This is a genomic window from Campylobacter concisus, assembly GCF_902460715.1.
GTDB classification, from domain to species: domain Bacteria; phylum Campylobacterota; class Campylobacteria; order Campylobacterales; family Campylobacteraceae; genus Campylobacter_A; species Campylobacter_A concisus_AK.
This window is the reverse complement of the sequence record NZ_CABPUX010000001.1, coordinates 315,753-372,259: the sequence shown is the minus strand read 5'-3', so window position 1 is coordinate 372,259 and position 56,507 is coordinate 315,753. Positions and strand designations below refer to the sequence as shown.

Annotated in this window: 59 protein-coding genes, 3 tRNA genes and 3 rRNA genes (1 of these 65 only partly in view); 30 read left to right on the top strand and 35 right to left on the bottom strand. The window is 40.7% G+C overall.

Annotation, left to right across the window (positions count from 1 at the left end):
• The 7 genes from F3G91_RS01835 to F3G91_RS01805 form a co-directional block, all read right to left on the bottom strand.
• A protein-coding gene (locus F3G91_RS01835; RefSeq protein WP_411160721.1) for a heavy metal translocating P-type ATPase crosses the window boundary here: on the bottom strand, positions 1 to 1,840 show its 5' portion. 251 nt of this gene lie to the left of the window's left edge; 1,840 of the gene's 2,091 nt are visible here — the first part of the coding sequence; its start codon is at positions 1,838 to 1,840; the stop codon falls past the left edge of the window.
• Complete coding sequence (locus tag F3G91_RS01830) at positions 1,809 to 2,129, bottom strand: YtxH domain-containing protein (RefSeq protein ID WP_188116785.1); 321 nt, start codon at positions 2,127 to 2,129, stop codon at positions 1,809 to 1,811. Before F3G91_RS01830 ends, F3G91_RS01835 begins: the two co-directional genes overlap by 32 nt.
• Positions 2,129 to 2,443: a magnetosome protein MamC family protein gene (locus F3G91_RS01825; protein WP_149700508.1), complete on the bottom strand. Its 315-nt coding sequence runs from the start codon at positions 2,441 to 2,443 to the stop codon at positions 2,129 to 2,131. The genes F3G91_RS01830 and F3G91_RS01825 overlap by 1 nt, the downstream gene beginning before the upstream one ends.
• Positions 2,444 to 2,452: 9 nt before the next feature.
• A complete protein-coding gene (locus F3G91_RS01820; protein WP_035142523.1) occupies positions 2,453 to 2,764 on the bottom strand; it encodes a hypothetical protein in 312 nt (103 codons plus the stop codon).
• 31 nt (positions 2,765 to 2,795) lie between these two features.
• Positions 2,796 to 3,446: a ferritin family protein gene (locus F3G91_RS01815; protein ID WP_149700507.1), complete on the bottom strand. Its 651-nt coding sequence runs from the start codon at positions 3,444 to 3,446 to the stop codon at positions 2,796 to 2,798.
• Positions 3,439 to 3,762 carry an HMA2 domain-containing protein gene (locus tag F3G91_RS01810; protein WP_002942231.1) on the bottom strand — a complete coding sequence of 108 codons (324 nt, stop codon included), beginning with the start codon at positions 3,760 to 3,762 and terminating at the stop codon, positions 3,439 to 3,441. The genes F3G91_RS01815 and F3G91_RS01810 overlap by 8 nt, the downstream gene beginning before the upstream one ends.
• A 113-nt stretch (positions 3,763 to 3,875) precedes the next feature.
• A complete protein-coding gene (locus tag F3G91_RS01805) occupies positions 3,876 to 4,322 on the bottom strand; it encodes a Fur family transcriptional regulator (RefSeq protein WP_087582204.1) in 447 nt (148 codons plus the stop codon).
• Between the two features lie 150 nt (positions 4,323 to 4,472).
• On the opposite strand from F3G91_RS01805, the gene F3G91_RS01800 reads away from it, so the two are divergent.
• Complete coding sequence (locus F3G91_RS01800; protein ID WP_002942234.1) at positions 4,473 to 4,682, top strand: hypothetical protein; 210 nt, start codon at positions 4,473 to 4,475, stop codon at positions 4,680 to 4,682.
• Positions 4,683 to 4,788: 106 nt separating this feature from the next.
• On the opposite strand, the gene F3G91_RS01795 is transcribed toward F3G91_RS01800, so the two are convergent.
• Complete coding sequence (locus F3G91_RS01795) at positions 4,789 to 5,454, bottom strand: lipid-binding SYLF domain-containing protein (protein WP_149700505.1); 666 nt, start codon at positions 5,452 to 5,454, stop codon at positions 4,789 to 4,791.
• Positions 5,455 to 5,571: 117 nt separating this feature from the next.
• Between F3G91_RS01795 and F3G91_RS01790 the strand changes: the two genes are divergently transcribed.
• Positions 5,572 to 6,180 carry a trimeric intracellular cation channel family protein gene (locus F3G91_RS01790; RefSeq protein ID WP_103598679.1) on the top strand — a complete coding sequence of 203 codons (609 nt, stop codon included), beginning with the start codon at positions 5,572 to 5,574 and terminating at the stop codon, positions 6,178 to 6,180.
• Entirely contained in the window at positions 6,177 to 7,163 is a 987-nt protein-coding gene (locus F3G91_RS01785) for an SAM-dependent methyltransferase (RefSeq protein ID WP_149700504.1), read from the top strand. Before F3G91_RS01790 ends, F3G91_RS01785 begins: the two co-directional genes overlap by 4 nt.
• Here the strand turns inward: F3G91_RS01785 and ybaK are convergent.
• On the bottom strand, positions 7,152 to 7,634 hold the full coding sequence (gene ybaK, locus F3G91_RS01780) for a Cys-tRNA(Pro) deacylase (RefSeq protein WP_021090136.1): 483 nt from the start codon (positions 7,632 to 7,634) through the stop codon (positions 7,152 to 7,154). The genes F3G91_RS01785 and ybaK overlap by 12 nt on opposite strands.
• A 58-nt stretch (positions 7,635 to 7,692) precedes the next feature.
• Here ybaK and fliL point away from each other — a divergent pair, with 58 nt between their 5' ends.
• From fliL to F3G91_RS01760, 4 genes are all read left to right on the top strand, one after another.
• A complete protein-coding gene (gene fliL / locus F3G91_RS01775) occupies positions 7,693 to 8,229 on the top strand; it encodes a flagellar basal body-associated protein FliL (RefSeq protein ID WP_002942267.1) in 537 nt (178 codons plus the stop codon).
• Positions 8,226 to 8,570: a holo-ACP synthase gene (gene acpS, locus F3G91_RS01770; RefSeq protein ID WP_087582301.1), complete on the top strand. Its 345-nt coding sequence runs from the start codon at positions 8,226 to 8,228 to the stop codon at positions 8,568 to 8,570. The genes fliL and acpS overlap by 4 nt, the downstream gene beginning before the upstream one ends.
• Before the next feature lie 107 nt (positions 8,571 to 8,677).
• On the top strand, positions 8,678 to 9,295 hold the full coding sequence (locus F3G91_RS01765; protein WP_103569920.1) for a hypothetical protein: 618 nt from the start codon (positions 8,678 to 8,680) through the stop codon (positions 9,293 to 9,295).
• A 14-nt stretch (positions 9,296 to 9,309) separates the two neighbouring features.
• Positions 9,310 to 9,945, top strand: coding sequence for a 2-hydroxyglutaryl-CoA dehydratase (locus tag F3G91_RS01760; RefSeq protein ID WP_103569919.1), 636 nt, complete (start codon positions 9,310 to 9,312; stop codon positions 9,943 to 9,945).
• Positions 9,946 to 9,967: 22 nt separating this feature from the next.
• On the opposite strand, the gene F3G91_RS01755 is transcribed toward F3G91_RS01760, so the two are convergent.
• Genes F3G91_RS01755 through F3G91_RS01730 form a run of 6 tightly spaced genes read right to left on the bottom strand, consistent with a single transcriptional unit; the run spans position 9,968 to position 13,904 of the window.
• Positions 9,968 to 10,351, bottom strand: coding sequence for a DUF7674 family protein (locus F3G91_RS01755; RefSeq protein WP_149700503.1), 384 nt, complete (start codon positions 10,349 to 10,351; stop codon positions 9,968 to 9,970).
• On the bottom strand, positions 10,345 to 10,719 hold the full coding sequence (locus tag F3G91_RS01750; protein WP_149700502.1) for a DUF7674 family protein: 375 nt from the start codon (positions 10,717 to 10,719) through the stop codon (positions 10,345 to 10,347). Before F3G91_RS01750 ends, F3G91_RS01755 begins: the two co-directional genes overlap by 7 nt.
• A 13-nt stretch (positions 10,720 to 10,732) precedes the next feature.
• The gene (radA, locus tag F3G91_RS01745) at positions 10,733 to 12,073 is read right to left on the bottom strand and encodes a DNA repair protein RadA (RefSeq protein ID WP_103650519.1); all 1,341 of its coding nucleotides are present in this window, start codon (positions 12,071 to 12,073) and stop codon (positions 10,733 to 10,735) included.
• On the bottom strand, positions 12,048 to 12,410 hold the full coding sequence (locus tag F3G91_RS01740; protein WP_107805030.1) for a VanZ family protein: 363 nt from the start codon (positions 12,408 to 12,410) through the stop codon (positions 12,048 to 12,050). The genes radA and F3G91_RS01740 overlap by 26 nt, the downstream gene beginning before the upstream one ends.
• Entirely contained in the window at positions 12,403 to 13,269 is an 867-nt protein-coding gene (gene ftsY, locus F3G91_RS01735; protein ID WP_021085234.1) for a signal recognition particle-docking protein FtsY, read from the bottom strand. The genes F3G91_RS01740 and ftsY overlap by 8 nt, the downstream gene beginning before the upstream one ends.
• On the bottom strand, positions 13,269 to 13,904 hold the full coding sequence (locus F3G91_RS01730; protein WP_103650517.1) for a TlpA family protein disulfide reductase: 636 nt from the start codon (positions 13,902 to 13,904) through the stop codon (positions 13,269 to 13,271). Before F3G91_RS01730 ends, ftsY begins: the two co-directional genes overlap by 1 nt.
• 49 nt (positions 13,905 to 13,953) lie before the next feature.
• Between F3G91_RS01730 and F3G91_RS01725 the strand changes: the two genes are divergently transcribed.
• The 12 genes from F3G91_RS01725 to F3G91_RS10565 all read left to right on the top strand — a co-directional run bounded on the left by F3G91_RS01725 (position 13,954) and on the right by F3G91_RS10565 (position 25,710).
• Positions 13,954 to 14,598: a 5-formyltetrahydrofolate cyclo-ligase gene (locus F3G91_RS01725; protein WP_103650516.1), complete on the top strand. Its 645-nt coding sequence runs from the start codon at positions 13,954 to 13,956 to the stop codon at positions 14,596 to 14,598.
• Complete coding sequence (gene rny / locus F3G91_RS01720; RefSeq protein WP_034901872.1) at positions 14,519 to 16,072, top strand: ribonuclease Y; 1,554 nt, start codon at positions 14,519 to 14,521, stop codon at positions 16,070 to 16,072. The genes F3G91_RS01725 and rny overlap by 80 nt, the downstream gene beginning before the upstream one ends.
• A gap of 9 nt (positions 16,073 to 16,081) precedes the next feature.
• Complete coding sequence (locus F3G91_RS01715; protein WP_021085236.1) at positions 16,082 to 16,678, top strand: lipid-binding SYLF domain-containing protein; 597 nt, start codon at positions 16,082 to 16,084, stop codon at positions 16,676 to 16,678.
• On the top strand, positions 16,678 to 17,244 hold the full coding sequence (locus F3G91_RS01710; RefSeq protein ID WP_188116784.1) for a DedA family protein: 567 nt from the start codon (positions 16,678 to 16,680) through the stop codon (positions 17,242 to 17,244). Before F3G91_RS01715 ends, F3G91_RS01710 begins: the two co-directional genes overlap by 1 nt.
• Positions 17,241 to 18,581: a DUF945 family protein gene (locus F3G91_RS01705; RefSeq protein ID WP_149700500.1), complete on the top strand. Its 1,341-nt coding sequence runs from the start codon at positions 17,241 to 17,243 to the stop codon at positions 18,579 to 18,581. Before F3G91_RS01710 ends, F3G91_RS01705 begins: the two co-directional genes overlap by 4 nt.
• Before the next feature lie 259 nt (positions 18,582 to 18,840).
• Positions 18,841 to 20,351, top strand: a 16S ribosomal RNA gene (locus F3G91_RS01700).
• 94 nt (positions 20,352 to 20,445) lie between these two features.
• A tRNA-Ile gene (locus F3G91_RS01695) sits at positions 20,446 to 20,522 on the top strand.
• Between the two features lie 12 nt (positions 20,523 to 20,534).
• Positions 20,535 to 20,610: transfer RNA gene (locus tag F3G91_RS01690), tRNA-Ala, on the top strand.
• 432 nt (positions 20,611 to 21,042) lie between these two features.
• Positions 21,043 to 23,947 (top strand): 23S ribosomal RNA (locus tag F3G91_RS01685).
• 133 nt (positions 23,948 to 24,080) lie between these two features.
• Positions 24,081 to 24,199, top strand: a 5S ribosomal RNA gene (rrf, locus tag F3G91_RS01680).
• The 16S, 23S and 5S rRNA genes sit together here with 2 tRNA genes alongside, the layout of an rRNA operon.
• Positions 24,200 to 24,505: 306 nt before the next feature.
• Positions 24,506 to 24,697, top strand: coding sequence for a hypothetical protein (locus F3G91_RS01675; protein WP_149700499.1), 192 nt, complete (start codon positions 24,506 to 24,508; stop codon positions 24,695 to 24,697).
• 890 nt (positions 24,698 to 25,587) lie between these two features.
• On the top strand, positions 25,588 to 25,710 hold the full coding sequence (locus F3G91_RS10565) for a hypothetical protein (RefSeq protein WP_262974798.1): 123 nt from the start codon (positions 25,588 to 25,590) through the stop codon (positions 25,708 to 25,710).
• Positions 25,711 to 25,890: 180 nt separating this feature from the next.
• Here F3G91_RS10565 and F3G91_RS01660 read toward each other — a convergent pair whose 3' ends face one another.
• Both F3G91_RS01660 and F3G91_RS01655 read right to left on the bottom strand, forming a co-directional pair.
• Complete coding sequence (locus F3G91_RS01660) at positions 25,891 to 26,715, bottom strand: adenylosuccinate lyase (RefSeq protein ID WP_149700498.1); 825 nt, start codon at positions 26,713 to 26,715, stop codon at positions 25,891 to 25,893.
• 50 nt (positions 26,716 to 26,765) lie between these two features.
• Positions 26,766 to 26,951 (bottom strand): hypothetical protein, encoded by a 186-nt coding sequence (locus F3G91_RS01655; RefSeq protein WP_021089322.1) that lies wholly within the window; start codon positions 26,949 to 26,951, stop codon positions 26,766 to 26,768.
• Positions 26,952 to 27,060: 109 nt separating this feature from the next.
• Between F3G91_RS01655 and F3G91_RS01650 the strand changes: the two genes are divergently transcribed.
• Positions 27,061 to 27,137, top strand: a tRNA-Arg gene (locus F3G91_RS01650).
• A 41-nt stretch (positions 27,138 to 27,178) separates the two neighbouring features.
• Here the strand turns inward: F3G91_RS01650 and truA are convergent.
• The 7 genes from truA to glmU are packed head-to-tail and all read right to left on the bottom strand — an operon-like array spanning position 27,179 to position 33,554.
• On the bottom strand, positions 27,179 to 27,910 hold the full coding sequence (truA, locus tag F3G91_RS01645; protein ID WP_149700497.1) for a tRNA pseudouridine(38-40) synthase TruA: 732 nt from the start codon (positions 27,908 to 27,910) through the stop codon (positions 27,179 to 27,181).
• Positions 27,910 to 28,938: an LptF/LptG family permease gene (locus tag F3G91_RS01640; RefSeq protein WP_149700496.1), complete on the bottom strand. Its 1,029-nt coding sequence runs from the start codon at positions 28,936 to 28,938 to the stop codon at positions 27,910 to 27,912. Before F3G91_RS01640 ends, truA begins: the two co-directional genes overlap by 1 nt.
• A complete protein-coding gene (locus tag F3G91_RS01635) occupies positions 28,931 to 29,719 on the bottom strand; it encodes a prepilin peptidase (protein ID WP_149700980.1) in 789 nt (262 codons plus the stop codon). Before F3G91_RS01635 ends, F3G91_RS01640 begins: the two co-directional genes overlap by 8 nt.
• A 7-nt stretch (positions 29,720 to 29,726) precedes the next feature.
• Positions 29,727 to 30,398 (bottom strand): polyprenyl diphosphate synthase, encoded by a 672-nt coding sequence (gene uppS / locus F3G91_RS01630; protein WP_149700495.1) that lies wholly within the window; start codon positions 30,396 to 30,398, stop codon positions 29,727 to 29,729.
• Positions 30,399 to 30,401: 3 nt separating this feature from the next.
• Positions 30,402 to 31,088 (bottom strand): hypothetical protein, encoded by a 687-nt coding sequence (locus tag F3G91_RS01625; RefSeq protein ID WP_149700494.1) that lies wholly within the window; start codon positions 31,086 to 31,088, stop codon positions 30,402 to 30,404.
• Complete coding sequence (gene coaBC / locus F3G91_RS01620) at positions 31,085 to 32,257, bottom strand: bifunctional phosphopantothenoylcysteine decarboxylase/phosphopantothenate--cysteine ligase CoaBC (RefSeq protein ID WP_149700979.1); 1,173 nt, start codon at positions 32,255 to 32,257, stop codon at positions 31,085 to 31,087. Before coaBC ends, F3G91_RS01625 begins: the two co-directional genes overlap by 4 nt.
• Positions 32,244 to 33,554 (bottom strand): bifunctional UDP-N-acetylglucosamine diphosphorylase/glucosamine-1-phosphate N-acetyltransferase GlmU, encoded by a 1,311-nt coding sequence (glmU, locus tag F3G91_RS01615; protein WP_149700493.1) that lies wholly within the window; start codon positions 33,552 to 33,554, stop codon positions 32,244 to 32,246. The genes coaBC and glmU overlap by 14 nt, the downstream gene beginning before the upstream one ends.
• Before the next feature lie 136 nt (positions 33,555 to 33,690).
• On the opposite strand from glmU, the gene F3G91_RS01610 reads away from it, so the two are divergent.
• The 8 genes from F3G91_RS01610 to F3G91_RS01575 are packed head-to-tail and all read left to right on the top strand — an operon-like array spanning position 33,691 to position 43,091.
• On the top strand, positions 33,691 to 34,458 hold the full coding sequence (locus F3G91_RS01610; RefSeq protein ID WP_021086711.1) for a motility protein A: 768 nt from the start codon (positions 33,691 to 33,693) through the stop codon (positions 34,456 to 34,458).
• A complete protein-coding gene (locus tag F3G91_RS01605) occupies positions 34,458 to 35,237 on the top strand; it encodes a flagellar motor protein MotB (protein ID WP_004318176.1) in 780 nt (259 codons plus the stop codon). Before F3G91_RS01610 ends, F3G91_RS01605 begins: the two co-directional genes overlap by 1 nt.
• Positions 35,238 to 35,248: 11 nt before the next feature.
• Positions 35,249 to 35,971 carry a flagellar type III secretion system pore protein FliP gene (gene fliP / locus F3G91_RS01600; protein ID WP_196779718.1) on the top strand — a complete coding sequence of 241 codons (723 nt, stop codon included), beginning with the start codon at positions 35,249 to 35,251 and terminating at the stop codon, positions 35,969 to 35,971.
• Complete coding sequence (locus F3G91_RS01595) at positions 35,971 to 37,236, top strand: TolC family protein (RefSeq protein ID WP_149700492.1); 1,266 nt, start codon at positions 35,971 to 35,973, stop codon at positions 37,234 to 37,236. Before fliP ends, F3G91_RS01595 begins: the two co-directional genes overlap by 1 nt.
• Positions 37,233 to 37,976, top strand: coding sequence for an efflux RND transporter periplasmic adaptor subunit (locus F3G91_RS01590; RefSeq protein WP_149700491.1), 744 nt, complete (start codon positions 37,233 to 37,235; stop codon positions 37,974 to 37,976). The genes F3G91_RS01595 and F3G91_RS01590 overlap by 4 nt, the downstream gene beginning before the upstream one ends.
• Entirely contained in the window at positions 37,973 to 40,999 is a 3,027-nt protein-coding gene (locus tag F3G91_RS01585; protein ID WP_149700490.1) for an efflux RND transporter permease subunit, read from the top strand. Before F3G91_RS01590 ends, F3G91_RS01585 begins: the two co-directional genes overlap by 4 nt.
• Positions 40,996 to 42,231, top strand: a complete 1,236-nt coding sequence (locus F3G91_RS01580; RefSeq protein ID WP_149700489.1) for a TolC family protein — start codon at positions 40,996 to 40,998, stop codon at positions 42,229 to 42,231. The genes F3G91_RS01585 and F3G91_RS01580 overlap by 4 nt, the downstream gene beginning before the upstream one ends.
• Complete coding sequence (locus tag F3G91_RS01575) at positions 42,228 to 43,091, top strand: EamA family transporter (protein WP_103569746.1); 864 nt, start codon at positions 42,228 to 42,230, stop codon at positions 43,089 to 43,091. Before F3G91_RS01580 ends, F3G91_RS01575 begins: the two co-directional genes overlap by 4 nt.
• 29 nt (positions 43,092 to 43,120) lie before the next feature.
• Here F3G91_RS01575 and F3G91_RS01570 read toward each other — a convergent pair whose 3' ends face one another.
• From F3G91_RS01570 to F3G91_RS01535, 8 genes are all read right to left on the bottom strand, one after another.
• Complete coding sequence (locus tag F3G91_RS01570) at positions 43,121 to 43,489, bottom strand: hypothetical protein (RefSeq protein WP_149700488.1); 369 nt, start codon at positions 43,487 to 43,489, stop codon at positions 43,121 to 43,123.
• 52 nt (positions 43,490 to 43,541) lie between these two features.
• Entirely contained in the window at positions 43,542 to 44,789 is a 1,248-nt protein-coding gene (locus F3G91_RS01565; protein WP_149700487.1) for a ComEC/Rec2 family competence protein, read from the bottom strand.
• Positions 44,790 to 44,791: 2 nt separating this feature from the next.
• Complete coding sequence (locus F3G91_RS01560) at positions 44,792 to 46,204, bottom strand: replicative DNA helicase (protein WP_009293632.1); 1,413 nt, start codon at positions 46,202 to 46,204, stop codon at positions 44,792 to 44,794.
• 4 nt (positions 46,205 to 46,208) lie between these two features.
• On the bottom strand, positions 46,209 to 47,267 hold the full coding sequence (gene ispG / locus F3G91_RS01555) for a flavodoxin-dependent (E)-4-hydroxy-3-methylbut-2-enyl-diphosphate synthase (RefSeq protein ID WP_149700486.1): 1,059 nt from the start codon (positions 47,265 to 47,267) through the stop codon (positions 46,209 to 46,211).
• 740 nt (positions 47,268 to 48,007) lie between these two features.
• On the bottom strand, positions 48,008 to 49,858 hold the full coding sequence (locus F3G91_RS01550; protein WP_149700978.1) for a primosomal protein N': 1,851 nt from the start codon (positions 49,856 to 49,858) through the stop codon (positions 48,008 to 48,010).
• Positions 49,858 to 50,268, bottom strand: coding sequence for a type II secretion system protein (locus F3G91_RS01545; protein WP_103647982.1), 411 nt, complete (start codon positions 50,266 to 50,268; stop codon positions 49,858 to 49,860). The genes F3G91_RS01550 and F3G91_RS01545 overlap by 1 nt, the downstream gene beginning before the upstream one ends.
• Positions 50,265 to 50,501, bottom strand: a complete 237-nt coding sequence (locus F3G91_RS01540; protein WP_149700485.1) for a hypothetical protein — start codon at positions 50,499 to 50,501, stop codon at positions 50,265 to 50,267. The genes F3G91_RS01545 and F3G91_RS01540 overlap by 4 nt, the downstream gene beginning before the upstream one ends.
• Before the next feature lie 23 nt (positions 50,502 to 50,524).
• Positions 50,525 to 50,758 (bottom strand): hypothetical protein, encoded by a 234-nt coding sequence (locus tag F3G91_RS01535; RefSeq protein ID WP_103618109.1) that lies wholly within the window; start codon positions 50,756 to 50,758, stop codon positions 50,525 to 50,527.
• A 125-nt stretch (positions 50,759 to 50,883) separates the two neighbouring features.
• Between F3G91_RS01535 and uvrB the strand changes: the two genes are divergently transcribed.
• Entirely contained in the window at positions 50,884 to 52,860 is a 1,977-nt protein-coding gene (gene uvrB / locus F3G91_RS01530; protein ID WP_149700484.1) for an excinuclease ABC subunit UvrB, read from the top strand.
• A 340-nt stretch (positions 52,861 to 53,200) separates the two neighbouring features.
• Positions 53,201 to 53,329 (top strand): PhzF family phenazine biosynthesis protein, encoded by a 129-nt coding sequence (locus F3G91_RS10670; protein WP_149700977.1) that lies wholly within the window; start codon positions 53,201 to 53,203, stop codon positions 53,327 to 53,329.
• A 124-nt stretch (positions 53,330 to 53,453) separates the two neighbouring features.
• Here the strand turns inward: F3G91_RS10670 and F3G91_RS01520 are convergent, their stop codons facing one another.
• The 3 genes from F3G91_RS01520 to F3G91_RS01510 form a co-directional block, all read right to left on the bottom strand.
• Positions 53,454 to 54,614 carry an MFS transporter gene (locus F3G91_RS01520; RefSeq protein WP_149700483.1) on the bottom strand — a complete coding sequence of 387 codons (1,161 nt, stop codon included), beginning with the start codon at positions 54,612 to 54,614 and terminating at the stop codon, positions 53,454 to 53,456.
• On the bottom strand, positions 54,615 to 55,373 hold the full coding sequence (locus tag F3G91_RS01515) for a hypothetical protein (RefSeq protein WP_149700482.1): 759 nt from the start codon (positions 55,371 to 55,373) through the stop codon (positions 54,615 to 54,617). It lies immediately after the preceding gene.
• 125 nt (positions 55,374 to 55,498) lie between these two features.
• On the bottom strand, positions 55,499 to 56,146 hold the full coding sequence (locus F3G91_RS01510) for a hypothetical protein (protein ID WP_103650160.1): 648 nt from the start codon (positions 56,144 to 56,146) through the stop codon (positions 55,499 to 55,501).
• Between the last annotated feature and the right edge of the window lie 361 nt (positions 56,147 to 56,507).

Genomic DNA, 56,507 nt, shown 5'->3' with positions numbered 1-56,507 from the left:
CAATATCAGCACCTTTGTGCATGCTGATGCCAACATTTGCTTTTGTTAAGCTTGGTGCGTCATTTATGCCATCACCTACAAAAGCGACCTTTTTGCCCTCACTCTTTAGCTCTTCGATGATCGCTGCTTTGTCCGTTGGTAAGCACTCAGCATAGACCCTATCAAGCCCTAGCTCGCGCGCTACCTCTTCAGCTTTGCTCTTTATGTCGCCACTTAGCATAACTATCTCTTTTACGCCAAGATTTCGTAGTTTTGCTACCATATCTTTAGCGTTTGATCTCATATCATCTTTCATAGCGATCACACCAACAAGCTCTTTGTCGTATCCTACATAAAGCAGGGTTAAACCGCTTTGTAAAGCCTTATTTATAAGTGCTTCGTGAGCTTTAAAGCTTATCATCTCATCATCTTCTAAGAAGTGCCTACTGCCGATGACCACCTCTTTGCCGTGCATCGCAGTTTTTACGCCGTGAGCTACGATAAATTCAACCTCGTCGTGGTGGATATGACTAAATCCACGCTTGTTTGCAGCCTCAACTATCGCCTCAGCCACAGGGTGGAAGTAGTGCTCCTCGGCACTTGCGGTTAAATTTAAGATATCAGCCTCTGAAAAGCCATCTTTAAAAGAGTAAATTTCAACCACGCTTAGGCGTCCGTGAGTTAGAGTGCCGGTTTTGTCAAAGACAAAGGTATCAACTGAGCTTAGAGCCTCGATCGCCTTTGCGCCTTTTATAAGGATGCCATTTCTGCCAGCCTTTGAGATGCTTGACTTAAACGCAACTGGCGTAGCAAGCTTAAGTGCGCAAGAGTAGTCAGCTTGAAGCACGCTAGCAACGCTGTTCATATTTTTGTTTATAACATACGAAAGCCCAGCAAGAGAGAGTGTGACTGGCACTAGTTTATCAGCTAGTTTTAGAGCTTTTACGCCGATGGCTGATTTTTCATTAAGTGAAGTTTGGATGTACTCTTTGATCCTTGCGGTTGCGGTGTCGCTACCTACGTTTTCAGCCCAAATTTTGATCCTGCCCTCATCGACAACAGTGCCGCTTATAACGCGGTCACCTCTAGCTTTTGCCACTGGTTCTGCTTCTCCAGTCATTGAGACTTGATTGACATCAGCATTGCCCTCGACGATGTAGCCATCAACGCCTATCGTCTCTCCAGCTCCGACGACTACGATGTCGCCTTTTTTTAAATTTTCGGTTTTTACCTTTTCAAGCGTCTTTTCACCGTTTAAATTTCGCTCGACCCAGACCTCTTCGATGTTTGGTTTGGCTAGCTCTTTGATGAGATCATCACTTCTGTGACTAGCACTTTCTTCCATGTATTCGCCGATGTTTATCATCAAATTTGTGCTATTTGCAGCTAAATGATCGCCCATCGCAAGGCTAGTGCCAATAGCAGTTGCTTCAAGCACTTTTGATGTGATGCCCTCATGCCTTAGCTCTTTTGCACCTTCTATTAAATTTGGAGCTGTGGCGTAAAGAGTTACGGCTGATTTTAGAGTTTTGTTGCTCATAAATGGTGTTACACCAAGTGCAGCAGCAGCTTTGTAGATATTTGCTTTGCTAGGCAGGCTCTCATCTTTTGGCTTGGTTGGAAAATCATAGCTTTTTATAAAATCTAAAATTTTCTCATAGCTCTTATCAAACTCGACAACGATGCTTTTTGCGTATTTATTTACACGCACGCTTTTTGCATCGGTTCGCTCTGAGATCGCAGCCTCGATGGCGCTGACATCACTTCTAGCGTTTAGGCTCTCGCAAATAAACCTCGCTCTATTTTTACTCTTGTGAGCTAGAGTGACCTTATTTTTGTGAGTCAAGTTCAGCTTTGACATCTTCAAAACGCTCTTTTAGTTCTTCTATGCCAGCGTTTATTAGCTCGCCACCTTTGATGATCGCTTTAAATACGCACTCTTGTGCTTTTGGATTAGTTAGCACATAAGCTGCTATGCCGCCTAAAAGTAGGCCTTTTACAAAGCCAGCTGCGTTAAAATTTTCAGGTACAAATGGTAAATTTTGAGCTGCATTGTTTATCGCATTATCAACCGCACTTGGCTGAGTTGCTACTGCGTCATTTGCTGCTACTTCGTTTGCGTTTTCTTCATTGATATAAGGGTTATTCATTATTTACTCTCCAATTTTATTAGTTCTTCAGCTATCAAAAGACCGCCGATGCCAACTGCAGTAAAAGCTGCTGCGTTTAGATATTTTTTTTGTGCTATCAAATTTGAAGCGTGAATGCCAACAGCACCTACAAAACCGCCAGTTACGGCGTATTTTGCTATCTTTTTAGCGACATCTTTTTTAGTTGCTCTGTTATTTAGATAGTCGCTAAAGCCAAGCGCAGCCGCACCCATACCAGCGATCAAGGCTCCACTGATGAAGTGATCAAATGGAAGTCTTGTGTTTGAAAGTGTAAAAAGACTATTTTCTTGCATTCTCTATCCTTAAGCTATATCGTTTGGTGTGATAGCTTTTGGAGCTGCTGGCTTTTTAGCACGTGGTTTTCTTGTTTTTTTAACCACTTTCTCAGCCTCTTTTTCTACTTTTTTAACGCCACGTTTTGCTTTTTTCTCTTCTTTAACCATGAAGTCTTTTGCGTCTTTTGCGACGTTTTTGCCTTTTTTATAAAGATCTTTTGCAGCCTCTTTGCCTTTATCTAAGCCGTCTTTGGCACACTCTTTGATCTTATCTCTTTTACTCCAAGCAACTACTGCTAAACCGCCTACTGCTAAACCTGCTAAAAATGGTAATGCCATTTTAAATCCTTTCTTTGTTTGATTTTGTAAATTATTCATCTTCTTCATCCTTATTTAAATTTTTGCTAACTACTGAAATGCCTAATGCCCCAAGCGCAAGCCCGCTAAAAAACGAGAAATTTGGGTTGTTTGTGATCTTTGCCAACTCGCTTTTATCAGCCTTGCCACTTGCGATATTTTGCAAGCTTTTAGTTATCTCATTAAAGTCATTTTGATAGCTTTCTAAAATATTTGTTATGCCATTTTGCTCAAAATTTTGCGAAATTTCATTTAAATTTAGCTCATTTTTTGCCTCACATCCGCTATAAATTTCTTTTAAGCAGTGTTTTAAAGAGGCGATATATTCGTTATTTGAAGTAGCCCAAAGTCTAAAAAATAGATCTTTTAGCTCCTCGTCATCTAAGCTTTCACAAAATTTTTCATACATTTTGTTTAGCTCATTTTCATAGTTTAGTGCCTCTATCAGCGCATCTTCTTTGTTTTTTGCTGGCAAAAAGATAGCTTCATTTTCGCAAACAAGCTCATATTCATGCGCACTTGCAAATTTCTCTATCAAGACGATAGCATTTTTTCTCACACTTGCGATTTGATCAAATACTTCGCCAAATGAAGCTAGGCTTTCATATAGCCTAAGTGCGTTTTTTTCGCTCGTATAAGAGGCGTTTAAAAACTCATTAAGCATATTTTACTTCTCTTGCTACTTCATTTACTTTAGCTGAAATTTCTTCTAAATTTTGACCTTTTAAGAGATCCTCCCAGAGATTTTTAGGGAAAATTTCATGATCATATTCGATCGTTACAGAGCCGATTATCTTGTTAAATTTAACATTTTTTATACCATTTATCTGAGCTATCATGTCATCTAAACTGGCTAAATTTACGCTACTACTTAGCTCTTTGATCTTTGGGCTAACCCTAACTCTTAGTCTGCCATTTGTGTGAGCTATCATCGAAAAATAGCTTGCAACTTGTGCTAAAGTTTGTGTTTTTATATCCATTTGTTTCCTTTTATTTTCCTTTTATATTGATGGCGTATTATCTATTATGTAGCTTAAACAAATCTGAAATTTTTTTGTCTTTCATTATCAAAAAGTAAAATGAAATGATAAATTTAAATCCCATTTTTTGCTTGGCAATCACTGCAAATTCCATAAAGTATCATCTTGTGAGACTCTGCGCTAAATGATCTTTGGCTACAAATTTGATCTTGTCTTTGCTCTATCATCTCATCTTCAAAATCAACCACTTTGCCACAAATTTCACATATCAAGTGATCGTGAGAGGATTTTAAATTTAGCTCGTAATTTTTAACACCATTTTGCTCAAAACTATTTGCCAAATGGTGCTCTTCAAGAAAATTTAAAAAGGTATATATCGAAGTCATTGAAATTTCATTTTTGTAAGTTTCATAAATTTTTTGGCAAATTTCTTGAGCATTTAGATGCGACTTGCTAGCAAAAAGCACACGCAAAATTTGCTCTTTTATCTCAGAGCCTTTTTGACCAAAAGCTTTTAAAAACTCGTTAAAATGCTTGTAAAATAGTTCAAAGTCTTCCACAAAATCCCTATCAAATTGATAATGAAAGTAAAGATTTTACAACTTTACTACTAAAAAATGCATAAAATTTCTTACGAATTTAAAGTAAAGTATTTTATAAGCTTCTTTTGGTATAGTTTCGCATTTTTTAAATCAGAATTAAGGAACGAAATGACTTACGACGAGCTAGAATTAGACGCCGTTTTGTTAGAGGTTTTGGAAAATAGAGGCAGCTTTGACTCGATGGATGACGAAGAGCTTTACGAGCTTATCGAGCAAGTCGCGCAATACACTGACGGCGACTACGAAGAGGCGTTTGAATATATGACTCAATTTTCTCCGATCCCTAAAAAACGCTTTGTATCACTATTTATGGTTTAGCAAAAGGCTAAGCCATAATCTTGCTAAATTTATAAATTAAATTTCTAAAATCTTTAAAATGTAAAAAAGAGCTTGACTCTTTTAAAAGAGCCAAGATGTGAGGTTTTTATAAGAAGTATTTTGAGATTATCTCTTTAAATTTGATTGTATATTTGCTAGCTTTTGGGCTATTGTTGTAGATATCTTCAAATTCATACATTCTATCGTAGTAGTCGTTTGTATCTTGCGCGTTTATCTTAAGTCTTGCCACGTCTAAGCTAACGCCAACAAAAGCTCCACTTGTCTTGCCACGCTCCTCGACAAATGCTGAAATTTCAGGCAAATCACTAGCTATCGCCACTTCGTTACCAACGCCACCAGTTGCTTCTGCTTTTAGGCTGATCGTATCTTTTGCGTTAAACAAGCTTGCGTAGGCTTCAGAGTTTTTAAACAAGATGATCATATCTGCCGAGCTATATCCTAGCTGAAGTCCGATGCTACCAGATGTGTAATTTACAAAAAACGGGCTTGACCACTCGCCATCGTCGTTTTTAGCGATAAATACGCCTTTGCCCTTTGAGCCAGTGATGATAGCACCAGCTTTTGTCACATCTGGGATGATGGCGATGGCTTTGATATCTGTAAATTTGGTATTTGGTTTTAAATTTCTAGTGCCAAAAGCGTTTAAAATGTTTATCGCGTTTTTTAATTTTTGATTTTGGATCACGTCAGCGTTTAAATTTAACGCAAAAAATGAGCCGATCAAAAAGAGCAAAGTTAGAATTTTTTTCATCAAATTTCCTTATTTAAAATTTTTGTTATTATAGCCTAAAATAAACTATTATTTAAAAATTTATTAATGAAATTTTATGAGATTTCATTATAAAATGCCCATTTTTAAGGAAAAAATATGAGCTTAATACTTTTTGTAGAATACGTCGGTATCGCATCAGCTGCGCTTAGTGGCTTTTTGTTTGCAGTAAAGAGGGAGTGTGACTGGCTTGGCGTCTTTTTATCCGCATTTTTGACCGCACTTGGAGGCGGTATCATGCGTGATATGCTAGTTGGCAGGGCGGTTTATTCATTCACTCACTACATGCCAGTAAGCGTCGTCATCTTTATGCTTGTCGTATCTAGGATCACAAATTTACATATAAAAAGAGATGGTTTGGAGAAGAAATTTGTCTTTATCTTTGCCGACGCGATCGACGTTATCTGCTTTTCTATCGTTGGAGCGATGGTTGCCATCGAGTATAGTTACAACATCTTTGGCGTCATGATGATCGCCTTTTTTAACGGTGTTGGTGGCGGTATCTTAAGAGATATCTTGCTAAATGAAGTCCCGTGGTTTTTGCGCACAGGACTTTACGGCACGATAAGCCTTGGTGTGGGCCTTGCCTACTTTATCCTCTATCATCTGGGCCTTACCAACATATTTTTTACCATGCTCTTGCTTGCTGCTGGTATAACGGTCAGGATGTTCGCATTTTATCGAGGCTGGAAGCTGCCTGATCTATGAAATTTAGCGAGTTTTTTGATATATGGGTCAATGAAAACTACTATAAATTTGGTGTGGATATCGGCAAAAAGGGCGACTTTTACACAAATGTAAGCGTTGGCTACCTCTTTGGCGCCTGCCTTGCAAATTACTTTTTAAAGCTACGCAAAAATGGCGAAATTTCTAGCTCTTGCAAGGTCGTGGAGATCGGCGCAAACTCAGGCGATATGCTGGCTGATTTTGCACAAGGTGTCTTTACCCTTGAGCCAGAAATTTTGCCAAATTTAGAGTTTATCATCATAGAACCTCATGAAATTTTACGCAAAAAACAGCTTGAAACCTTTAAAAATCGCTTTGGTGATGAGATAAAAATAAAACACTATGAAAATTTGGATGAATGCTCGTTTGATGAAATTTTTGTCATCTCAAATGAATTGCTTGACGCATTTAGCTGCGAGGTGATAGACGGGGAAAATATGCTTTTTGCGGATAGTGATCTAAAATTTCACTGGCAAAAAGCAGATCAAAATTTACTAGCCCTTGCAAAGAAATTTGGCATAAAAAAGGGCGAGATATCAACTAACTACGCTAAATTTGCACTCCAGCTTGCAAATGCGGCAAAAAAGGTGAGATTTTTAAGCTTTGACTACGGAGAATTTGAGCCAAAAAATGAATTTAGCCTAAGAGTTTTTAAGGATCATCAAGTTTTTTCATTGTTTGAAATTTCAAACCTCGAGCCATATTTTAAAAACTCAGATCTAACTTATAGCCTTTGCTTTAAGCAGGTCAAGGCCGCTTTTTTCGAGGCTGGCTTTTTGATGCTTAAATTTAAAAAACAAAATGATGCCTTAGTTTGCGACTTTGGTGTGGATGAAATTTTATCTTTGGTGCTTGAAAAAGGCAGCAAGCAAGCCTATGAAAACGCCATAAAGCAGGCGAAATTTCTACTCTCACCCGAGTTTTTAGGCGAGAAGTTTAAATTTATAGAGTTTTTAAAGAGCTAGTCTGGCGATATCAGCGTAATCCGCCTCGCATGCCTTTAAAAGGTCGTTTGGAGCTATCTTTATCTGCTTGCCTCTTACTCCAGCGCTTACTAGCACGTACTCTTGTTCTTTTGCTCGCTCGTCGATGAAGGTCGCAAAGTGCTTTTTCATAGCAAGTGGCGAGCAGCCGCCTCTAATATAGCCAGTGATCTTCTCTAGGTCTTTTAAATTTATAAGCTCGCAGCGTTTGGCTCCGCATGCATGAGCAAGTGCTTTTAGATCAAGCTCCAGATCGCCTTGCAGGCAAGCAACGACAAAATTTTTAGGCTCACACTGGCAGACGATCGTCTTATAAATTTGCTTTATGTCTTGCTTGGTGCTAGCTGCTACGTGAACGGCTGAAAGATCGTTTAGATCGACTTCGTATTCAAGTATCTCATACTCTATTTTTAGCTTGTCTAAAAGCCTAGCGGCGTTGGTTTTATGTATCATCTTTTCTCATTTTTGTGAATTTTTTGTATAATTATAGCCAAAACTTAAAGGAGGAAAGATGGCTGAAGAAGTTGAAGAGAAAAAAGCAAAAAAAGGTGGCAATGGCGCTTTGATGATAATCATCATCGCGATATTTGTTTTATTGCTAGTTATCGGAGGGCTAGTGGCGTTTTTAATGCTTAGTTCTGACGAGCCAAAAGAGGCAAATATGGCGCAAACACCAGCTCAGACTCAAACTCAACCAGCACCCGCTCAAAATAAAGCAAAACGCGGTGGCAACGACTATTCGAACATGGGACCGATATATCCGCTTGATCAGTTTGTCGTAAATTTACTTAGTGAAAATGGCTCGAGATTTCTTAAAACTAAGATTGATTTAGAGCAAAGCGACGAGCTACTAACTGCCGAGCTTGATAAGAAAAAGGCACTTTTAAGAGATATCATCATAAGAACGCTCTCTTCTAAAACTTACGAAGAAGTAAGCACTGCAAAGGGCAAAGATAGGCTAAAAGACGAGATCGTCGGTAAGCTAAATGAAGTGCTAAATGATGGCTACATCAAAAACATATTTTTTACTGATTTCGTGGTGCAATGATAGGCATCGATATCGTTAAGATAGATAGAATTTCAAGACTTAAGGCTCGTCACGGCGAGCTTTTTTTAAAAAGATTTTTAAGTGATAGCGAGATCGCGCTAGCAAAAAATGATGCGACTTTGGCTGGATTTTGGGCGGCCAAAGAAGCAGCTAGCAAAGCCCTTGGTGTGGGCATTAGCAAAGAGTGTGGCTTTTTAGACATTGTGCTAAGTAAAGATGCAAGAAACGCACCAAAGATAAAATTTAGCCCAAGAATTTATACAAGCTTTAATATCAAAGAAGCAAGCCTTAGTATAACTCACGACGGCGGATTTGCCGTAGCTGCAGTGATGATCGTGTGAAATTTATCTGTTTTAAAATTTTAAAGCATAATGTAGATAAAAAATGATTTAAATTTCGTATGCTTGAGCTACTAAATATAAATTTGAAAGTTAATGGAGGAGCTTAAGTGATAGTAAGATGCATAAAAGTCGATGACGAACAGTGGGGTTTTAGGCTTTACAAAAAATATATAGTTTATGCTTTACGCTTTGAAGAGACAAAGCTTAGCTTTCTTATTTATGATACCAATAGATGGTATCCATTTTTTTATGACTCTAAATATTTTGAAATTATAGATAACCTTGTGCCAAGTTCTTGGAGACTCTCAGAAGATAGCCGTGCAACTATCGTTGCATACGAAGAAATGGCGTCTAGCTTTGATAGTTATTATTTTGATTTAGTAGATATAAAACCCTCTGTTATAGAAAATTTTATGCAAAGAAAAAGAGAGATTGATAAAGAAGTTGTGCAAAACAGACTTAAAAATGGCATAGAATTAAAGTTAAAGGCTATAAATGACTTTCAAACGCTAGGCAAGATATCTGACTTTAAACTAAATTTTGAACATCAGCTAGTTAAAATAAACATAAATATTGACAATAAAACAAGATATGAGTATTTAAAAAATAGCGGTCAAAGCTGGTGTTATATGAAGCTAGATGACGGCAAATTTGAAGCGATGACAAGCGTTGATAGGCTAAATTTTGTACTTAAAAGAGTTATTCAATTTGTAGAGACGACATAATTTAAAGGATAAATTTGAAAGTAAGACTAAAAACAACCGTTGATATTTCATCGCTTGAGCTTCGCGAGCTAAGTGCATTTGATGCGCTTAAAAAAGATACTATTTATGATGTCTTGCTGATGGAGATGTATGAAGGGAAGGTAAAATTTATCATTGTGTATGACAAGGATGATTTTGATGGCATTTGCGGATTTAGTGCTGAGCTTTTTGATATTATTGATAGCAGTATCCCAAATAGATGGAATATTGTTAGGATAAACGATGTCTTAAGTATTGCCCCAAGAAATATTAATTATGAAAATTTTTGGTCGGATTTACAAGAAATCTTTGAAGATGATCTAAATTTTAGAGAAAAAGATAAGAGATACTATTTTGCATTCAGAAATTATCTGATTGAGTTTGCTGGTTTTATTGATTTTAAAATTTATAAAAGAGAATTTAGAAAAATCTTTAACGACTATCAAGATCCAAGTATCAAAGCTATCGGAGTAGATACGCAAGAAGATAGCTATGTGGTTTGTCCGCATTGTTATAATGCAGAGCAAGTAAGCGCAGAACTAGGTGTTATAAAGTGCGAAAAATGCCACCAAGAATATAACAACCCACTTGCTAAAATTTGTCCAAGTGGGATATCGATGCTTGATGAGTAAATTTAAATATTTTTGTAAAAGCCTATATACCCCAAAATTCTATCAGCTCGTCTGCGAGTGATAGAGTTTCTTTACCAAAATATTTCTCAATTTTCTTATATTGCTCTTTGTTTGAAACATTTTGTATCGTCTCAATAAAGCCAGTCAAAAATGCTGCGCCAACGTAGTTATCGTTCTTAATATTTTTTTCAACTAAGTCAAAAATTTCTAGCTTATCTTGCTCGCTTAATTCATCAAAAATATGAACTGTAACATTTGCAAAATTTTCCAATAAAACAAGTAATCCTGGGGTATCTGGAATAAAATTTAAAAGTTCAGATTGATAAATTTCAAAATATCTAATGTCTTTTGATATAAAAATATATAAAAAATCCGCATATACAAAAATGTCTTTTTGAGCTAGCATGGCTTTGCCTTATTTTTTGTATTCTCACCAAAATACTTCTCAATTTTCTTATATTGCTCTTTGTTTGAAACATTTTGTATCGTCTCAATAAAGCCAGTCAAAAATGCTGCGCCAACGTAGTTATCGTTCTTAATATTTTTTTCAACTAAGTCAAAAATTTCTAGCTTATCTTGCTCGCTTAGTTGGTCAAAATTTTCCACCAAAATAACTGCAAAATCGACAAGCAATAGCTCTAAGCTAGGATAAAGTGGTAAATTTCGCATGAGCTCTTTTTGATATTCGCTAAAAAATCTTTTATCTTTTGACACAAAAGTATAAACTATCTCTTTGTGACTTTGTAGATCATTGTTATTTTGTGCAAAAAGCATACTGAAACTATCTCTACATCCACTCAAGCACTTGCGTGATATCTTTGGCGTAAAAGCACTTTAGACCTTGAGTGTCAAGCGGTTTGTTTGGGATGATCGCATTTTTAAATTTCTGCGTTTTTGCCTCTTTTAAGCGCTGATCGAGGTTAAAAATTTCTCTTATCTCACCGTTTAGGCTTAGCTCGCCGATGAAGACGCTATCCTTGCTGATAGGGCGGTTTTTGAAGCTGCTGATTATCGCTGCGATGACGGCTAGATCGGCCGCAGTCTCACTTATCTTAACGCCACCTGAAACGTTTATAAAGACGTCGTAGTGCCCAAGTGGAATTTCAAGCTTTCGCTCAAGTAGGGCTAGCAGCATATCTAGGCGGTTTCTCTCAAAGCCAGTCGAGCTTCGTTTTGGATAGGCACTTTCGCAAACAAGCGCCTGAATTTCGATACTAAGCGCCCTTGAGCCCTCCATTATGATGGTGATCGCGCTGCCACTCATCGCCCCGCCACGCGTGAAAAATTTGTTTGAGACCTCATTTGCGCTCACCAGTCCGTGCTGGCTCATCTCAAATATGCCAACCTCGCTCGTCGAGCCAAAGCGGTTTTTAAACCCACGCAAAATTCTCAGCTCTCTGCTCGCGTCACCCTCGAAATAAAGCACCACATCGACCATATGTTCAAGCACTCTAGGCCCTGCGATCGAGCCCTCTTTGGTTATGTGCCCGATGATGAAAACACAGATATTTTGGCTCTTTGCAAGCCTCATCAGCTCAAACGTGATCTCGCGAACCTGCGTGATCGAGCCTGGAGCAGAGGTTATGTTTTGGCTATAAAGCGTTTGAATGGAGTCAATGACTAGTACCTTATAGTCGCTCTTTTGCACTTCTAGCAGGATATCTTCTAGGCAAATTTCAGTTAGCAGGTATAAATTTTTATCCACCGCATTTAGCCTATCAGCTCTCATTTTTATCTGGCTTTGGCTCTCTTCGCCGCTTACATAGAGCGTTTTTTTGCCGTCTTTTGCTAAATTTGAGCCGATTTTTAGAAGCAAGGTTGATTTGCCAATTCCCGGACTGCCGCCTATAAGCACAAGCGAGCCCTCGACCACGCCACCACCAAGAACAAGGTCTAGCTCGCTATCTTTGGTGCTAAATCTCGTGAAATTTTGAATTTCAACTTCGTCTATGCTTATGGCTTTACTGGGTGTGCCACTGCTTTTTGCTATCTCTTTACTTATCTTTATCTCTTGCTGGCTAAGCTCGACAAAGCTATCCCAAGCCCCACATTGTGGGCATTTGCCCAGCCACTTTGCCTGTTGATTACCGCAGGCTTGACACTCAAAAACTGGCTTTGCTTTTGCCATAATATATCCTTTTTAAACTTTCAACTACTATCACTCCAAAGGCCGCTCCGATCATGTCAGCTACGATGTCAAGCAGGCTAAAGCTCCTGTTTGGTAAAAATGCCTGAACGAGCTCTATTTGCACGCCAAAGGCTAAAAGTAGGGCTAAATTTTTTAAAATTTTAAACTCATAGCCAAGGTAGAGCAGTATATAAAGGACGAAAAAGGCTAAGAAGTGGTTTGCTTTGTCCCACGAATTTTCGATGATCGCGGGACTTTTTGGAGTAAATGCAAGAATATCAATCGCCAAAAGAGCAGCAAAAAAGCAAATTTTACTAAGAAATTTTACCCTACTCAAAAATGGCGTCCATCAGCTCGTCTAAAAACTCGTCTGGATTAAATTTGATGATATCGTCCATGCTCTCGCCAACGCCTATATAAAATATAGGTAACTCAAGCTCCCTTGCCACGCCAAATAGCGCTCCGCCCTTTGCAGTGCCGTCAAGCTTTGTGATGATGACGCCATCAAGCGAGACGATCTCGTTAAATGCCTTTGCCTGCGCGACGCCAGCGTTGCCCTGCGTGCCATCAAGGATGAGGATCTTGCGGTGAGGCGCCTTTTCGTAGGCCTTTTTGCTGATACGAACGATCTTATCAAGCTCGTTTGCTAAATTTGTCTGGTTTTGAAGCCTGCCAGCCGTGTCTAAGATGACGCGGTCGATGCCTTTTGCAAGGGCCGAGCTGATCGTATCGTAGGCAACAGCTGAAGGATCATGCCCTTGCTGGGTGGCGACTATTGGTACATTTAGTCTGATCGACCATTGGCGTAGCTGCTCGATCGCTCCAGCTCTAAATGTATCACAAGCGCCTAAAATGACGCTTTTGCCGTTATTTTTATATAAATTTGCTAGCTTTGCGATGGTTGTCGTCTTGCCAGCGCCATTTACGCCAAGGATGAGATCGACAAATGGCTTGTCAGGCTCGATCACACGCTCCTTTTCGTAGATAAAATAGCTACTCATAACGCGTCTTAGATCAGCTCTGCTCACTTCATCTTGTGGCGGCAAGTAGTATAAAATCTCCTCTACGATCTCGTAAGCCACGTCAGCTTCTAGTAAAATTTCCTCCAAGCTCTCTTTGTCGATCTTTTTTGACTTTTTAGCCGAGCTTATCGCTCCAAAGGTCTTTTCAAAGCCTCTTTTTAAAAACTCAAGCATTATTTTATGGCCCTATTTATGTCAGTTTCGAGCATCTCTTCAGGCACAAGACCGATGTAGCCTTGAGCGTAGTCGCCATTTGCTTTAAAAAGTGCAGATGCTGGGAGTCCTTTGATGCCGCCCATCGCCTTTTCAAATAAGAAATTTCCCTCGCCAACTGCGATGTCGTATTTGATCTTATATTTTTGAGCAAATTCTTTAACCTCGTCCTCGCTCTTGTCTTCAAGCAAGACAGCAACGATGTTTAGCTCGTTTTTAAATTTCTCACTTAGGTTGTTTAAAGATGGGATCTCAGCCTTGCAAGGTGGGCACCAAGTAGCGAAAAATACGTAAAGTGTCGCTTTTTTGCCATCTTTTACGTCAAAGCCGTTGCTTCTTTTTGTGATCTGCATAGTTGTGCCGTTAAGTAGTTTTAGGCTTATATCTTTTACTTCGTCGCTTTGTGTGCTCTCGCTTATCTTTGGTGTGAGCGTATCTTTGCTTAAATTTTCATCTTTGCTGGCATTTTCTTCTAAAATTTTACTTTGCACAGCTGGCTCGCTACTGTTTTGCTCGCTCTTTTGGCTTTTGTCGTCGCCGCATCCGAAAAATGCAAAAAGACAAAGTGATGTTATAATTGCATGTTTTAGTGTCATAAATTTCCTTTTGAAAAATGTTTCAGGATTATACAAGAAAGAGCATAAAATGAGTGTTAATTTAGAAAAAAACGAATTTAGAAAAAATGCAAGAGCAAATTTGATAAAGCTCACTAAATTTAGAGCAAAATGCACGCATTATAAGGCGGTAAAAACGCTTTTAAATTTGATAAATTACACAAATTCTAAAAAGGTGCTCTTTTACCTGCCACTTAACTACGAAGTCGATGTGCTTAAAATAAGACGAAATTTATCACATAAATGTGAAATTTTTGCCCCTTTTATGGTAGGTCTTAGCTTAGAGATGGTAAGATTGCGACTGCCATTTCTAACTTATAAATTTAATGTCAGACAGCCATCTGGCAAAAAAATGAATAATGTTAAACTCGATATGGCGGTAGTTCCAGCTATTGGGGTTGATGGAGCTATGGCAAGGATAGGGCACGGAAAAGGATTTTACGATAGATTTTTTGACACTTTGCCCATTAGGCCAAAACTGATAGTTTTCTTAGAGGTAAAAGACTTCTACACCAAAGATGTGCTCTCGCAGGCGCACGATGCGGTAGCAGACTTTTATATAACCCCAAGCAAAAATTATATAAAAAGAGGAATAAATGATAGAGGTTTTAATAGGCTTAGGAGCCGGTGTGGTGGGCGTTGGAGCAGGGTATCTCTACGCCAAAAAGATAAATGATGCAAACTACAATATATTTTTAGAGCAGGCAAAAGCAAAGGCAAAAGCTATCGAGTATGAAGCTGAGCTAACACTTAAAAACTCTAAAATTTCAGTCCAAGAGGCTGAATTTGAGGCTAAAAAAAGATACGATGACAAGACGACAAAGCTTCAAAAAGAGTATGCAAGTAAATTTGATGAGCTGACCAAAAAAGAGAAAATTTTGCTGAATGAGCAAGAACTTTTAAATGAGAGCAAAGAGCTTTTTGAAAAAGATAAGCAAGATGCGAAGGTCACTTACGAAGAGGGTTTAAATTTAAAAGCAACTTATCAAAACAAAGTAGAAGAGGCGATAAGAGTGCTTGAGCACGCTGCTGGCTTAACGGAAGAAGAGGCAAAAGAGGTCGTGCTTAAAAAGGTCGAAGAGAAGTCACGTGCAGACATCGCTCACATCGTTAGAAAATACGAAGAAGAGGCAAAAAGAGAGGCTAAAAAGAGAGTTAATTACATCTTGGCGCAGGCTACGTCAAGATTTGCTGGAGAATTTGCGGCTGAGCGTCTGATAAATGTCGTAAATATCAAAAATGATGAGCTAAAAGGTAGGATCATCGGCAAAGAGGGACGTAATATCAAAACCCTTGAAATGGTGCTTGGCGTTGATATCATCATCGATGATACCCCACATGCTATCATCTTAAGCAGCTTTAATCTTTACAGACGTGCGATCGCAACAAGAGTGATCGAGCTTTTGGTGGAGGATGGCAGAATTCAGCCAGCGAGGATAGAGGATCTTCACAAAAAAGTAACTGAAGAATTTGAGCAAAGCATACAAGAAGAGGGCGAGAACATCGTCATGGATCTTGGTCTAAATAAAATTCATCCAGAGATAGTAAAACTAATAGGCAAGCTTAAATTTAGAGCAAGCTACGGTCAAAATGCCCTTGCTCACAGCCTCGAAGTGGCTCACCTTGCTGGCATCATCGCAGCTGAGTGTGGCGGAGATGAGAAGCTAGCAAAAAGAGCTGGCATACTTCATGACATCGGCAAAGCGCTAACTCACGAGTACGAGGGTAGCCACGTAGATCTTGGAGCTGAAATTTGCAAACGCTATAAAGAGCATCCAGTCGTCATCAATGCGATCTATGCTCACCACGGACACGAAGAGGCTACAAGTATAGAAAGTGCTGCTGTTTGTGCAGCTGACGCACTAAGCGCAGCTCGTCCAGGAGCAAGACGTGAGGTGCTTGAGAGCTTCCTCAAACGTGTCGAAGAGATCGAAAACATCGCAAAAAGCAAAGAGGGCATCAAACAAGCTTATGCGATCAATGCTGGCCGTGAGATCCGCGTCATAGCAAATGCTAAACTTATAAATGACGATGAGGCAGTGCTTGTGGCAAAAGAGATAGCTCAAGAGATCGAGAGCAAGGTGCAGTATCCTGGTGAGATAAAAGTAAGTGTCATCAGAGAGACTCGCGCTGTTGATTTTGCGAAATAACGGCAAGATATGAAATTTCTTTTATCATTAATAATGTTTTTCTCGCTTGGCTTTGCTAGCGAGGAGCTTGTGCTAGACTCGGCAAATTCGTTTATAACGACGATGAGAGGCGCTAGAAACGCTCCTATAAAAGAGCTCATCGAGCAGTCAAAAGCGACGATCATCTTTCCAAGTGTAAAAAAAGTCGGTTTTGTGGTCGGTGGCATGGGCGGAGATGGCATCATGGTTGTTGGCAATATCAACTCGCCAAGTGAAATTTTGCCAGTTAGTATAAGTGGCGGCAGTATCGGCATACAGCTTGGCTATGAAGATAGCTCGCTTGTGCTATTTATATTTAAAGATAGTATTATCTACGACATAAAAGACGCCAAGATCACGCTTGATACGAAGCTTTCAGTGGCATTTGGCGATATCGGACGCAATTATAATAAAGTAAGCGATTTTAAATTTTCAAGCGACATCTACGCGTATGCTGCAAATGATGGATTTTTCGCAGGAGCAAGCTTTGGCGGAGCAGTGATAAGCGCAAAGGATGAAATTTTAAAACAAAGTGGCTACGCATACGAGCAGCTAATATCTTCTGCTTCTAAACTTTTGGGGCAATGATGCAAGATATTATAAACTCAATTTCAACTTACGGCTACATCGTGTTATTTTTTTACAGCCTTGGTGGTGGCATGGTCGCGCTTATCGCCGCTGGGATATTAAGCTTTGCTGGTAAGATGGACATCACTCTTAGTATAATCGTCGCTGCCGTGGCAAATACGATCGGCGATACTTTGATCTTTTACGTCGCAAGGTTTAATAAAAGCTCGCTTATGCCTTACGTAAAAAATCACAAAAGAAAGCTTGCTTACGCTGGAATTTTGGCAAAAAAGCATGGCGATAAGATAGTATTTATCAAGAAATTTATCTACGGCGTCAAAACTTTGGTGCCTATCGCACTTGGACTTACAAAATACTCTTTTTATAAATTTAGCGTTATAAATTTGATCTCTTCAGTGCTTTGGGCAGTGATCGTCGGTCTTGCTAGCTATAAAGCAGGGGATTATTTTATGAGTGTGAGCAATTATCTTGGCGAGCATGGCTATATCATGCCACTTACCATGGTTGGCTTATTATTATGCATCTGGTTATTTTTACAACACATTACAAAAAGGAGAAAAGCATGAAAAAGGTGATATCTGCTCTAATCGTAGTTATCGTGATCGTCGCAGGCGCTGTTTATTTTGCCTCAAACAAGGTCGAGGAGAACTATCAAAGGATAGTTGATAGACTAAATGATGTAAATGGCTTTAAGGTTTCAGAAAACAGCTATCAAAAAGGCTTTTTTGGCTCAAAAGGATCGTTTGATCTTATAGTCTCAAAGGATCTTTTGAAAAATTTAGTCGGCAAAGATGTAGATGAGGATCTAAATTTTAAGGTAGAAAATGAAATTTCTCACTCAGTGCTTGCATTTGTGAATGGCTTTGATATCGACTCAAAAATTGCTATACAAAATGAAGCGATAAAAAATATCGTAGCTTCATTTCTTGGATCAAACGTCGTCGCAACGGCTAAAACAAAGGCTAGCGTGAGTGGCGATAAAGATGTAAAAGTTAAATTTAGCGATATCGACTTTAGTGACAAGCAAACTATGAATGTTCATACAAAGGATGTGAAATTTGGCTTGAAACTAGACGCAAAAGATAATGTAAATAGCGCAAACTTGGGTCTTGAGAAAGTTTCATTAAAAGACCTTAATGAAGAAAATAAAGCAGAAGTTAATCTTGAAGGCGTCGATATAGATACAAGCTACACTGTGCCAGTTGAAATTTCAAAGATATTTGAGAGCAAACTAGCTCCTTACGTAGCAAAGGCTAAGATTAAAAAACTAGCATTATTAGATGAAAAAGATGGTAATGTTGCTTTAGATGATCTTGAGTATAGCTCGAAATTTGAAGTTTCAAATGATCTTGGTAGCTCAAATGACGTGGTGAAGATAGGTGTAGTTGCTGTCAATAAAGTGAAATTTACAGACTTTATCCTAGATAGCAAGATAGCAAATATCAACGTGCCAACTATAAATAATATACTTGATAGACTAAGTAATGTAAATGTTGATACAAATGAGAGCATCTTTGCTGGGTTAAATTTGGACGAAGTAATGGGTCAAATTTTAGAGAAAAATCCAAGTGTGAAAGTGGATACATTAAGCTTTAAAAATGGCGATAATGTGATAAATTTAAAACTAGATGCTGCTATCAATGGCTTTAAAGGCGGAGAAAGTCAGCTTGCGATCTTTGATAAGCTATCACTTAATGGTGAGCTAAGTGTGGATGAGACTTTGGCTAAATTTTTTGATACGCTCTTCCCTGAGATGACTCTTATCGAGCCAACACTTATATCTGCTGGATATTTAAAAGAAGATGGCAAAAAAGTAGTAAGTAAATTTAAGTACGATCCAAATAAAAAAGATATCATTTTTAACGAAAAGGTCGGACTTCAAAATTTATTTATGGGCTTTTAAAAAATTAGCCTGATTTTTATCTACTTTTAAGCATCACTTCTATATACTTCACTTTCTGTTTTGCAGAACGCAGAGCAGAAAGTTCTTTTAACTTACAATTGTTAAACTATTAGTCAATCTTTGAAATCTAAACAAGTGATCGATTGAGCCAGTCTATTATGATTAAATAATAGATTAGACAAACTAATATATAAAACTAAAAGTTTTTTTGATTAAAAACTTCATAATAAAAATCCTATCTATTAGAAGATAGGTAATTAATATGGAGAGTTTGATCCTGGCTCAGAGTGAACGCTGGCGGCGTGCCTAATACATGCAAGTCGAACGGACGAGTAAGAGCTTGCTCTTATGAGTTAGTGGCGCACGGGTGAGTAATGTATAGCTAATCTGCCCTACACTAGAGGACAACAGTTGGAAACGACTGCTAATACTCTATACTCCTGTCTTACATAAGTTAGATAGGGAAAGTTTTTCGGTGTAGGATGAGGCTATATTGTATCAGCTAGTTGGTGAGGTAATGGCTCACCAAGGCTATGACGCATAACTGGTCTGAGAGGATGATCAGTCACACTGGAACTGAGACACGGTCCAGACTCCTACGGGAGGCAGCAGTAGGGAATATTGCTCAATGGGGGAAACCCTGAAGCAGCAACGCCGCGTGGAGGATGACACTTTTCGGAGCGTAAACTCCTTTTGTTAGGGAAGAACAATGACGGTACCTAACGAATAAGCACCGGCTAACTCCGTGCCAGCAGCCGCGGTAATACGGAGGGTGCAAGCGTTACTCGGAATCACTGGGCGTAAAGGACGCGTAGGCGGATTATCAAGTCTCTTGTGAAATCCTATGGCTTAACCATAGAACTGCTTGGGAAACTGATAATCTAGAGTGAGGGAGAGGCAGATGGAATTGGTGGTGTAGGGGTAAAATCCGTAGAGATCACCAGGAATACCCATTGCGAAGGCGATCTGCTGGAACTCAACTGACGCTAATGCGTGAAAGCGTGGGGAGCAAACAGGATTAGATACCCTGGTAGTCCACGCCCTAAACGATGTATACTAGTTGTTGCTAAGCTAGTCTTGGCAGTAATGCACCTAACGGATTAAGTATACCGCCTGGGGAGTACGGTCGCAAGATTAAAACTCAAAGGAATAGACGGGGACCCGCACAAGCGGTGGAGCATGTGGTTTAATTCGAAGATACGCGAAGAACCTTACCCGGACTTGATATCTAACAAATCATCTAGAGATAGAAGAGTGTCTGCTTGCAGAAATGTTAAGACAGGTGCTGCACGGCTGTCGTCAGCTCGTGTCGTGAGATGTTGGGTTAAGTCCCGCAACGAGCGCAACCCACGTCATTAGTTGCTAACAGTTCGGCTGAGCACTCTAATGAGACTGCCTTCGTAAGGAGGAGGAAGGTGTGGACGACGTCAAGTCATCATGGCCCTTATGTCCGGGGCGACACACGTGCTACAATGGCATATACAATGAGAAGCAATATCGCGAGATGGAGCAAATCTATAAAATATGTCCCAGTTCGGATTGGAGTCTGCAACTCGACTCCATGAAGCCGGAATCGCTAGTAATCGTAGATCAGCCATGCTACGGTGAATACGTTCCCGGGTCTTGTACTCACCGCCCGTCACACCATGGGAGTTGATTTCACTCGAAGCCGGAATACTAAATTAGTTACCGTCCACAGTGGAATCAGCGACTGGGGTGAAGTCGTAACAAGGTAACCGTAGGAGAACCTGCGGTTGGATCACCTCCTTTCTAGAGTACATATAGATATTCTCTCACAAGATATCTATAAGAAAGATATTCTCAATCATCCTTGTTTAGTTTTGAAAGATTGATAGACCTATAGGGGCCTATAGCTCAGCTGGTTAGAGTGCACCCCTGATAAGGGTGAGGTCACAAGTTCAAGTCTTGTTAGGCCCACCAGAGAATTTAATTGGGGAATTAGCTCAGCTGGGAGAGCGCCTGCTTTGCACGCAGGAGGTCAGCGGTTCGATCCCGCTATTCTCCACCATGAAATAGTTTAACACTAAAAGTCTATATTAAGTGTTTTTAGAAACATTTACTTTAGACTTTTAAGCGTCTTAATCTTTATTGATTACGAAGTTGCCTAAAGCAACTTTGTGCTTTAGGGGTTTCCAAAGGGTGTAACTCTTTGGTCGTAAAGGCTAGCTTGCTAGTCTGCGAAGTCTAAATGTTCTTTTAATTAATATTGTTAATAGTCACAAGCAAGTTTTAAAAACAATTTTACAGGACTTGTTAAAGATTTAAATTTCTATTCTCTTTGCATTTAATGCAAAAGTTTGACATCACAATCTATTTAGGATTTAAAACTTATCTAAATAGTAGTCAATGCTTTCCGTCTTGTGAGTTAGAATTTAAATGTAGTAACTAAAGTTATCTTTAACAAGGAAGTGATGCGAATTAGAATAATCTAATATAGAAAAGGTAAGCTACAAAGAGCAAGTGGTGGATGCCTTGGCTAGTAGAGGCGATGAAAGACGTGCCAGGCTGCGATAAGTCTCGGGGAGCCGTCAAGGGGCTTTGATCCGGGAATTTCTGAATGGGGCAACCCAACTAATAGAGATATTAGTTACCGTATAACGGAGCGAACGAGGGGAATTGAAACATCTTAGTACCCTCAGGAAAAGAAATCAAAAGAGATTACGCTAGTAGCGGCGAGCGAACGCGTAAGAGGGCAAACCACTAGTTTACTAGTGGGGTTGTAGGACTGCAATATAGACTAAACTTAGCTAATAGAACGACCTGGAAAGGTTAGGCACAGAGGGTGATACCCCCGTATATGAAAGCTTTGTTTTACTTAGCAGTATCCTGAGTAGGGCGGAACACGTGATATTCTGTCTGAAGCTGGGTAGACCACTATCCAACCCTAAATACTACTACTAGACCGATAGTGCACAAGTACCGTGAGGGAAAGGTGAAAAGAACTGAGGTGATCAGAGTGAAATAGAACCTGAAACCATTTGCTTACAATCATTCAGAGCCCTATGATTTATCAGGGTGATGGACTGCCTTTTGCATAATGAGCCTGCGAGTTGTGATGTCTGGCAAGGTTAAGGAAACCCGGAGCCGTAGCGAAAGCGAGTCTTAATAGGGCGTTTAGTCAGACGTTGCAGACCCGAAACGATGTGATCTATCCATGAGCAGGTTGAAACCGGTGTAAGAGCCGGTGGAGGACCGAACCCGCTAGCGTTGAAAAGCTATGGGATGACTTGTGGATAGGGGTGAAAGGCCAATCAAACATCGTGATAGCTGGTTCTCTCCGAAATATATTTAGGTATAGCGTCATGTAGTAACACTAGGGGGTAGAGCACTGAATGGGCTAGGGCATACACCAATGTACCAAACCCTATCAAACTCCGAATACCTAGTGTGTAATCATGGCAGTCAGGCGGCGAGTGATAAAATCCGTCGTCGAGAGGGGAACAACCCAGACTAACAGCTAAGGTCCCTAAATCTCATTTAAGTGGAAAACGATGTGGAGTTACTTAAACAACCAGGAGGTTGGCTTAGAAGCAGCCATCCTTTAAAGAAAGCGTAATAGCTCACTGGTCTAGTGATTCTGCGCGGAAAATATAACGGGGCTAAAATGAGTACCGAAGCTTTAGACTTAGTTTTACTAAGTGGTAGGAGAGCGTTGTATTTGCGTTGAAGGTATACCGGTAAGGAGTGCTGGAGCGAATACAAGTGAGCATGCAGGCATGAGTAGCGATAATTGGGGTGAGAATCCCCAACGCCGTAAACCCAAGGTTTCCTACGCGATGCTCGTCATCGTAGGGTTAGCCGGGTCCTAAGCAAAGTCCGAAAGGGGTATGCGATGGAAAATTGGTTAATATTCCAATGCCAACTATAATGTGCGATGGAAGGACGCTTAGAGTTAGAGGAGCCAGCGGATGGTAGTGCTGGTCGAAAGGTGCAGGTTGGAGTTCAGGCAAATCCGAGCTCCTTTAAGCCGAGGCCTTACAGGTGCGTGAAGTTCTTCGGAATGAATCGTAAATCCTTGATACTGTCGAGCCAAGAAAAGTTTCTAAGTTTAGTTATGGTTGCCCGTACCGTAAACCGACACAGGTGGGTGGGATGAGTATTCTAAGGCGCGTGGAAGAACTCTCTTCAAGGAACTCTGCAAAATAGCACCGTATCTTCGGTATAAGGTGTGCCTAACTTTGTGAAGGATTTACTCCATAAGCATTGAAGGTTACAACAAAGAGTCCCTCCCGACTGTTTACCAAAAACACAGCACTCTGCTAACTCGTAAGAGGATGTATAGGGTGTGACGCCTGCCCGGTGCTCGAAGGTTAATTGATGACGTTAGCTCTGCGAAGCGTTTGATCGAAGCCCGAGTAAACGGCGGCCGTAACTATAACGGTCCTAAGGTAGCGAAATTCCTTGTCGATTAAATATCGACCTGCATGAATGGCGTAACGAGATGGGAGCTGTCTCGAAGAGGGATCCAGTGAAATTGTAGTGGAGGTGAAAATTCCTCCTACCCGCGGCAAGACGGAAAGACCCCGTGGACCTTTACTACAGCTTGACACTGCTATTGGGATAAAAATGTGCAGGATAGGCGGGAGGCTTTGATCCATAGACGCCAGTTTATGGTGAGCCATTGTTGAGATACCGCTCTTTTTTATTCTGATAGCTAACTAGCTTGAGTTATCCTCAAGTAGGACAATGTCTGGTGGGTAGTTTGACTGGGGCGGTCGCCTCCCAAAATGTAACGGAGGCTTACAAAGGTTGGCTCAGAACGGTTGGAAATCGTTCGTAGAGTATAAAGGCATAAGCCAGCTTAACTGCGAGACATACACGTCAAGCAGAGACGAAAGTCGGTCTTAGTGATCCGGTGGTTCTGTGTGGAAGGGCCATCGCTCAAAGGATAAAAGGTACCCCGGGGATAACAGGCTGATCTCCCCCAAGAGCTCACATCGACGGGGAGGTTTGGCACCTCGATGTCGGCTCATCGCATCCTGGGGCTGGAGCAGGTCCCAAGGGTATGGCTGTTCGCCATTTAAAGCGGTACGCGAGCTGGGTTCAGAACGTCGTGAGACAGTTCGGTCCCTATCTGCCGTGGGCGCAAGAAGATTGAGGAGAGTTGACCCTAGTACGAGAGGACCGGGTCGAACCAACCACTGGTGTACGAGTTGTCCTGCCAAGGGCACCGCTCGGTAGCTATGTTGGGATGTGATAACTGCTGAAAGCATCTAAGCAGGAAGCCAACTCCAAGATGAATTTTCTTTTAAGAGCTCATATAGACTATGTGTTTGATAGGCTGGGTGTGTAATGGATGAAAGTCCTTTAGCTGACCAGTACTAATAGCTCGTCTGCTTATCTTTTAATAAGCATCACTTCCTTGTTAAGGATAAAAACTTAATAAGATATGTTTTTATAAAACTTTGTTTATGACTTTTAACTTTATCTAGTAGTGTTAAATAAGAGATTTAGCTAATATATCTTTTATTTAACACTGCCCGTGACTATACAGACGAGGAAACGCCTTGCTCCATCTCGAACCAAGAAGCTAAGCTCGTCCTGGCTGATGATACTCTCCCTTACTGGGATGTTGGAAAAGTAGGTCGTTGCGGGCTTTGTTTTTATCTGCTTTAATTCTTATATTTTAATCCTAGTTTTTATTAGTGTTTATTTCTATTTAAGTATAAAACATTAAAACTTTTTATTTTTATATTATTGGTTTAGCTATCTTTTTAAAATTATTCTATTGTTTTATAAAAGTTTTTTATTTATTATTCTTTGTGGATTTTTATTGGTTTAATCTGTTTGGTTCTATGAAAATAGTCTTTTTAATGGAAAGTTGCAAGTCATGGGACAAGATGTGAAGATATAATAGCCTCAGTATCTGGGAGAATGTTAGCTTAAAGGGTTATGATCAAGAGATGCCTATACTTAAATTAATTGGCGCTTCAAGTGTTAAAGGTATAGAGCACTCCCCTCTAACTGACAGCTTAGCTGCCCCAAAGAAAAACGCACAGCTAGAGATTTCTGGCTTTGATGATCAGATCAAATCAAGCGTGTTAAAAAGACTTCAAATGTGGTGCAAATTTTCACTTAAAACGTTAGCATTTTAAGAGGTATGCAAGTAGCTTGCTTGTACTTATAAATATAAAGATGAAGCTAAACCTTTTAGCTACAACTTTTTTACCATTTTCTTCAGGTTTTTTGCATAATACGAAGCACGTCGATACCTAGTTTTTTTCCAAGTTCTTGAAGCTTAAGTAAAAATGAAATTTTCATCCTTAGCAATATCATAAGTTTCGGTGTTTTTGCTACAAGCAGTTATAGTAAGAGTGAAGTGTTGTGTCTTAATCTGCAAAAGCTATATTTGATATTTTTTGTGTCGAGGAGATTGATATAATTTTAAAGTATTGCAGACATTAGACAAAAATAGCCTAATCACAGTAAAATTTGAGCAATAATCTTAACCAAAAAGGTATTAATCGCAGAAATTTATTACTGACGCATCTGAGTGAGGTGCTACTGCAGGGTATGCACGTGCTAAGTGAGTTTGAGACGCTTTATGCGTGGATCGAAGCAAAGGGCTTTTATAATTGCTAACGGGCGCAGACGCGGTTATCTATATTCGCAAAATCAGTTACGGTAGAGCTGGAGCGATGGTAGGTGTGATGGCGGCACGGAAATCGTTTTTTACGGATGAGCCGAAAAATCGCGATAAAACGCTAAGGTATTGGTTTTACGGCAAAGATCGCGAGCTTGCCGCGGAGATTAAACAACGAATTTGTGTATTTGCGCGCAGTGACTCGGATGACTCGATGTGCGCGCTATAGCTGAATGATATAGGTGAGACTAAGATTGTGCATATTGGTTCGGGCTCAACGATGACCTGTGTTTTGGCACATAACGGTTTTGATTTTTGTGACTGATTGCAGTAGGATATGATGAAATTTGCCGGGATGATAATTTTAGTACTCCACCAAACAGCGAGGGTAGTGATTTTATCGTGCATTTAAACGTAGAATTTCAGCAGTGGATAAATAATATGTTTAAAACGCAAACAGCACTTGAGCTAGTCACGCCTGCGTATATGGACGATGAGAATTTAAACGATGAGTTTTTAATCTGACCAAACCGCATTGCGGAGTAAATCTTGATAGGTTAAGCGGATTTTCTCTTATCATCTTTAATAAATCAGGCGATATTGAAAAACATAAAAATAGGCCTTTGAGTTTTAGCAAGATAATAAAACTATTTAACTAAATTTATAAGTGTAAAATTCGCTGTATGTAAATTTAGTTAGCTCTATCTAGCCTACCTTTATAAAATTCTCTTGGTTTTTAAAGAACGGTTTTAGTGCTTCATAAGCTGCTTGGATCTTTTTAAATTTAGCGTTATACTCGTTTTTGATGCTTTCGCTCTTGCTTGAGTGCCTGTCTGGGTGGTAAATTTTAGCAAGGGCTAGGTAGCTGTCTCTTACGGTTTCGAAGCTATCGCTATTTGAGCAGCCTAAAATTTCAAAATTTTCTTCTAGTAAATTTGCCAAAGCGCTAAAGCGACTTTTAAATTTGGCCGAGTTTTGAACATTGTAGTTTCTTTTGAACTCTTTAAATTTGACTTCATTGTAGTTAAAATTTACTATAAATTTTAGATGTTCGCGTCTTGAAATAATCTCTTCTATCAAGCCAAAGTCGCTATCTTTTTTTATTTTTAGGCTAAATTTATGATTTTTCTCGTCAAATTTAGATTCATTGCCTTTGAAATTTTGCAAAATGTAGCTAGCAAAAGCTCTTGGAGTGTTATTTAGCGTAAATATCATCTCGTCGTTAAGAAAGTCGATGTCGATGTTGTAGATGTTTGTTAGGGCGTTTCTTTGTACTAAAGATAGTTTTATGGTTTTGTATTTTGCAAAGGTCACATCAAGCTCGTTGCCCTGTTTTTCGTAGAGTTTTTTTATAAATTTTAAGAAGCATTTTCGTTGCGGGATCTCGCTCTCTTCGTAAAAAGAGATGATCTTGTCTTTGTTTGCTAGGGTTTTTGTGAAATTTTTACTTATCAGTGCGCGAAGCTCGCAAAAAAGAGCGTCGCTATCTGTTAAAATACTTAAAGATTCTAAAGTTTGGGTTATATTCATGGGTTTCTCCATTCAAAATATCCCTATTTAAAGCAACTAGCGTTCCAAAGTTAAATTTTCCTGATATTGCTATCTTTTGTATATGCCAAAAACTCATCTCTTAGCTTTTGTTCTTTGTGTAAGATAGCCTCCTCTTTTGTGTGAGAAGCGGCTTCTTTTTGGGGCTTTTTGGCTACACCTTGCTCTTTGGTAAGCTCTTTTTTGATCTCTTTTAGACTATCGAAAAAATCGTTCATTTTTGCTCCTTTTGCTTAAAGGATTTTACTAAAAAGGTTATAAATTTAAAATGAATACAATCTCTTTTTAAGGAAAGTTTGGTTAATATCACAACTTAATTTTTCATGTGCGCTCGTAGCTCAGCTGGATAGAGCATTTGATTGCGGTTCAAAAGGTCAGAGATTCGAATTCTCTCGGGCGCACCATCCTTTTCTCCCCAAATTTTATTTTCAGACCACTTTTTAGATTAGTTAAATTTATAAAAAACTCTATTTAGATATAGCCCTTCAGCAGGTGCTGGTATGCGAGTTAAAGCAGGACGCCCATTTAGTGAAGATTTAATGAGTTCGCTGCCGTCTTTTTGCTTTAGCGCCTTTAGTAAATTTGCAACCATGAGGCGCACTTGACCGCGTAAAAAGCCATTTGCTTTAAAAACAATGATAGTTTGCTCTTTGTGTGTGTAGCAAAATGCTTTGTAAATTTCTCGCATCGGGCTTTTTGTGTCGCTTCCAGTTTTCATATATGCGCTAAAATCATGCTCGCCGATAAAATTACGCAAAATTTCATTTGCTTTTTTGATATCAAATTTAGGCAAAAATACCTTGTAGTTTGAGCTAAAAACATCAAATTTGCTGTGATCTATCACATATCTATAAGACCTTGCGACTGCGTCAAATCTTGCTTGAAAGCTGTCATCCACCAAATTTATGCGTTTTATATGAATGCTTGGATGTGCGTGGCGGTTTATAAGATCTTTTAGGCGATTTAAATCTTTAAAGTGATCGCCGCAAACGACGCTTGAGCTTTGGTTATTTGCATGCACGCTTTTGTCGGTGCGCGAGCTAGAGATCACTCTTTCAAAAATGCCAACATGAGCTAGGGCGCGCTCTAGCTCATCCTCTACGCCGTTTTCATGCGGCTGGGTCTGCGAGCCTTGAAATTTAGAGCCATCGTAGCTGTAGATTAGCTGAATTTTCATCAGTATCTTCGTGTGATCTTAGCTTTATAAAGCAAGACGCCAGCTAGTAAAAATACGAAAAATATGAGTGGTATCGCAAGCGCTGGCTTTGATGAAAAGAGCATTATGAGCGTAAAATAGCCAAACAAAACGCCAAAAGTGCCAACATAGACCATGCCTTTTTCATATCTATATGTGACGATGCCAAGGCTGATCGCAAAGAGCGTGCTAGCAAGCGGGAAGAGAGCTACTAGGACGTAAGTGCTAAGGTCTTTTCTACGTTTATCGCTGCTAGCTGCCTCCATCCAGTACTCTTTGATGCTGCCAACGTCGCTTATTTCATCGCTTTGGGCGGTTCTTATCTTCATTGATTTGAAGTTGCTTTGATGATAAATTTCATCTCTGATGTCATACATTTTGCCCTCGTTTAAAGAGAGCTCTACGCTTTGACCCACGTTTATGATCTTTGCGTTTTTAGCAGTTATTAGGCGCTGTGAGTCTTTGACAAAGGGGTTAAACATCACGATATCTTTGTAGGTCGTGCCATTTTTGTCTTCACTTTCGCTGCCCACATAGACCATCCAGTCGGAGAATTTTTGTCCAAACTGGGTTGGCTTTAAATTTAGCTTAGCAACTGTCTTTTTATAGTCGATGAAATTTGCATTTAGCTGGGCGGCTATTGGTATCATGACGATGGCAACTACCAGCAAGGCAGTGCTTAAAAGGGCTGAAAATGCGAGGAAAAATCTTGCTATTTTATTTGGCGAGCCACCAAGTGTAAAGATGACGATACTTTCATTTTCTTTTGATAGCCTAAAAAGTGTCATCGCAAGTGAGACGAAAAACGCGATAGGCACGACAAAGAGTAGCACGCGTGGGAGCATAAATGAGTAGAGTTTAAAGAGCTCGCCAAAGCTGATCTCGATGTATGAGGTGATACGTGCGATCTGGATGAAAAAGACGATCGACATGATCAAAAAAAGCGTACTAAATAGCGATGCAAACGTGCCTAAAAAGTTAAACAAAAGATATTTATTTACTCTACTCATAAATGAACCTTAAAATTTCTAAAATTTGCCCGTCAAAAGCGTAGGTGACAAGCAGCCCCAGGCTTAAAAATGGCACAAAGGCTAGCTCGTAGCCCTTTTTGCGAACGAGCGCATAGACTGGAAGCGTAAGAAGTGCGGCCAGATAGATCGCCACAAGGGCTAGCTTGGCTGGTAAAACAGCTCCGATGATCGCTGCGATAAAGATATCGGCACTTCCCATCGCCTCGTGCTTCATCGCAAAGCTCACGACAAATCTAAGCGCCCAAAATATAAATCCAAAGAGGATCAAATTTAAAATTTGAGCAAAATTTCCTTTAAAGATAAAAAGCAGCAAGGCATAGCCAAATGCAAAAAATAGCGCTGCAAAAAGAAGCGCATCTGGCACGGCTTTATATCTTATATCTATGACGCTAAGGGCTAGTAGCATGATAAAGCAAAGTCCTAAAAATAGCGCATAAAGCAAGGTTTCTATGCTTAAAGCTTCGCCGCACTCTTTAAAAAAGCAGATCAAAAAAAGTAGGCCAGAGACTAGCTCAATCAGCGGATAGACAAGGCTTATCTTTTGCTTGCAAAATGCGCATTTTCCACCTAAAAATAGCCATGACAAAAGTGGAACGTTGTGATAAAAATTTAGCTTGTGGGAGCATTTTGGGCAGTGTGAGGCTGGGAAATTTATACTTTCACTTCGTGGCAAGCGATATATCAGCACATTTGAAAATGACCCTACGCAGATGCCAAAAACAAAAGCAAAAACGGCAAAAAAGATGACCAAAATATCCATTATCTCACTAAACTCCGCCAAATCTTCGCTCTATATCTTTAAATTTAGCAACGATCCCCGCAAGCTCATCCTTGCCAAAGTCAGGCCAAAGTGTCGGCGTAAAAAATAGCTCCGCGTAGCTTGCCTGCCAGAGCATGAAATTTGAAAGCCTGCTCTCGCCCCCAGTTCTAATGAGAAGATCCACTGGCTCACTCTCATCAAGTGCCGCATTTAAGCTCGTTTCATTTATCTCGCAACCTTTTAAATTTAGCTTTTTTATGGCTCTTATGATCTCATCTTTTGAGCCGTAGTTTATCGCTAAATTTAAAAGCAAATTTGTATTTTCCCTTGTTGCATTTTTGGTGATCTCTATCTCATTTTTTAGCTCATCGCTAAATGGCGAGATGTCGCCGATCGTGTTAAATTTGATCCCATTTTTTATAAAATCATCACGCTTTAAAAGAAGAAATTTTTTAAGCAAATTCATCAAAAAATCAACCTCTTTTTGCGGTCTTTTCCAGTTTTCGGTGCTAAATGCGTAAAGGCTTAAAATTTTTACCCCATTATCAATGCAAAATTCGCACATATCGCTCACCACATTTGCTCCAGCCTCGTGCCCATTTGTCCGCAAAAATCCACGCTTTTTCGCCCAGCGTCCGTTGCCGTCCATGATGATAGCGAGGTGATTAAGTTTGTTCAATATCTAGCCTTTAAAGTCAATTATCTGCTCTTTTTTACTCCAAAGAGCGCTTACGTTTTGCACCAAAACTGGCGTGTCAAATTCGCTTTTTAGCAAGCTTGCGACATTGCTAAATGGAGTTGCGATCTCATATAAATTTTCATCTTTAAATTTAAAAATAAGCGGCGCAAAATTTGAAAATACCAGAAAAACTCTCATCTCATTTGCCTCTTTTTTAAGCTGAAAAATGCCGTTTGTACCGCTATATGCAAAGGGTATATGCACGACGTTTTCTTGCAGTGCAAAGAGCATTTTTGCTAGCACTCTTATCTCATCTTTTGTTTTAACTTCGCTTAAGTTTTTAAATAAATAGCTGTAAAGCCACGATAAATTTTCGTTTTTTACTAAATTTTCTATCAAATTTAGCCCGTCAGCCAAAACGTCCTCATCTAAAATTTTTGGTTTTTCGTATAAATTTTTTATGACGATGTTTTCGCCCTTACTATGCACCTCGCCCCAGTATCTTGAGCCCACGTTTAGCTCTTTTGCGCTTTTTGTGTTTAAATTTCTATTTGCAAAATTTAAGATGTATCTGTTAAAGCCGACTTTTTGGCTCACCAAAATGCTAAGTGGCAAGGACGAATTTATCGCTACTAGCGGGGCTTGGCCGTTATTTGCTATCTTTTGGACGCGCGAGATCTGCTCTATCATAAATTTGCTGCTAGCTCCACGATACGCCCTGCGATCTCGTCTTTTGAGGCAAGCGGCAGCAGGGTTTCGCCGTCCCTTGTAATGAAATTTACCTCGTTTTGCTCGCTTGCAAAGCCATTTTTCTCGCCCAAGATATTTAGACAAACTGCGTCAAGCGCTTTTTTCTCTAGCATTGATCTAGCACTTTTAAGAGCGCTTTCGCTTGAAATTTCAAGCTTAAAGCCGATTTTTTTACACTTAAACTCTTTTAAGCTTTGCAAAATATCGACATTTCTCTTTAGGCTTAAATTTAAGCTCTCTCCAACATCCTCTTTTTTTATCTTACCATCAATTTTTGTTGGTACGAAATCACTAACCGCAGCGCACATTACAAGTAAATTTGCCCCCTCGCACTCACTCTTGCAAAGCTCTAAAAGCTCGCTACTTGAGCTAAATTTAAAGCTATCAAATGGCTCGTTTGCGGTTTCAAAGCTAGCAAGCAGTTTTACCTCCGCACCTGCATAGTAAAAGGCTCTAGCCAAGGCTCTTGCCATCTTGCCGCTTGAGAAATTTGTAATGGCTCTTACATCATCTATCTTTTCAGTAGTTGCGCCACCAGTTATCACTACTTTTTTGCCTGCGAAAATGGGCTTGCTAAGCCTTTTAATGGCAGCTTCTACTATCACTTCAGGACTTGCAAGACCGCCCTTACCAACGTCGCCACAAGCTAGAGTTTTAAGTACTGGCTCAACCACTAAAACGCCGTTTTTCTTTAAAATTTCAAGTGAATTTTGCGTTGCAAAATGCTCGATCATATTGTTATTTGCAGCTGGGGCAACGACCAAAGGCACGTGCGAGGCGGCGATTAGCGTTTGCATAAAGACATTGTCGCAGATACCAGCTGTTAGCTTATTTATCGTATTTACCGAGGCAGGTGCTATGAGGACTAGATCCATTTTGGAGTAGGCTATGTGATTTACGCCGTCTTGCCAGTTTTGCGTTTGTGAGCTTAAAATTTTATGCTCGCTTAGCGCCTCAAAGCCGCTTATACTGCAAAATTCAAGCGCTCCGTCACTTAAAGCCACATAAACATCAGCACCTTTCTTTTTAAGCAGCGATAAAATTTCAAATGCCTTGTAAAAGGCGATACTGCCGCAAACGGCAAGTAAAATTTTCTTATTTTTTAACATCGTCTTTGCCAAAGAATTTCTCAAAAAAGCCGCTTTTATTCTCTTGACGACCTCTGCTGATAGCTAGGGCGCCGCTCTCAACGTCTTTTGTGATGGTGCTGCCAGCTGCAATGATGACGTTATCAGCGATATTTACAGGGGCGACTAGCTGCGTATCTGAGCCAACAAAGACGTTTTTGCCGATTTTGGTTTTGTATTTTGCCTTGCCGTCGTAGTTGCATGTGATCGTGCCACAACCGATGTTTGTGCCACTTTCTATCTCGCAGTCGCCAAGATAGCTTAAGTGTCCAGCTTTTACGCCGCTAAGAACGCCTTTTTTAACCTCGACGAAATTTCCTATGTGCGTGTCAGAAATTTCAGAATTTGGCCTTATGTGAGCTAGTGGGCCGATGTCTGAGTTTTTGATGACGCTGCTTTCTATCACTGATGAGCTTTTGATGATGCTCTCAGTGATGACGCACTCGCCAAGGATGCTTACGTTTTCTTCTAGCACGCACTCGCCTTCAAATTTAGCCCTGCTGTCTATGAAAATGCTCTCAGGCATGCGCATCAAAACGCCAGCTTTCATCAAATTTTGCTTGATCTCATCTTGCATGATTTTTTCTGCAATGCTTAGCTGAAATTTATCATTTATGCCCATGAAATTTTGCTCATTAACATTTACTGCAACGCACTTTAAACCCTTTTCATTTGCTATTTTTATGGCGTCAGTTAGATAGTACTCTTTTTGTGCGTTTTGGTTGTTTATGAGCGGTAAAATTTGCTCTAACGCCTCGCGTTTAAAGCAGTAGCAGCCAGCATTTACGCTTTTTATGGCAAGCTGCGCTTCGCTCGCATCTTTTTGCTCGACGATGGCCTCAACTTTGCCGTTTTTTATGATGACTCTGCCGTAGCCAAAAGGATTTGCCGCTTCAAATGAGCTCATAACTACGTCTGCTTCGGCATTTGCTAGGCGCATAAGATCAGTTGATCTAACAAGTGGCATGTCGCCGCAAGTTACCAGCACCTTTTCGCCACTTAAATTTACGCCTTTTATCGCACCAGCTGTGCCTGGGAAATTTGCTAGATCTTGCTCAAAAATTTTAGTTTGAGGAAAAATTTCTTTTATCTTTTTGCTAATTAACTCTTTTTCGTAGTGAAGCACGACGCTAACGTCATTTGTGATCGCATAAGCTTGCTTTAAGATGTGAATGATCATCGGCTCGCCGCATAGCTCAAATAGGACTTTTGGGCGTTTTGATTTCATCCTGGTGCCAAGACCAGCAGCTAGGATTATGATTGAAGTATTATTGTTCATTTTTAAGCCTTTTAACGTTAAAAATTTCGCAGATTGTAGCAAAAAATGGCAAACATTTTTTTTAATTTAACGATTGTTTCAACAAAAAGCTAATAAAATAGCAATTCTTAAGAATTTATAAATAAAGCGAGTTTAAATGGATTTAGGAACCGTCGTCGGCTGGGTTTTGACCCTAGTGCTTTTGTTTGGATCAATGGCGATAGGCGTTGGTATAGGACCATACATCGATATCCCTTCTGTGATGATCGTTTTTGGTGGTACTATCGGCGTTATGATGGTTGGCTTCAAGATGGAGACGCTTAAGGGTATCGGTAAATTTTATGGTGTCGCAGTTAAGCCATCAGTTGTTGTAAATTTACCTGAGACTATAAAAAAAGTAGTTGATTACTCAACCAAAGCTAGGCGAGATGGCATTTTGGCACTTGAGAGCGAAGTAAATAATGAGACAAATCAGTTTTTAAAAAAAGGGCTTTCAATGGCAGTTGATGGCAATGAGCCAGATGCGATCAGAGCGCTTTTGGAGATCGATATAGATCAAACTAGCACAAGACATGCAAATAACATCAAAATTTTCGAGCAAGTAGGCGGTTTTGCAGGTGCGATGGGTATGATCGGAACGCTCATTGGCCTTGTTGCGATGCTTCTAAATATGTCAGATCCTAGTGCGATCGGTCCATCTATGGCGGTTGCCTTGCTTACGACACTTTATGGTGCGATGATAGGTAACATCATCGGCTCGCCTGTTGCAAACATTCTCTCGATCCGCGATGCTGATGAGGCACTTGAGAAGCAAGTCATTTTAGAGGGGATCATGGCGATACAAGCAGGGGACAACCCAAGAACGCTTGAGGCTAAGCTCTTAGCATTTTTACCTCCAAAAGATAGAAAAAGTCAGTTTGAATAATGGGTAAGTTAATAAAACCAGAAGAGTGCCCAAAGTGCATGCCTGAGTGGTTGGCTGCCTTTGGCGACCTTATGTCACTCCTACTTTGCTTCTTTGTTTTGCTCCTTTCTATGGCGACGATGGATGCCAAAAAGATGGAGGCTGCTGTTGGCTCGCTAGCTGGTGCGCTAAGCGTGCTAGAGGGTGGCGCAAGACCAGATAGTCAGGTAGAAAAAGAGACAGATCCTGAAAGCAGACGCACTCCAAAGCCAAAAGCTCAAAAAGGTGCTCAAAATGAGGTTACCTCGACTGTTAAAAAGATAAATGAGCTACTAACGGCTAGTGGGGCACCTGAGATCACGATGGAGGAGAGCGAGGATGGCTTTATCGTTAGGCTTCCAGCTGCGATGCTCTTTGACAAAGATAGCGCTGAAATTTCTGGCGAGGATGCGAAGCTCTTTTTAAAGCGAATAGGCATGATCATAGCCAAAATGCCAAATGAGGTAAAAACAGATATCATCGGATACACTGATAATACAAATCCAAGTAAAGACTCTATATATAAAAATAACTGGCAGCTCTCTACTGCAAGGGCGCTAAGCGTGCTTGAAGAGCTAGTTAGTGATGGCGTACCACAAGAGAGGCTTATCACTTCTGGCAGAGCCTCTTTTGATCCGATCGCTAGCAACAGCACAGACGAGGGCAGAGCTAAAAACAATAGGGTGGAAATTCACTTCGTTTCGCTCGAGCCAAAAAATAAAGAGGCTACTAAGAAAAGTATCCTTGATACGAGGAATTAGTCGTGAAAGCACTGCTTAGTTTAGCGGTTTTGTTTTGTGTAGTTTTTGGCGCTGATCCTGCGCTACCAACTATAAATTTAAGCCTAAATTCACCGCAAAATGCCGAGCAGCTTGTAAATTCACTAAATGTTTTACTAATCCTCACCGCTCTTGCACTTGCTCCTTCACTCATCTTTATGATGACTAGCTTTTTGCGCCTTGTCATTGTCTTTTCATTTTTGCGCCAAGCGATGGGTACGCAGCAAGTGCCGCCTTCAACGGTGCTCATCTCGCTTGCGATGGTGCTTACGTTTTTTATCATGGAGCCAGTTGGACAAAGAAGCTACGATGAGGGCATAAAGCCTTATATAGCCGAGCAGATAGGTTATGAGGAGATGCTTGATAAGAGTTTAAAGCCGTTTAAAGAATTTATGGTTAAAAACACTAGAGAAAAAGATCTTGCGCTATTTTTTAGGATAAGAAATTTGCAAAATCCAGCAAATATAGAGGATATCCCGCTAAGCATCGCTATGTCAGCCTTTATGATAAGCGAGCTAAAGACATCTTTTGAGATAGCATTTTTGCTCTATCTGCCATTTCTTGTTATCGACATGGTCGTAAGCTCCGTTTTGATGGCGATGGGTATGATGATGCTACCTCCTGTCATGATCTCGCTGCCATTTAAACTACTCATCTTTGTGCTAGTTGATGGCTGGAATTTGCTAATAGGAAACCTCGTAAAGAGCTTTCACTGATGAAAAAAATTTTATTAGCACTTTTGCCTTTGGCGCTATTTGGATCAAATTTAAGCGAGATAGCAAACAAGGCCACTCAAAACGAAATTTCAAAGATCAAAGAGCTTGAGCTAAAAAGAGCAAATTTAAATGACGAAGCTACATCAAGCGCCTACTTACCAAGCCTTAGTTTAGAGGGCTCATACGGCAAAAACGCAAGCACCTTTCCAAGCATAGTCGCTAAAGAGTCAGCTGGAGTGCTAGCAAGGATCGATTTTTTACTATACGACGGCGGGGCGAGAGAGGCTAGGCTAAAGATGAGCCAGCTTTTAAAAAATAAAGCCGCCATCGCAAGTGATGAAGCTAAAAATTACCTTGCTTTTAAGGCTGTAAATTTATACTTTAACGCCTGCGCGCTTGAAAATATAATAGCTGCCAAAAATGCTCAGGCAAATTTCTTAAAAGGCGTTTTAGACAAGCTTGAAAAGGCGAACATTGCAGGGCTTGCCGCAAAAGACGAACTAGAAAATGTGCGGGCAAAATATCACTTGGCAAATAGCACGGAGCTTGAATACAAAAACAAAATGGAGCAAATTTTAAATGAGATAAATTTGCTAACAGGCGAGCAAATTTCGCCACTTAGCGGGGCAAAAATGGCTGAGATTGGCTCAAATTTAGCTTCAAAAAACGCCGAGCTTGATAGACTAAGTCAAGATATATCTTTAAGCGAGGCTAAGCTTAGCGAGACAAGAGCTGGCTTTTTGCCCCAAATCATGCTCTATGACACCTATGGATTTTATAAAAACAACTACGACATCGACCTTGGCAAGTATAGCGCTTACCGCCCATATCTTGATAAATATCTAAAAGAAGATACGCATGGCAATAAATTTGGAGTTAGCTTTAGGTGGAAAATTTTTGACTTTTTTGCCACTAGCAAGATGAGCCAAGCTAGCAAGATCGAGCTTGATGAGGCGAGGCTAAATTTAGAGTATAAAAAGCGTGAAAACGAGACAAAACTTAAAAATTTACAAAACGAGATCGCAACTCTTAGCTCAAAGATCGCCTCGCTAAATGAGTATGTAAAAGCAAGCGATCTAGCACTTAGAGCGAGCTTTGAGAAGTATAACTCTGGGCTTTTAGGATATAGCGACCTGCTTGAGGCGCTCTCGCAAAAATTTGATGCCATTAGCCTTTTTGAAGGGGCGAAAGATGAGCTGGAGATTAAAAAGGCGGAGTATTTTTTTGAGAGTGGGGAGAGCATTTTAGAGAGGATTAGGGATTGAAAAAGCTGATAATTTTAATGGTATTTTGCATCTTTTCATTTGCAGGGGAGGAGATTTTTGCTGATTTTGAAGTCTATGCTAAGCAAAGCTCAAAGCTTGCATTTGAGAGCAGCGGCAAGGTGGATAAAATTTTTGTAGATGTCTCAAGCCACGTTAAAAAGGGCGACGTGCTAGCTAGTCTTGATCAAACAAGCCTTGAGATCGCACTAAAAAAGGCAAAAAACGACCTAGCGCTTGCCAAAAATGCCAAAGAATTTGCTAAAAATACCTTTAATAAATTTAGCCAAGTAAAGGACGTCACTTCAAAGCAAGAATTTGATGAGGTAAAGTATAAATTTGACGAGGCAGCTCTTAGGGTAGAGAGTGCCCAGATCGCCATTTTAAACGCAGATGATCATCTTAAAAAGGCCGTTTTAAAAGCTCCTTTTGATGGCGTCATAGCTAGTAAAAATGTCGAGCTTGGCGAGAGTGCTTCGCCGCTTCAGCCAGCCTTTGTCTTAAACTCTGAGGAGGCTAAAATTTTAATAGCGATCGACGAAAAATATGTAAATTTAGTAAAAATAGGCGACATGTTTAAATTTAAGCTTGACGCGACAAGCGAAGAAAAAGAGGTTAAAATCGCGCTCATTCATCCAGAGATAAAAAGAGAGACTAGAAAATTTTACGCCGAAGCTTACGATGTTGGGATGAAGCCAGGCATGTTTGGTCAAGGAAAAGTGATAATCGGCGAAACTAGATGATAAAAACAGCTATAAACCGCCCCATAACTACGCTTATGATATTCTTAAGCCTTGTTGTCTTTGGCATCTATTCGCTAAAGACGATGAATGTAAATTTATATCCGCAAGTAAATATCCCGATAGTAAAGATCACGACCTACGCAAATGGTGACATGAACTACATCAAGACAAAGATCACGCAAAAGATCGAGGACGAGGTCTCAAGCATCGAGGGGATAAAAAAGCTTTACTCAACTAGCTTTGACAACCTAAGCGTGGTAAGCATCGAATTTGAGCTAAACAAAGACCTAGAGAGCGCTACAAACGACGTCCGCGACAAGATGCAAAAGGCGAGACTTGGCGCAAACTACGAGATAGAAAAGCTAAACGGGCTCTCTTCTTCTGTATTTAGCCTTTTTATCACAAGGCTTGATGGCAACGAAACTAAGCTTATGCAAGAGATCGATGACGTGGCAAAGCCATTTTTAGAGCGCATAAGCGGCGTTTCAAAGGTCAAGACTAATGGCTTTTTAGAGCCAGCGGTGAAAATTTTACTAGATAGATTTAAGCTAGATAAAAACGCCCTTAGTGCAAATGAAGTGGCAAATTTGATAAAGGTTGAAAATCTAAAAGCGCCACTTGGTAAGATAGAAAATGAGCAGATCCAAATGGCGATCAAATCAAATTTCAGCGCCAAAAGCATAGATGAGATAAAAAATTTAACGATCAAGCAAGGGGTCTTTTTAAAAGATATCGCAAGTGTTGATCTTGCTTACAAAGACGCAAACGAAGCAGCGATAATGGATAAAAAAAGTGGCGTCTTGCTTGGCCTTGAGCTAGCTCCAGATGCAAACGCTCTAACCGTGATCGCCCTAGCAAAATCAAAGCTAGATCAGTTTAAAAGCTTGCTTGGCAGCGAATACGACGTAAAAATAGCTTATGATAAGAGCGAAGTGATACAAAAGCACATCGATCAAACCGCCTTTGATATGATCCTAGGCGTCTTGCTGACCATCGTGATCGTCTATCTGTTTTTAAGAAATTTCTCGATCACCATCATCTCAGTCGTAGCGATACCAACTAGCATCGTAGCGACATTTTTTATCATAAATGCCCTAGGCTACGACATCAACCGCCTAAGCCTCATAGCACTAACGCTTGGCATCGGAATTTTCATCGATGATGCGATAGTTGTCACTGAAAATATCGCTAGCAAGCTAAAAGATGAGCCAAATGCCCTAAAAGCAAGCTTTGCAGGCATAAAAGAGATAGCATTTAGCGTCTTTGCGATCTCGCTCGTGCTGCTTTGCGTCTTTGTGCCAATAGCCTTTATGAGCGGCATCGTTGGCAAGTACTTTAACTCCTTTGCGATGAGCGTGGCAGCTGGCATCGTCATCTCGTTTTTCGTGAGCATTTTTCTTGTGCCAACACTAAGTGCTAGGTTTGTAAATGCCAAAGAAAGCGGCTTTTTTCTAAAGAGTGAGCCCTTTTTTGAGGCGCTTGAAAATGGCTATGAGAAGCTTTTAACTTTAGCGCTTAAATTTAAGCTCATATTTTTGGCCATAACGATTGTGGTCGTTGTTTGCTCGTTTGGGCTGGCTAAATTTGTAGGCGGTGACTTCATGCCAAGCGAGGATAACTCGGAGTTTAACATCTACTTTAAGCTTGATCCTTCGCTTAGCCTGCAAGCTAGCAAAGAGAGGCTAAAAGATAAAATTTCACTCATAAATGCCGATCCTCAGGTAGCTTACGCTTACTTCATCCTTGGCTACACAGACGCCAAGCAGCCTTATCTTGTAAAAGCTTACGTTAGGCTAAAGGAGCTAAAAGATAGAGCTAATCACGAGCGGCAAAATGCTATCATGCAGAGGTTTCGCGACAAGCTAAAAAGTGACGATATGAGCGTCATTGTGGCTGACTTGCCAATTGTTGAAGGTGGCGATGTGCAGCCAGTTAAGCTTACTATCACCTCTGAAAATGGCAAAGATCTAGAGAAATTTGTGCCAAAGATCAGCAAGATGCTAAAAGAGATAAATGACGCGACGGACGTAAATTCGCCAGAAGAAGATCTGCTAAAGCGTGTGCAAATTTCTATCGATGAAGATAAGGCTAAGAGGCTAAATTTAGACAAAGCCAGCGTTGCAAGTGCCGTTTATAGCGCATTTAGTCAGAACGAGGTCTCTGTTTTTGAAAACGAAAATGGCAAAGAGTATGAGCTTTACATGCGTCTTGATGATAAATTTAGAAGCGATACAAATGATATCTTAAAGACCAAGATAAGAAGCAATGAGGGCTTTTTTGTCACACTTGGCGATGTGGCGACGATTAGTTTTGAGCAAAAGCCAGCTAGCATTTCAAGGTTTAATAGAGCCGATGAGATCAAATTTCTAGCAAATACCAAAAACAACGCTCCGCTAAATAGCGTGGCAAATGAAATTTCAAAGAAGCTTGATGAAATTTTGCCTGCAAATTTCAAGTATAAATTTCTTGGATTTGTCGAGCTCATGGACGATACAAACGCTTCGTTTATCTTTACAGTGAGCGCTAGTGCGGTGCTTATTTACATGGTGCTAGCCGCACTTTATGAGAGCTTTTTGCTACCATTTCTCATCATGCTTGCCATGCCGCTTGCCTTTTGTGGCGTCGTGATCGGACTTTTTATAAGCGGCAATCCATTTAGCCTATTTGTCATGGTCGGCGTCATCTTGCTCTTTGGCATGGTCGGTAAAAACGCCATTTTGGTGGTTGATTTTGCAAACCACTTTGCAAATAGCGGCATGGAGGCAAACGAAGCTGTGAAAATGGCTGCTAAAAAGCGACTAAGGGCTGTTTTAATGACCACTTTTGCGATGATATTTGCCATGCTCCCACTTGCGCTTAGCAGGGGTGCTGGCTATGAGGCCAACTCGCCTATGGCTATAAGCATCATCTTTGGGCTCATTAGCTCAACCTTGCTTAGCCTGCTTGTCGTGCCAGTGCTTTTTGCTTGGGTCTATAATCTTGATAAATTTATAAGAAAATTTTATGAAAGGGAGAGAATTTGAAGAAGATTTTGGCGGTTTTGCTCTTTGCTTTGCCTCTTTGGGCTGGAAATTTACTAGAGATCATCGCTCTGGCACAAAGTGCGAAGCTTGAGAGTTTGAAAGAATTTAATAAAAATGAATATATAAATAAAAACAAGAGCAACAAGCTAAATTTATCCCTTGATGGCAGATATACCTTTGTGCCTGACGAGCTAAAGGGCGGATATATGACAAAGGCTGGATCGATCACGGCAAAGGTCGAGTATCTCATCTTTGACGGGGGTGCTAGCGAGGCTTCGGATAAAATTTTAGACCACAAGGGTGTGGAGAAAATTTACAAAGATGAAGAGCTGATGAATTTAACCGCTTTTCAGGTCGCAAAGGTCTATTTCAACGCTGTTGCACTAAATTCGCTTATAAATTTAGAGACAAAATTTGTAGATAGCTTTGCCAAGGCTGCGGCTGAAAATGAGTTTTGGTTTGAGTATGGCGAGATAGATAAGGGCGAGTTTGATGCGATAAATTTCACTCTTAATAAAAAAAGAGCCGAGCTTGACGAGCTTGGGCTTAAGCTAGCCGAGCTAAACTCAAGGATAAATTTGCTCTCAAACGGCGAGATCGGCTTTAATGCTGGCTCAAAGATAATGATGCCTGATTTTAGTAAAGATGATCTAAGCGCCAAACTTGGGGCGATGGAGCAAGAAAAATATATAAAAGAGCAAGAAAATGAGAAGCAAAAGAGCAAATTTGCTCCAAAAATTTACTTAAAAGATACGCAAAGTGTGAATAATAACAGCTTTAAAAAGGGCGAGAGGACGACTTCACAGATGGTTGATGCGTATGCTGATGCGAACAAGCCTAGAGTGGAGTTTGAGTGGAAGCTGCCAGATAGCCTAAGCCTTAGCAAGCAAAGCCAAACTAAGCGCATAGAGGAGCAAAAGGCCGCACTTGATCTAAGCGACGAAGAAAATAGGATAATGGCTAGGCTAAAGGATCTAAGGGGCGTGATAGAGGGCTTAAGCGCTAGGCTAAATTTAGACTCGCTAAAGCAAGATAGTCTTGATAGTGACTTTAATGACCTGCTAAATGGCTATCTTAGCGGCAAGGTAAAATTTGAGCAGTTTTTGTTTGTGAGTGAGAAAAATTTTAGCGACAGGGCAAATTTCATCCTAAACGGCGATTTGCTCGAGCTAAACAAGCTTGAATACTTTTTTGAATGCGCAAGAAATATAAATGAGGTGGTGATAGAATGAATAAACTGATATTTGTGACCATTTTGTGGGCGTTTAGCTTTAGCTTGATAGGCGAGTTTTTAGCTGGCAAGGTCGATAGCTATCTGGCTGTTTTTGTGCGTGTGACGCTTGCAAGTTTGGTCTTTTTGCCATTTACGAAATTTCGAGGCGTTAGTCCAAAGCTAGCCCTTGGCATAATGGGCATAGGAGCGGTGCAAATAGGGCTAATGTATCTTTGCTACTACAACTCGTTTTTGTATCTAAGCGTGCCTGAAGTCGCGCTTTTTACCATTTTTACGCCGTTTTATGTGACGCTCATATACGATGCGTTTAGCTTTAAATTTAGACCGCTTTATCTCTTTAGCGTTGGCGTGGCGGTCTTTGGCGCGCTTATCATCAAGTATGGCGCGATAAACGAAGGGGCGATAAAGGGCTTTTTACTGGTGCAAGGGGCAAACATCTGCTTTGGAGCAGGGCAGAGTGCGTATAAGGCGCTTTTGGAGAGATATGACGTGGATCAAAAAAAGGTCTTTGGCTACTTTCACTTTGGAGCGTTTTTTGTAGCTGTGATCGCACTAATAACCCTTGGCAATCCAGCTAAATTTCACGTTGATCTAACCCAAACTTTGGTGCTTTTGTGGCTTGGAGCGGTTGCTAGCGGGGTTGGCTATTTTATGTGGAACAAAGGGGCTTGCGAGGTCGATAGTGGCGTGCTTGCCATCATGAACAACGCCCTCATACCAGCTGCTATCATCGTAAATTTAGTCTTTTGGCAAAAGGACACCAACCTAACAAGGCTTATTTTGGGCGCTGTGATAATGTATATCTCGCTATTAATTCACAATAGAGTGATGAAATTTTACGGCGTAAAGACCGCATGAGGTTAAATTTAGGGTTAAATTTGAGCTATTTAAGCGCCTTGCATCTTTACAAGCTGGGCGTTTAGCTGCATTATCTGGGCAAAGATAGCCGCTTTTTTGGTCTGAAGCGAGGCGACCAACTCTTTTGCGTATGGATTTTTGCTCGCACTTGCTTGCTTTATCGCAGCTTCAATCTCTTTTAGCTGTTTTTGCAGTTTTTCTAACTGCTTTTTTATGATATCGGCGCTACTCTCGCTCTCGTTATTTGTTTCGCTAACTAAATTTGAAGCGTCATGTAAGATAGCGCTTTTGTCGTTTTGTAAATTTTCGCTTTTTGAATTTGCCTCATCAGCCTTTAAATTTGCACTATTTGAAGAGCCATTTTTAGTTAAATTTATAAAATTTGAGTTTATCTGCATCGCCTCGCCTTTAAATTTAAAAGCATATCGGCAAATTTAGATAAAACTTTGACTATGAAAAATTTATCAAAAAGAGCAAAAACGATGCCACACCAAAGAGCGGTGGTAAAAATGCTGCTGGCTTAAATTTAACGCAAAAAAGCGTGATGGCGTTATAAAGTAAAAAGACAGATGTGCTTATGTGAAGATTGTCTGAGCCTAGCCTAAAAGCTAGCATCTTGCTTAAAATTTCATCAAAAATGCCACCATATCCAAATAGATGAAGTAAAAAGCTTAGTGGATAAAATACGCCAAATATGTAGTTTAGGACAAGCACGCTAAGTTGCAAGAGGCTAATGAGCGGGAAAAAGTAAAGCACCGCAACCTCCATCGCAAAAAAGACATATAAATTTAAAAGTAGCGAGTTTGCTAATAGGCTAAATTTGGGCGCAAAGTAGAAAAGATAGACGAAGATATAAAAGACGCCAAGGCATGAAAAATAAAATCCAACGCTAAAAAGAAGCTGCGGAAATAGGGCGACGCTAAATAAAATAACGCCAAAGAGCGTGTAGAAATTTAAGATCTTTATCTTTTTGCAGATCATGTAAAAGCCAGCCACGCTCATCAAAAATGCCCGTAAAAAGCTTGCTATAAAGCCGATCATATAAAAATAGAAGCAAAGCACCAAAAATACGGCGATCGTAAAGTCAAAAATGTATGAGCGGTAAGGCATATATCTTGCGTAGATGGGCTTTAAAACGAGCCTTAAAACAAAAAAGCAAACCGCGCTTATGACGCCAAGGTGATAGCCGCTAATGGCGATAAGGTGCGCCACGCCCCAGTTTGAGACGTCATCTCTTAGCTCGCCAAAGACATTTGTGCCAAGAAAGAGCGCTGAGAAGAGCTGCGAAATTTTAGCATTTTCGTGCTGGACGGAGATGAAATTTATAGCTCTTTGCCTTAGGCTATCATCTTTTTTGATGACGGCTCTATCGTAGCTTGGCATATAAAATGAGCCGCTTAGATAGTCCGTAAAGCTCACGTCTATTGGCTGAACGCTAAGCACCACGATGTCATAAAGGCTGATCTCATCTTTTTTAGAAGCGGTTGTGTAAAAGCTAAAATTTGAGGTGTCGATCCTTATTACCTGGCGTTTTTTGCCGTTTTTCTCTTTGGTGAAATTTACGCTTACTTTGCCAACAATGTCATGCTCGCCAAGCTCCATAAATGCGCTGTATTCATGAAATTTAAGCGCTAAATTTATACAAAAAATAAATAGGCAAAGCAGGAGAAAATAAAATATACGCCTGCTTTTTGGCAAATTTACTCTTTAAATTCAGTTGATTGCACCGGTGTGGTGGCGATATCGCAAAAGCGCGAGTATTGCTTTTGAAAGAGCACATCAATGGATCCCACTTCGCCGTTTCTGTTTTTGCCAACGATGATCTCGGCGTTTTCTTGAAGCTTGTTAAAAACGTGCTCGCTTTTATACTCTTTGCCCTCGGCTGCTGCCTTGCTCTTTTTCTCGTTCTCCTCTTGCTCCAGATAGACCTCGTGCCTATAGACAAAAAGGATGATATCAGCGTCTTGCTCGATCGCGCCTGACTCTCTTAGGTCACTTAGCATAGGGCGCTTGTTCGCGCGTGCTTCAAGGCCGCGGTTTAGCTGCGAAAGTGCGATGATAGGCATATCCAGCTCGCGCGCTAGAAGTTTTAGGCCACGAGAAATTTCAGCTATTTGTATGTGGCGATCAGCGTAGTTGTTTGTACTCATCATAAGGCCGATGTAGTCGATGACGCAGAGTGAAATTTCAGGATGAGCCGACTTTAGCTTGCGAAGCTGTGTCCTTACTTGGTGGATATTTACGTAGCCGCTATCGTGCACAAAGAGCTTGGCGTGCGAAAATTCGCTGCATGCGTGGCTAAAGTGAGCGAGCTTCTCGTCGTCCAGGGTCGCTGTCATTATCTCTTGAAGCGGGATCGAGGTCTTGTCTGCTAGCATTCTCATCATGATCTGCTCTGCTGGCATCTCAAGTGAGAAAAAGACGACGCCAGCGCCACTTTTTAAAACGTGCCCCATGAAATTTAGACAAAGCGTCGTTTTACCCATGCCAGGGCGCGCTGCGATGATGATGAGGTCGCCATTTTTAAAGCCTTTTATCATCTCATTTAGCTTTTTAAAGCCAGTGTTTAGTCCGATGATATCGCGCTCATTTAGGGCTGCTTGCTTTTGCATGTGCACGATCAAGCTTTTTATGATATCTTCGCTATCTCTGATGCTACCAGTGCCACTGCCATCGACTAGCGAGTAAAATTCTTGGCTTAGCTCATCGACCATATCGCGGCTGGCTTTGTCCTCATTTACCTTGCTTGGGATGTCGTGGGCGATCTTTACTAGACTGCGTTTTATTGACTTTTCTTTTAGCTCATTTGCGTATCTTTGGATGTCGATGATCGAGTTTGTGGCCAAAATGCTCGCCATGACGTTGTCATCGTAGTTTTCGCCAAGCTTGTTTTTGATAAATGTCGATGCGATAGGCACGTCGCCGTTTAGACAATCAACCATTGCTTTGTAAATTTGTGCGTGAGCCTTTAGGTAAAAGTCCCCAGCCTTGATCGTGTCAAAAATTTCGCCCAAAGCGTCGTTGTTTGCGATGATCGAGCTTAGTATGGCTCGCTCCATGTCAAGGTCGTAAAGGTTGCTAAATTCTATCTCGTTAAGTCTCTCTTTTGCCACTGCTTTATCCTCTGCTCTTTATCTCGTCGTCGATCTCTTGTAAAAATCTATCCACAAGCTCGCTCTCAGGTAGCCTTGCGACCACTTCGCCGTGTCGCATGATCATGCCATTGCCTTTGCCAAATGCTATGGCGACGTCTGCACCCTTTGCTTCGCCGATCGCATTTACCACGCAGCCCATCACTGAGACGTTGAGCGGCTCTTTTATCCCTTTTGTCTTTTCTTCTACGAGCTTTACTGCTGCCATGAGATCGGCCTGTAAACGCCCACAAGTTGGGCATGAGATGATGTTTAGCCCCTCTTTTTGGCGACCGCTATCTTTTAAGATCGCCTTTGCGACTTTGATCTCCTCTTCAAGCTCGCCCGTGATGCTAACTCTCATCGTATCGCCGATGCCTTCAAGCAAAAGCCCGCCAAGTGCGATCGCGGACTTGATGGTCGCGTGAAAAGTAGTACCGGCCTCTGTTACGCCCAGATGAAATGGGTAGTTTGTCTTTGGGCGAAGCGCCCTGTAAGCTTGCATCGTGCGCTCGACGTTGCTTGATTTGAGCGAAATTTTAATGTCCGTAAAGTCAAAATCCTCAAGAAGCTTGATGTTATACATCGCACTCTCCACCATAGCCTCCACCGTGCGGCCGTAGCGGTCCTCAAACTGCTTTTCAAGCGAGCCAGAATTTACGCCTATGCGGATAGGTAAATTTCGCTGCTTGCAGGCATCAACGACTGCTTTTATGTTTTTAGCAGAGCCTATGTTGCCGGGGTTTATGCGGATAGCATCGACAAATTCGCTAACGATGAGCGCGTAGGTGTGGTTAAAATGTATGTCTGCAACGACTGGGATGGGTGAGCTGGCGACGATTTGCTTTAGTGCGCTGGCGTCCTCTTTGTCAAAAACTGCGCAGCGCACGATGTCACAGCCTGCAAAATATAGCCTTTGTATCTGTTCAAGCGTGCCTTTTACGTCCTTTGTCTTTGAAAATGTCATCGATTGCACGGAGATCGGTGCGTCACCGCCTATTAAAACATCGCGAATTTTTATCTGTTTTGTCGGGTATCGTTGCAAAATTTTGCCTTTAAATTTTATTGGGGATTATAAAAAAAAATGGCTTTTAAAAGGCTTGAAAAATTAATAAAGTTTTTAAATGCAGGCGGTTTGCAATTCAGGTCTCTTTATTGTAAATGCAAATTTTAAAATTTTACTCACTTGCCTTAGCAGCTTACTAAATTTAGAAGCGTGATATGCTCGTTCATGAAATTTTAAAATTTGTCTGACTTTCTATTACACAAAACGCATGCAGTGCGAAGCACAATTGCATGCACTTTGAACGTGCGAGGGTAAAAAGGGGGATAAGGGGACGGACTTCGTGTCTGCCATGCAGTTGCGAGCCTGCAAAGCAAAATTCAAGTCCCCTTGTCCTCATTTTGGATAAAGTAAATTTAGTTATGTTTTTTCAATTTTTAAAAATCTTACTCACTCACCTGAATAACTTACTAAATTTAGGGCTCATAGCCATTCGCCACTAAATTTAGAAGCGTGATATGCCAGCTCTAATTTTAAAATTCACTTGAACCTTTTTTGTAAAAATTAAATTTTTTAGTTCGTAGCGACAAATTTTAAAACTTCATTCACCCCTAAGAATTGACTACTAAAATTTGGCTTCGCTTACAGCTTAGCTCAAATTTTAGAGCCGAAATTACTCGTTCATGAAATTTTAAAATTTTCTCTCTCGCATTAGCAACTTGCTAAATTTAAAGAAATAATGTGCTAGCTTTAAATTTAAATTTGCTTGATTAAAATATCTTCTAGCTAAAATTTACCGGATCTATATCAATATCGCTAAGTTCGCTTTTGCAGAGGTTTGCCGCCTTTAAAAGCATGGTGTGCGAGTTTGAGCGAAGCAAAATTTCATATCTAAATTTACCCACAAGATACTCGGCTTGGCATTTGCCGTATCCAACGATCTCTAGCTCATCGCCTTTTAGTGGCTCTAGCCTTTGCACAAATTCGTCCATTGCGCCCTTTGCCGTGCTCTCATCTTTGTGCGAAACGACCACGCGAAGCAGCCTAGTAAATGGCGGATACAGTCCCTCTCGGTAGTTGATCTCCTCCTTTAAAAACGCATCATAGTCGCTGATATAACTCTCAAAAAACTCCCTTTGTTTGCTTTGGATGATGACCCTGCCAGCTCCGTTTCTGCCGGCTCTGCCAGCTACTTGCATAGCAAGGGCTAGTGTCCGCTCTCTGGCTCTAAAATCAGGAAAATTTAAAAGCTCGTCAAAGCCCATGATGACGGCTAGCTCGACGTTGTGATAATCATGCCCCTTGCTTAACATCTGCGTGCCAAGCAAGATATCTATCTTGCCATCGTTAAATTCTTTTAAAGCCTTGACGAGCTTATTTTGCGTCGTGATCTCATCTCTATCAAATTTAGCGATCCTAGCGTTTGCAAACTCAGCTTGAAGCCTCTCAAGAAGCTCACTCGTGCCGATCTTTTTAGCCTCTATCATCTCGCTGCCGCACTGGTGGCAGGTCTTTGGCACGGCCATTTTGTGCTCGCAGTATTGGCACTTGAGCACGTTTTGCTTTTTGTAGTAGCTCATACCGATGCTACAAAATGGACATTTTACCGTCTCGCCGCAGTTTTTGCAGACAAGATATTTGAAATTTGCCCTTGTTGGCAGGCAGATGACGGCTTGTTTTTTATTTTCAAGCGTCTTTGCGATCTGCTCTTTTAAAATTTCGCTTATGCCAGTCTCGCTCTCGTCAAATATATAGCTCTTTTGCGACGCAAAATATGTCCCCTTTAGGCGAAAACATTCTTGCTTATAAAAGCTAGTAAGGCTTGGCGTAGCACTACCCAGAACTACTTGCAGGTCAAATTTGCTAGTTAGAAAGAGGGCTAGGTCCCTTGCGTTGTAATGAGGCTTTGAGCCCGTGTTTTTGTAGCTATCGTCGTGCTCTTCGTCGATGATGATGAGTTTTAGCCTCTCAAGTGGCAAAAATAGGGCAGATCTTGCACCTGCAATAAGCCTTGCTTTGCCACTTTTAATGTCTTTTAAAATTTGCTCTTTTTTCTTTGGCGCGATCTTTGAGTGCCACACAGCTACAGCCTCGCCAAAGAAGCTCTCTAAGCGCTTTTGCATCTGCGGGGTTAGTGAAATTTCAGGCATCAAAAATAGCGCTTGAGCGCCTGCGTTTAAAATTTCTCTGATTTTAGCGATGTAAATTTCACTTTTGCCACTTCCCGTGTCGCCAAAGATGAGCGAGCTTTTTCGCTCGTTTATAAAATTTAGCGCTTCAAGCTGCTTTGGGCTTAAATTTGGCGATTTAAAGTCGCTTTCGCCTTTGTAAATTTCATCATCAGTAAGGCTTTGTGGCTCAAATAAATTTATAGCAACGCCAAGCTCGCAGGTGTAGTAGTAGGCGATAAATTTAGCTAAAGTTGCCTGTATCTCGTTTAGCTTAATGGGCAAAATTTTATCAATAAAGCTTGTTTTAAAGCTTGGCTCGCCCACTTCGCGCAGGATGAAGCCAGTTAGACTTTTGCCCCTAAGCTTTGCAGTGACGGCGCGAAATGGCGCAATATCTAGCTCGCTTTTATATGTGAGCGCAGCTAAATTTACCCCGCTAAATACGACCTCGTAATACTTCATCACTCAAGAGCGCTGCAAAGTCCGTCACTGCTTTGGCAGTCAAATTCGCCAGTGGTTTTGTTATAAGTGAAATTTGCTGTTTGTCCGTCTAGTTTGAAGGTATAAGTGGTTGCTCCAGTTTTATGCCAGCCGTTTTTTGTGCCGCTATCAGCGATATTTACGCTTATTACTTTGTTGAAAAGTTTATTCCCATCATCAAGTGCGTCTGGATATGCTGGAGTACCTTTTAGGACGCTATCGTTGTATTTTAGTGAGATGCCGCTTTTTATGGCAGCGATTTGCGTTTTTGCATTTGCGACTATGGCGTCGCCTCTAGTAAAGAAAAGCTTTGGTATCGCAACAGCACTTAAAATGCCAAGTATGACGATGACAAATATGATTTCTATTAGGGTAAAAGCTCGTTTTTTCATTTATTTCCTGATTTTAGTTTTTCTTCTATATCTTTTGTCACGCCCTTGACGACGCGCAAATTTGTGTAGCTCTCGTAGCTCTTTTCGACAAATGCGTTTATGAGCTCACGAGGCTCGATAAATTTCTTTCCCCCCATAAATTTATGCCAGTCGCGCTCGAAAATTTCAGCAAAATCATCATCAAGTGTGATCGTATAGTCGCGAGATGATACGGTGAGCGTGATCTGTTTCATATTTTATGCCAAAAAGGTCTAGCTTATCTGCCAAGGACGGCTTCTATTTTTTTCATTACATCATCGGCTTCGCTATTTTTCTTATCTAGATCCTCTTCTAGGCGCATGATTTGGTTGGTTTTTGCCTCATTTTGTGCTTTTAATGTTACGATCTCGTTACGTAGCTCTTCATTTATTTTGCAAACTTCATCGTATTTTGTGATGAGGTCATTTACTTTGTCGCTTAGTGTGGTTAAGATCGCATTATCTTCAAACATAAAGGTTCCTTTAAAATAATAATTAATGCCGTATTCTAACACGCAGAGGCTAAATTCTTTTTAAAATTCTCATTTGACAAAGCACTATCTTTGCTATAAAATTCGCCCAAATTTAAAGGCGATCAATGAGTAAATTTGAAATTTCATCTAAATTTAGCCCAAGCAGCGACCAAGCAAGAGCTATAAAAGAGATAGTAAAAAGCATAAAATCAGGCAACAAATATCAAACACTTCTAGGCGTGACAGGATCTGGCAAGACCTTTACCATGGCAAATGTCATACGTGAGCTAAATATGCCAACGCTCATCATGACGCACAATAAATCCCTTGCCGCTCAGCTTTACAGCGAATTTAAGGGCTTTTTCCCAAAAAACCACGTGGAGTACTTCATAAGCTACTACGACTACTATCAGCCAGAGGCCTACATCCCACGAAGCGACCTATATATAGAAAAGGATAGCTCGGTAAATGATGAGCTTGAGCGCCTGCGCCTCTCTGCGACTGCTAGCTTGCTAAGCTTTGATGACGTCGTCTGTGTGGCTTCAGTCTCTGCAAACTACGGCCTTGGTAATCCAAGCGAGTATAAAGGCATGGTCGCATACCTAAACGTCGGCGATAAAATCAACCAGCGCACGCTACTGCAAAAGCTAGTGGATATGGGATACAAGCGAAACGACGTTTATTTCGATCGTGGCGACTTTCGCGTAAACGGCGACGTGGTGGACGTATATCCCGCATATTTTAACGACGAGGCGTTTAGGATCGAGTTTTTCGGCGACGAGATCGAGACGATGTATAGCCTGGACGTGCTGGAAAACAAAAAAAGACACGACCTGAAAAAATTTATCCTCTACCCGACCAGCCAGTTTATCGTGGGCGCTGATAGGCTAAAGATCGCTATGAAAGAGATCGAAGAGGAGCTTGATGTGCGCTTGAAAGAGTTTAACGAGCAGGGCAAGCTAGTTGAGGCGCAGAGACTAAAGCAGAGAGTGGAGTTTGACCTTGAGATGATGGCAAGCACTGGCATGTGTAAAGGTATCGAAAACTACGCGCGCCACCTAACTGGTCAAAAGGCTGGAGAGACGCCGTACTCGATGTTTGACTACTTTGAGATAAGCGGCAAAGACTATCTAGTTATCGTCGATGAGAGCCACGTGAGTTTGCCGCAGTTTAGGGGCATGTATGCAGGCGATAGGAGCCGTAAAGAGGTGCTTGTGGAGTATGGATTTCGCTTGCCATCAGCGCTTGATAACAGGCCGCTTAAATTTGACGAGTTTATAAGCAAAAAGGCTAAATTTCTCTTTGTCTCAGCCACGCCAAACGAGTATGAGCTTGGTATCAGTCAGGGGCATGTCTATGAGCAAATTTTACGACCTACTGGGCTACTTGATCCGATCATCGAGATAAAAGATAGTGACAATCAAGTCGAGGCGCTATTTGACGAGGCAAAGGCGGTCATTGCAAGAGGTGAGCGTGTGCTAGTTACGGTGCTAACTAAAAAGATGGCTGAGGAGCTAAGCCGCTACTACATCGAGCTTGGCATAAAGGTCAAATATATGCACTCAGACATCGACGCGATCGAGCGAAATGAGATCATTAGAGGGCTTAGAAGTGGCGAGTTTGATATGCTAATAGGCATAAATTTGCTCCGTGAGGGGCTTGACCTGCCTGAAGTGAGCTTGATAGCGATCATGGACGCTGATAAAGAGGGCTTTTTGCGCTCGACAACGAGCCTTATACAGACGATGGGGCGCGCGGCTAGAAACGTAAATGGCAAGGTGCTAATGTTTGCCAAAAAGATAACTAAGTCCATGAAAGAGGCGATCGATACGACGACTGCTAGACGTAAATTTCAAGATGAATACAACAAAGCTCACGGCATAACGCCACACTCTGCAAGTAGAAATATCGAAGAGAGTCTGCACGTCGAGGACGGTACGGAGATTTTAAGAAAAGGCGCAAATCTGGAAAAAATGCCTGCGAGCGAGCGAGCTGCGATAGTAAAAGAGCTAAGAAAGCAGATGCTTGAAGCGGCTGCGCATCTGGAGTTTGAGAAGGCGGCGGCGCTACGTGATGAGATAGCAAAGATGAGAAAACTTTAAAAAAGACAAGCCCTTTTTGTTTTATACTGCGTTGGATATCGCTTCAAACTTTGGTCACGTATCATATATACGCTCCCTTGTTTTTGCTCATCCGCCTTGTCTGAAACAAAAATTTTCTTGTCTTAATTGCTTCAATTTATTTGTCTTGCAGTTGCGAGCTTGCGAAGCAAAACATTTAAAATCATCACAAGACACTTTGTCTTGATGCTTTATTGATCGAAATTTAAATTTTCTATTTGTCTAGTCTGCGCAAATTTTAACTGTGCAACATTTAAATCTATCACAAAATACTGCCGTTATATGAATTTAAATTTTTTCTATGCAAATTTAAAGTCTAAAAATAAAATTTACAAAATCAGCGCTGGGGGGTGAAAAATTTGGTTATATCTCTCGTAGCTTTGCGCCAAAGTTGGGTGTGGCAAAGGATTCAGTCTGTGGCTCAAGGCATTGTCATCTGGTGCCATTTTGAACAAAAGAGCTTGGAGAGAGCCCGCAGCATTTGAGGCGTCATAAAGAGGTGACAAGATCGCTTACAGCATCAGAGATGATGGCAAGGCTGTGCTATACGCTGTTAGCAAGCTATTTTTGTAAATTTATATCTTGCTAACTGGCTTTAAAAAGTAGCTCGACATCGCGCAGATGAGCGAAACTGCGGCGATAAAGTAAAATGAGTGCGTTAGGCTAAAGATGTCAGCGATCTTGCCGATGACCGTCGCAAATATACCGCCGATCGTGATGCTAAGACCAAGCGTTACGCCAGAGGCTAGGCCGATTTGATTTGGCAGATAAAGCTGTGCAAGGGCGATTGAGGGGCTAAAAGATAGGCTGATGCAGGCACTCACGCACATGGAGGCCGCTAGAAATAGCGCGTAGCTGTCGATAAAGAGCATTAGCACGACTAGCGGCGCGGCGATGCTTAGACTTATTTTGATGAGCCTAACTAGGCCGTATCTATCAGCTAGAGCTCCGCCAAATAGCGTAGAGATCGCACCTGCAGCAAAAAACATACTTAAATTTACGTTTGCAGCCTCTTTGCTAAGGCCAAAAATTTTGATGAGATAGATGCTAAAAAATGCCGAAAAGCCAAAAGCGACGATAGAGCGTGAAAATATACACAGACAAAGCCTCAAAAATGCGCCCAGATCGTCTTTTAGAGTGCTTGTTTTTTGTGAAATTTGCTTTTTGTGATTGTCTTCTAGCGCTTTTATAAATTTGCCTTTTTTAAGGTATAAAAGTGTTAGTAAAATTTGAGGGATTATAAAAACTAGCGTCCCTTTTAGGCCAAAATTTCCCACAAAAACGGCGACTAAAATGGGCCCAACTGCAAAGCCCACGTTACCACCAAATGAAAATATACTTATGCTTTTGGCTCTATTTTTGGCGTTTGAGGCGTAGTTTACGATCCTTGCGGCACTTGGGTGAAAGAGCGCGGCGCCGATACCGCTTATCATCACGCAAACTAGGATGATGTAGTAGTTTGTCACAAAGCCAGTGAGACTCATGCCACCGCCCGCAAGCAGTAGCCCAAGCGGGATGACGTAGGGCAGCTCTTTTTTGTCGCTTAGGCGGCCGATAAGTGGCTGGATGAGCGAGCTTGCTAAATTTGTGGCGGTTACGAGCGAGGCAGCTGTAGCGTAGTCGTAGTGGTAGCTCGCGATAAAAAAGGGCAGCATCGCACCAAGCGCGCTTTGGTTTATGTCGCTACAAAAGTGCCCAAGCCCCATTAGATACTTTAAATTTTCCGCCTTTTTCATCTAAAATAACCCTTTTAAAAGCCCCTTTAAATTTTGTTTTTCGCCGTTTGCGCCTTCATCATCTTTGCCAAGCTTTTTATCTAAAAATCTACCTATCTCTTTTTTGACCTTATTTTCGAGATATTGCGATCTGACGTCGTATTTTAGCTTATCTGTCGTACCTGAAATTTGCACGTTTAGATCGGTCTTTTCGAGCCTGAAAACAAGCGGCGCGTTAAGCATTTTTGTGGCGGTATTATAAGTGCCGCCTGCAACCTTTATATCGCTTTTTGGAGAGCTTAAATTTACGTTAAAAATGACGTTATCGCCCTTTATATCGCCGTAAATTTTGCCGTCTTTGTAAATTTCTTTTGTAATATCCTTGCCGGTGAAGGTTTTGATATTGTTTGTGAGATTTGTGCTAGCTAGGTGACCCTCTTTTAGTGAGATGTCAAATTTACCGAGCTTTTGCTTTGTCTCGTAGTCAAATTTAGCATCGCCGTTGCCATCATAAAGATGATCTAGCCCTAAAGTCTGCGTTAGCCCCTTGACTTCAAAGTTTTTTAGCACCGCATCAAGCGCGCCACCTTTGTAGTTTGCCTCTAATTTGCCCTTAAATAGATCATCTGAAGTAGCTTTTACGCTTAGATCATCCACTTTGCCATTTGCCGTTACGAGGGCTGCAAATTTACCGTGAAGCTCGCGACCAGCTAAAAACGCAAGCTTGTTTAGCTCTGAAACCACCGCTTGAAGCTTTAAGTTAAGCGTGCTTTTACCCACGTAAAAACTGCCATCTATGCCCTTTATATCAACAAGCGAGCTATAAGTGCGCAGAGGGTTTTATAACAGCCGTGCACATCGCCGATGAGGTAAATTTGGTCGTTCATTTTGCTAAAATTTATACATTACCAACGATAGTTTTTATCAAAAAGACTATCTAGATTTTGCCTTAATTCATATGCTCTATTCAAGTGTTTTTCTATATCGTTTTTATTCTCGCCGACAGCATTTATTCCCACAAAGTCAATCGATATACTCACGCCGTTATCGCTAATATTTGAAACTCGCATAACATAAAGATAGATATCGAATTCGCTCCCGTTTTTAAAAACCTCAAGCTGCTTGTTGTATATTGTTATAGCCTGCTTTATTATCATCTTTGACTTATATTCTTGTTCAGTATTATAACCAGATACGGTTGGAACTAAATTTTCGATATTTTTCTCGTAGGACACAAAATCAGCTGTTTTAATCACATTTTTACTCTTATAAGTTTCAAGGGCAGATTTCAAAAACTCTATATTTAAATTTACCATCGAATAAGCATCAGCTTTAATCCAGTCCAATCCATATTTTTCATTTCCAGAACTTCGTATATTTCTCCAAAATTTATCGTAGTTTTCTTTATTAAAATCAATCCAGCCGCCCGACATATCTATGGCTATCCTCTTTGCTATATGAAAATTCATATTACTTGAGGCTCCATCACCCTTTGACGCTATACCGCACCCGCAAAATATCAGCGCAATCATAAAAATAATCAGCTTTTTCATCGCTTCTCCTGTAAACATAAATTTTGCGAAATTTTACTACCGCAAGCATTAAATTTTACTTGCGTAGCGCAAGCTAAATTTCGCATCAAATTTGAGCGCTATCACTCGCCGATCACTAGCATCGCACCAAGCGCGCTTTGGTTTATGTCGCTACAAAAGTGCCCAAGCCCCATTAGATACTTTAAATTTTCCGCCTTTTTCATCTAAAATAACCCTTTTAAAAGCCCCTTTAAATTTTGTTTTTCGCCGTTTGCGCCTTCATCATCTTTGCCAAGCTTTTTATCTAAAAATCTACCTATCTCTTTTTTGACCTTATTTTCGAGATATTGCGATCTGACGTCGTATTTTAGCTTATCTGTCG

Coding starts and splice junctions, on each gene's coding strand:
- F3G91_RS01830 (WP_188116785.1), bottom strand. CDS start 2,129: ATGAATAACCCTTATATCAATGAAGAAAACGCAAACGAAGTAGCAGCA.
- F3G91_RS01825 (WP_149700508.1), bottom strand. CDS start 2,443: ATGCAAGAAAATAGTCTTTTTACACTTTCAAACACAAGACTTCCATTT.
- F3G91_RS01820 (WP_035142523.1), bottom strand. CDS start 2,764: ATGGCATTACCATTTTTAGCAGGTTTAGCAGTAGGCGGTTTAGCAGTA.
- F3G91_RS01815 (WP_149700507.1), bottom strand. CDS start 3,446: ATGCTTAATGAGTTTTTAAACGCCTCTTATACGAGCGAAAAAAACGCA.
- F3G91_RS01810 (WP_002942231.1), bottom strand. CDS start 3,762: ATGGATATAAAAACACAAACTTTAGCACAAGTTGCAAGCTATTTTTCG.
- F3G91_RS01800 (WP_002942234.1), top strand. CDS start 4,473: ATGACTTACGACGAGCTAGAATTAGACGCCGTTTTGTTAGAGGTTTTG.
- F3G91_RS01795 (WP_149700505.1), bottom strand. CDS start 5,454: ATGAAAAAAATTCTAACTTTGCTCTTTTTGATCGGCTCATTTTTTGCG.
- F3G91_RS01790 (WP_103598679.1), top strand. CDS start 5,572: ATGAGCTTAATACTTTTTGTAGAATACGTCGGTATCGCATCAGCTGCG.
- F3G91_RS01785 (WP_149700504.1), top strand. CDS start 6,177: ATGAAATTTAGCGAGTTTTTTGATATATGGGTCAATGAAAACTACTAT.
- ybaK (WP_021090136.1), bottom strand. CDS start 7,634: ATGATACATAAAACCAACGCCGCTAGGCTTTTAGACAAGCTAAAAATA.
- fliL (WP_002942267.1), top strand. CDS start 7,693: ATGGCTGAAGAAGTTGAAGAGAAAAAAGCAAAAAAAGGTGGCAATGGC.
- acpS (WP_087582301.1), top strand. CDS start 8,226: ATGATAGGCATCGATATCGTTAAGATAGATAGAATTTCAAGACTTAAG.
- F3G91_RS01755 (WP_149700503.1), bottom strand. CDS start 10,351: ATGCTAGCTCAAAAAGACATTTTTGTATATGCGGATTTTTTATATATT.
- F3G91_RS01750 (WP_149700502.1), bottom strand. CDS start 10,719: ATGCTTTTTGCACAAAATAACAATGATCTACAAAGTCACAAAGAGATA.
- radA (WP_103650519.1), bottom strand. CDS start 12,073: ATGGCAAAAGCAAAGCCAGTTTTTGAGTGTCAAGCCTGCGGTAATCAA.
- ftsY (WP_021085234.1), bottom strand. CDS start 13,269: ATGCTTGAGTTTTTAAAAAGAGGCTTTGAAAAGACCTTTGGAGCGATA.
- F3G91_RS01730 (WP_103650517.1), bottom strand. CDS start 13,904: ATGACACTAAAACATGCAATTATAACATCACTTTGTCTTTTTGCATTT.
- F3G91_RS01725 (WP_103650516.1), top strand. CDS start 13,954: ATGAGTGTTAATTTAGAAAAAAACGAATTTAGAAAAAATGCAAGAGCA.
- rny (WP_034901872.1), top strand. CDS start 14,519: ATGATAGAGGTTTTAATAGGCTTAGGAGCCGGTGTGGTGGGCGTTGGA.
- F3G91_RS01715 (WP_021085236.1), top strand. CDS start 16,082: ATGAAATTTCTTTTATCATTAATAATGTTTTTCTCGCTTGGCTTTGCT.
- F3G91_RS01710 (WP_188116784.1), top strand. CDS start 16,678: ATGCAAGATATTATAAACTCAATTTCAACTTACGGCTACATCGTGTTA.
- F3G91_RS01705 (WP_149700500.1), top strand. CDS start 17,241: ATGAAAAAGGTGATATCTGCTCTAATCGTAGTTATCGTGATCGTCGCA.
- F3G91_RS01675 (WP_149700499.1), top strand. CDS start 24,506: ATGCCTATACTTAAATTAATTGGCGCTTCAAGTGTTAAAGGTATAGAG.
- F3G91_RS01660 (WP_149700498.1), bottom strand. CDS start 26,715: ATGAATATAACCCAAACTTTAGAATCTTTAAGTATTTTAACAGATAGC.
- F3G91_RS01655 (WP_021089322.1), bottom strand. CDS start 26,951: ATGAACGATTTTTTCGATAGTCTAAAAGAGATCAAAAAAGAGCTTACC.
- truA (WP_149700497.1), bottom strand. CDS start 27,910: ATGAAAATTCAGCTAATCTACAGCTACGATGGCTCTAAATTTCAAGGC.
- F3G91_RS01640 (WP_149700496.1), bottom strand. CDS start 28,938: ATGAGTAGAGTAAATAAATATCTTTTGTTTAACTTTTTAGGCACGTTT.
- F3G91_RS01635 (WP_149700980.1), bottom strand. CDS start 29,719: ATGGATATTTTGGTCATCTTTTTTGCCGTTTTTGCTTTTGTTTTTGGC.
- F3G91_RS01625 (WP_149700494.1), bottom strand. CDS start 31,088: ATGATAGAGCAGATCTCGCGCGTCCAAAAGATAGCAAATAACGGCCAA.
- coaBC (WP_149700979.1), bottom strand. CDS start 32,257: ATGTTAAAAAATAAGAAAATTTTACTTGCCGTTTGCGGCAGTATCGCC.
- glmU (WP_149700493.1), bottom strand. CDS start 33,554: ATGAACAATAATACTTCAATCATAATCCTAGCTGCTGGTCTTGGCACC.
- F3G91_RS01610 (WP_021086711.1), top strand. CDS start 33,691: ATGGATTTAGGAACCGTCGTCGGCTGGGTTTTGACCCTAGTGCTTTTG.
- F3G91_RS01605 (WP_004318176.1), top strand. CDS start 34,458: ATGGGTAAGTTAATAAAACCAGAAGAGTGCCCAAAGTGCATGCCTGAG.
- F3G91_RS01595 (WP_149700492.1), top strand. CDS start 35,971: ATGAAAAAAATTTTATTAGCACTTTTGCCTTTGGCGCTATTTGGATCA.
- F3G91_RS01585 (WP_149700490.1), top strand. CDS start 37,973: ATGATAAAAACAGCTATAAACCGCCCCATAACTACGCTTATGATATTC.
- F3G91_RS01575 (WP_103569746.1), top strand. CDS start 42,228: ATGAATAAACTGATATTTGTGACCATTTTGTGGGCGTTTAGCTTTAGC.
- F3G91_RS01570 (WP_149700488.1), bottom strand. CDS start 43,489: ATGCAGATAAACTCAAATTTTATAAATTTAACTAAAAATGGCTCTTCA.
- F3G91_RS01550 (WP_149700978.1), bottom strand. CDS start 49,858: ATGAAGTATTACGAGGTCGTATTTAGCGGGGTAAATTTAGCTGCGCTC.
- F3G91_RS01545 (WP_103647982.1), bottom strand. CDS start 50,268: ATGAAAAAACGAGCTTTTACCCTAATAGAAATCATATTTGTCATCGTC.
- F3G91_RS01540 (WP_149700485.1), bottom strand. CDS start 50,501: ATGAAACAGATCACGCTCACCGTATCATCTCGCGACTATACGATCACA.
- F3G91_RS01535 (WP_103618109.1), bottom strand. CDS start 50,758: ATGTTTGAAGATAATGCGATCTTAACCACACTAAGCGACAAAGTAAAT.
- uvrB (WP_149700484.1), top strand. CDS start 50,884: ATGAGTAAATTTGAAATTTCATCTAAATTTAGCCCAAGCAGCGACCAA.
- F3G91_RS01520 (WP_149700483.1), bottom strand. CDS start 54,614: ATGAAAAAGGCGGAAAATTTAAAGTATCTAATGGGGCTTGGGCACTTT.
- F3G91_RS01510 (WP_103650160.1), bottom strand. CDS start 56,146: ATGAAAAAGCTGATTATTTTTATGATTGCGCTGATATTTTGCGGGTGC.